The following is a 57671-nucleotide window of genomic DNA, read 5'->3' on the forward strand; positions in this document are numbered from 1 at the left end:
TCCAGCGAGGTGATAACGGCACGTTCCCCGCCCTGCTCGACGAACCGCAGCGCGGCCTCGACCTTCGGGCCCATGCTGCCGCCGGCGAAGTGCCCGGAGGCCTGCAGTTCGCGCAGCTCGCCCACGGTCACCGCCCCGATGGGCTCGGCGTCCGGGGTGCCGAACCCGACGACCGCGTGCGGCACATCGGTCGCGATCACCAGATCGCTCGCCCGTACGGCCCGGGCCAGCACGGCGGCCGCGAGATCCTTGTCGATGACCGCCTCGACGCCGCGCAGCGTCCCGTCGGGGTCGCGGACGACCGGCACTCCCCCGCCGCCCGCGGCGACGACCGTGTAGCCCGCCTCCATCAGCGCGATGGCGGCCGGGGCGTCCAGCACCTCTACGGGATCCGGGGAGGCGACCACCCGTCGCAGGCCGCGCTCCCCGCGCCGCCAGGTCTGCCCCTGCTCCTCGAGGCGCCGGGCCTCGTCCTCGTCGAAGTAGCGCCCGATGGGCTTGGTCGGATGGTGGAACGCGGGGTCGTCCGCGTCGACCAGGGTCCTGGTCACGACCGCGGCGACCCGGGCCGGCCCGGACGCTGTCGTCCGTTCCGGCGCCCGCGCCGACGCCTGCGTCTCTTCCAACGCCTGCTCGAGGGCCGTCACGATCAGGTTGCCGATAGTGCCCTGCGTCTGCGCCACGCACCAGTCCAGCGGAACCGGCGGCACCATGTGGGCGGCAAGCTGATTCTTCAGGATCAGATTGCCGACCTGTGGCCCGTTCCCGTGAGTGAGCACGACCTCATGACCGGCCGCCATGAGCGCGGAGACACTCGTCATCGCGCCCCGGACGGCATGCCACTGATCCGCCGGTGTCGCGCTCCCGTCGGAAGCCGTCATGGCGTTGCCACCCAGCGCGATCAGTACACGTCCGCCCACATCGGGCAAACTATCCAGACCGCAACATGCCTGCATGGGCGACAATCGCCCACACGGTCCCCGTCCCTGGGCAAGATTCACCAAGGTCGCCATCGGCGATGTCGTACGCGTAGATCGGGCGGCAGACTCGCACCGAAGGTTCGCCACTGGATCAGCTCATCAAGCGTCACGCGAGAGCAGTCTTCAACCCGCCCGCCGAGCCGGGTCACAAGTTCCTCGGGCGTCAGGCCGCGGACGTAGGTAAAGCAGTAGGCATCCGCCAGGCCGGGGAAGCGCTCACGGGAGAACCAGGAGTAGTCGTCAGGAGTCGCGATCATTCCGTCACGCTCGCAGCACCCACCGACACGATAAGAGCCGGCTCACCGGTCGGGGATACAAGCGCTAACGGCACGTCACCGGCACTCAAGGATCGCGGAGGGGCCCAGAAAGTCGATCTCAGTCCGCGCTCGCATTCCGTGACCGCCTGTTGACTCACTGCTCGATACATCAAGCAAGGGGCGCCCGGGTGGGGCGCCCCCGCTGTTGTTGAGGTGGCTGAAGGTCAGACCGCGGTGAGGGCGGCCTCGGCCTCGAGGGTCGTGGCGACCGCGTTGACGACGGCGCCGATCTTGATGGCCTCCTGGACCTGCTCACGGGACAGGCCTGCGGAGCGGACGACCTTCTCGTGGGACTCCAGGCACTTGCCGCAGCCGCCGATCGCGCTGACGGCGAGGCTCCACAGCTCGAAGTCGAGCTTGTCCACGCCCGGGTTGCCGATGACGGTCATCCGCAGCTTGGCCGGCATCGTGGCGTACGTCTCGTCGCCGATCAGGTGGGTCGATCGGTAGTAGACGTTGTTCATCGCCATGATGCTCGCCGCGGCCTTGGCCGCCGTGAAGGCCTCGGCCGACAGGTGGTCGGCCGCCTCGCCCGACACCTCGGCGATCACCCGCGGGGACTTCGTCGCGATCGCCGTGGCGAGCAGCGTCCCCCACAGCTGCTGCTCGCTCAGCGACGACGTGGTGACGAGCGATCCCAGGTTGAGCTTGATGTCCTTGGCGTAACCCGGGAGGGCGCTCTTGAGGTTGTCGATCGACATCAGACGCCCGCCATCAGCTTCTTGGCGTCGAGCGTCTCCTCACCCTTGTTCCAGTTGCAGGGGCACAGCTCGTCGCTCTGGAGGGCGTCGAGGACCCGCAGGACCTCCTTCACGTTCCGGCCCACCGAGCCGGCCGTGACCATCGCGAACTGGATCTCGTTGTTGGGGTCGACGATGAAGGTGGCCCGCTGGGCGACGCCGTCCTCACCGAGGATGCCCAGATCCGTCGACAGCTCGCGCTTGATGTCGGAGAGCATGGGGAAGGGCAGGTCGCGCAGGTCGGGGTGGTCCTTGCGCCAGGCGTAGTGGACGAACTCGGAGTCGACCGAGAAGCCGAGCACCTGGGCGTCGCGGTCGGCGAACTCCTCGTTCAACCGGCCGAACTCGGCGATCTCCGTCGGACAGATGAACGTGAAGTCCTTCGGCCAGCTGAAGACGACGCGCCACTTGCCCTCGTAGGTCTTGTGGTCGATCGTCTCGAACGCCTTGTCCGGGTCGAGCGAGACGCAGGCGGTGAGCTCGTACTCGGGGAACCGGTCACCCACGGTCAACATATGAATCCCCCCTCCTCCGGGCGTTCCGCCCGGACCAAATCTTCGGATTTGTCCCCTTCAGATTGCCCGACCTACCATTGATCCGAGAAATCAAGCAGTTGGACCAATCTGAGAGGTGATCCCTATCAGTGAGCCGCTCCCGACCTTAGCCCAGCTGCGCGCGTTCTTGGCCGTGGCCGAGCATCTGCACTTCAGGGAGGCCGCGGCGGCCCTCCGCATGAGCCAGCCCGCGCTGTCCAGCGCGGTCGCCACGCTGGAGGAGATCCTGCAGACCCGGCTGCTGGAGCGGACCACCAGGAAGGTCCTGCTCACGCCGGCGGGAAGGCGGGTGAGCGCCCACGCGGCACGGGTCCTCGCGAACGTCGACGACCTCGTCGCCGATGTCGCACGGACGCGCGAGCCGTTCAGCGGGCCGATCCACCTCGGCGTCATCCCGACCGTGGCACCCTACCTGCTGCCGCTGCTGCTGCCGATGTTCGCCGGGCGGTTCCCCCGCATGAAGCTGATCGTCCAGGAGGCCAAGACCGAGACCCTGCTGGCGGAGGTGCGCGAGGGCCGGCTGGACGTGGCCGTGCTCGCACTGCCCACGGACGTCACCGGCCTCGCCGAGGAACCCGTCTACGACGAGGACTTCCTCCTCGCGCTGCCCTGTGATCACCCCCTGGCCGGGGACGACGCGCCGCTGTGCCGCGACGTCCTGCAGGGGCTGGACATCGTGCTCCTCAACCAGGGGCACTGCCTGCGCGAACAGGCCATAGACGTGTGCCGGGAGGTGGGCGTGCGAACCACGATGACGACCTACGCGACCAGCCTGCCGACCCTGATCCAGCTCGTCTCGGGCGGTCTCGGCGTGACGCTCATCCCCGAGCTGGCGGCCCACGCGGAGACCGGAACGCCGTTCGGGATCGCGCTGCGTCGCTTCGATCGGCCGCCCGGCCGCCGGATCGGCCTCGCCTACCGCGCCACCTCGCCGCGCGGCGACGAGTACGGCGAACTCGCTGCCGCGATCCGCCTGGCCATTCGAGAGGAGGACCTGCCCGTACGGATAACCGGGGAGGACGCCGCCCGTACGGCTCACCGGCCCGAGAGCGCCTTTACAAAGTAGATCAGCTGCCGAGGCGGCGCAGGCGGGTGACGGCCTCGTCGATGATCTCGTCCCTCTTGCAGAACGCGAACCGGAGGAAGTGCCTGCCCCGGGCGGCGTGATCGTAGAAGGCCTGGGTGGGGATGGCCACGACCCCGGCGAGCTCGGGCAGCCGCCGGGCCAGCTCCAGCCCGTCGTCGAAGCCGAGCGGCCGGATGTCGGTCTGCACGAAATAGGTGCCCGACGGACGGAGCACCCCGAATCCGGCCGATTCCAGTCCCGTGATCAACCGGTCGCGCTTGGCCTGCAGGTCGGCCCGCAGCCCGGCCACCCAGTCCATCTCCTCGCGCAGGCCGTACGCGACCGCGAGCTGCCAGGGAGCCGCGGCGGTGAAGGTGAGGAACTGCTTGACCGCCTGCACGGCGCCCACCAGGGGCGCCGGGGCGCAGATCCAGCCGGTCTTCCAGCCGGTCACGCTGAACGACTTGCCCGCCGACGAGATCATGACGGTCCGCTCGCGCATGCCCGGCAGCGTGGCCAGCGGGACGTGCTCGACGCCGTCGAAGGTCAGGTGCTCGTAGACCTCGTCGCTGATCGCGATCAGGTCACGCTCCCGGCAGACCTCGGCGATCGCCTCCAGCTCCTGCCGGTTGAACACGGTTCCGGTCGGATTGTGCGGTGAGTTGACCAGGATCGCCCTGGTCCGCGGGCCGATCGCGGCCGCCAGCTCGGCCGGGTCGAACGTGAACCGCCCGGCGTCCACCCGCAGCGTCACGGGACGGCGTACGGCCCCGGCGAGCGCGACGGCGGCGGCGTAGGAGTCGTAGTAGGGCTCGAAGACGACGACCTCGTCCCCCGGCTCGCACAGGGCGAGGACGGCGGCGGCGATGGCCTCGGTCGCCCCGACCGTGACCAGCACCTCGCCGTCGGGGTCGTAGGCCAGGCCGTACCACTTCTTGCGATGGTCGGCGACCGCCTGGCGCAGCTCGGGGACGCCGGGGCCGGGCGGGTACTGGTTGAACCCGTCGCGGACGGCCGCGACGGCGTGCTCCAGCATCCGCGCGGGGCCGTCGGTGTCCGGGAACCCCTGGCCGAGGTTGATCGACCCGGTCTCCACGGCCAGCTTCGTCATCGTCGCGAAGACGGTCGTGCCGAACTCGCGCATCCGTCTTACCAGCGGCTCGCTCACGCGGGCCAGCGTAGCGGGCGGCACCGACCGACCGGCACACTGTGGGTGTGACGCGTGTATCCCTCTGCCAGATCCCGGTCGTCCACGAACCGAAGACGAACCTCGAGACCGCCCGCGACGCCCTCACCCGCGCCGCCGAACAGGGCGCCGAGCTCGCGGTGTTCCCCGAGGCGACGCTGACCCGGTTCGGCCGGGGCGTGACCGAGACCGCAGAGCCGCTGGACGGGCCGTTCGTGTCCGGGCTCGCCGAGGCGGCCCGCGAGCACGGCATCGCGGTCATCGCGGGTGTCTTCGAGCCGTCGGCGGACGGCAGGGTGTTCAACACGACCGTGGCCCTCGACGCCGACGGCGGGCTCGCCGCGGCCTACCGGAAGATCCACCTGTTCGACTCGTTCGGCGCCCGCGAGTCCGACGTGGTCGCCCCCGGGGACGTCCCCGCCGTGGTCGAGCTGGCCGGGCTGCGGATCGGCCTGATCACCTGCTATGACGTGCGCTTCCCCGAGCTGGCCCGCGCCCTGGTCGACCGGGGGGCCGACACGTTCGCCGTCATCGCCGCCTGGGGCAGCGGGCCGATGAAGGAGGAGCACTGGATCACCCTGGTCAAGGCCAGGGCCATCGAGAACACCATGTGGACGATCGCGGTCGGCCAGGCGCCCACCCCCTCGGCCAGGGACGGCTTCGGCGTGGGCCGCAGCATGCTGGTCGACCCGATGGGGGTCGTACGTCACGACCTCGGCCCCGGCCACGCCGTACTGACCGGGGAGATCGACCCCGCCGTCACCGTGAGCGTGCGCTCGACCCTTCCGTCACTGGACCACCGGCGGCTCCACAGATCGTAAACTTGGCCCCATGAGTGAGCCAGAAGGCCGGTCCCGGATGCTGAAGGTGATCCCGCCGCGGCTGCTCGTGCCGTACCTGTCGGGCCGGCGGACGATCATCTCGGGGTACGTCTACCGCGAGCAGGACTGCGCGCGCCTCACCACCCCGGCCGCCCTCGTCGAGGCCCTCGACCTGGGCTTCGACGGTTCGGAGCTGACCCCGGAGGTGCCCGAGTTGTACATCATGCGGTGGGAAGCGCGGGACATCGACACCTACGTCGTGCCGTACGGCGAGCACATGGGCGGGGATTGGAGCGATGCACCGCCGTTCACGGGCAACGGGTTCACCACCTCGCGCGAGCATGTGGTGCCGCAGTTCCACACGATGCCCATGCCGATCCCGGCCGGGGCCGAGATCGTGCACCTGACCGGCGCCGGGGAACGCCGGTTCGCCGACTACGACGGACTCACCTGGCGGCCCGCGTGATGAGCGAGACGGAACGGATCGAGCCCGTCGGGCTGGGCTTCGTCGCCGGCTACCGGAACCGGAGCTTCGCCGCTGCCATCGGACCCGGCGGCGACGACGTGGTGCTGTTCAGCGAGTCGGCGCAGGACGGCTTCACCCGGGCCGGGAGCTACTGGCGGCTCCGGGTGCGCCGGTCCGATCTGGAGTCACTGACCCTGCTGCGCACGGTCGGCGCGTTCGGCGGCGAGCCGTGCCTGGTGCTGGACGAGGACGACGGCGACGGCACGGACGAGGAGGGCGGCCTGCACATCGCCTACCTCGGGCACAGTGGCACGAGGGCGGAGACCATCGGCTACTGGCTCGTCGACCACGGCGCCTATGAGGTCGTGGTGCCGCGCGAGGAGGTCCACGCGATCCGCGTCGAGCGGGTGCCCGTCCCGACCACCGGCGCCGAGCAGCCGGGCGGCCGGGACTCGGGCGACGGAGAAGCGGACGGTCAGGCGGAGCCGAGCGACCGGTAGCGGGCGAACCGGGCGGCGAGGCGTTCGCTCGCGGTCCGCCCCAGCAGACCGATGATCTCGTATTCGAGCGTCCTTGCCACGCGGCGGCAGAACTCCTCCGGTTCGACCGAGGCGTCCGGACACTCCGGGACGATCCGGTCGACGATGCCGTCCCGTTTGAGGTCGGTCGCCCGTACGCCCTGGGCCTCGGCGATCCGCGGGGCGAAGTCGACGGTCCGATGCATGATCGCCGAGGCGCCCTCGGGCGGGAGCGGGGACAGCCAGCCGTGCTGCGCGCAGACGACCCGGTCGGCGGGCAGCAGGGCCAGCGCCGCGCCGCCCGCGCCCTCCCCGAGCAGAAGACACACGGTGGGCGCTTCGAGCATGACGAGGTCGGCCAGTGAGCGGGCGATCTCGGCGGCCAGGCCGCCCTCCTCGGCCGCCTTCGACAGGGCCGCGCCCGGCGTGTCGATGACCGTCACCAGCGGGAGCCCCAGTTCGGCGGCGAGACGCATCCCGCGCCGGGCGACCCGTAGCCCGGCCGGGCCGAGCGGGCCCGCCGCCCGCTGGCGCCCCCAGTCCTGACCGAGCACGACGGCCGGGGCCGTGCCGAACCGGGCGAGTGCGAGCAGCAGGCCGGGGTCCTCCTCGCCGGTCCCGGTGCCGTGCAGCGGGGTGACGTCGTGGGCGGCCAGCTTGAGCAGGGCCCGCACCCCCGGCCGGTCGGCGTCGCGCGAGCGGGTGATCGCCTCCCAGGCCGGCACGTCGGCGTCCGCCTCCTCCGGTTCCGGCCCCCTGTCGATGTCACGGTCCAGGCCGTCGGTGGGCGCGGACAGCACGGCGAGAGCGCGGATGGCGACCTCGCGGACGTCCTCGGCCGACACCACGGCGTCCACCAGGCCGTTGGCGAACAGGTTCTCCGCCACCTGCACGCCCTCCGGGAACGGGTAGCCGTACAACGCCTCGAACACCCTCGGCCCCAGGAAGCCGATCAGCGCGCCGGGCTCGGCCGCCGTGACGTGACCGAGCGAGCCCCACGAGGCGAACACCCCGCCGGTGGTCGGGTGGCGCAAATAGACGACGTACGGCAGGCCGGCGGCACGATGGGCGGCCACGGCTGCCGTGATCTTCACCATCTGGACGAAGGCGAGGGCGCCCTCCTGCATTCTGGTGCCGCCGCTGGCGGGGGCCGCGAGCAGCGGCAGCCGCTCGGCGGTCGCCCGCTCCACGGCCCTGACCAGGCGCTCGGCCGCCGCCACCCCGATCGAGCCGGCCAGAAAGGAGAACTCGCAGGCCATGATCGCGACCCGGCGACCGGCCAGCGTCCCCTCCCCCGTGATCACCGATTCGTCATATCCGCTCCTGGCCCTGGCCGCCGCCAGGTCATCGGCGTACGGCGTGCCGGGGGCGGCCCGCTCCACGAGCGGCTCGTCCCACGACCGCCACGAACCTGGGTCGAGGACACGGGAGATCAACGTGCGGGCGTCCGGCCGCTTCGCACGTTCCTGGCGGTTCGTCTGCTCTGACCGGTTCACTCCTGGCGTCCCTCCGCCGCCTGCTCGCGCTCGCGCAGCCAGTCGAGCACGGCGTCGTTGTCCTGGCCGAGCGCCGGAGGCGGTGTGTGGGAGTGCGGGACATCGGCCCGGGCGTCGTCCGGTGTCTCGAAGCGCAGCGGCGGGCCGGGCAGCTCGATCGGGCCGAGGACCGGATGGTCGACGGTCACCAGCAGGCCCTGGGAGCGGACCTGGTCCCAGGCGTAGACCTCGTCGATGGACCGGATCGCGCCGGCCGGCACGCCCAGCTCGCCGAGCGCGGCCAGCCAGTGCGCCCGGCCGTGCGCCGCCAGCGCCTTCTCGATGTCCGCGATCAGCTCGTCCCGATGCGCGAACCTATCCCTATTCGTCGCATATTTCGTGACTTCGGGATCGATGTCCAGGAGCTCGGCCACCTTGCGCCACTGGCCCTCGTTCGCGACCGCGATCTGGATCATTCCGTCCGCGCAGCGGAAGGCTCCGTACGGCGCGATCGACACGTGATGGTTGCCGCCGGCGCCGGGCACCTTGCCGCCGACCGTCCAGGCCGTGCCGTGGTAGGAGTGCACCCCGACCACCGAGGCCAGCAGGGACGTCCGGACGACCCGGCCACGCCCCGTCCGCTCGCGTTCGTACAGCGCGGCGACCACGCCGTACGCGCCGTGGATGCCGGCCAGCAGGTCGGCGATCGAGGCGCCGACGCGGTACGGCTCCTCCGGCGACGGTCCGGTCAGCGACATCAGGCCGGCCTCCCCCTGGGCGATCTGGTCGTACCCCGGCCGGCCGCCCTCGGGGCCGTCATGCCCGAACCCGGTGATCGACAAGATCACCAGGCGCGGGTTCAGCTCGTGCAGCCGACCGACCGGCAGGCCCAGGCGGTCCAGCACGCCGGTGCGGAAGTTCTCGATCAGCACATCGCTGTGCCGTACCAGCCGTTCGATGAGCCGGCGACCCTCGTCGGACTTCATGTCGACCGTGATGGACCGCTTGTTGCGGTTGGCCGCCAGGAAATAGGTGGAAATATTCTGATCAGGGCCGACGAACGGCGGTCCCCATCCCCGCGACTCGTCCCCCGAAGGATGCTCCACCTTGATCACGTGAGCGCCCAGGTCGCCGAGCATCTGCGCCCCGTGGGGTCCGGCCAGGGCACGAGACAGATCCAGAACGACGATGCCGCTGAGGGGTCCCTGCACGGTTCAGCCTCCAGGTGTTGCGCCACGAAGAACCGGTTTCGGTCTTCATGCCACAGCCTGCCAGGTCACCTGCGGGATCGACACTCCCGCGGTGTGCCAAGGAACCCCCAGCGTTTTTGGCCGGATATGGACGTCCGCGCTGCCTTCCCTCAGGTCTCCGGCTCAGTGCCGGTGCCGCTGCCCCCGCCACTGGTCCACGAAATGGCGCAGGCGCTGCCTCGTGTGCGGGTCGCGGGTCATCGTCCTGGCCTTGTCGCGGTGCTGACGGCCCGCCTGGCTGTTCAGGTAGTTCCTGATCCGCTCCATAATCGACGGCATCTGTGTCGTCACCCCCCCGTACGCCGGCGGTTTTACCGGCTTATCCGGATACCGTTACCCACGGTCGCCGCGGTCAATCCCCCTCGCGGTTCGATCAGCGGGTCACATCGGGGACGCGGGCGGCCAGCCACCGGGACAGCGTGTTCGCGACCGCGTCGGAGGCGGTGAGGGTGACGGCCTCACGGGCCCTCCCCGAATCGTCCTGGAAGACGATCTCGTAGGTCTCGTCCCGCCGCAGCGACACCGATGCGCGCCAGCCGGCGCCCGCCCCGTCGGGCTGGACGGTCATGAACGTGTTGTCCACATGGTTCAGCTCGTCGATCAACACGACGAGCGCCACATGCGAGGGATCGTCGAGGTGGTAGCCGTCCTGGGTCCTGGCGCAGTAGTGCCGCGCGGTCATCTCCGCCCCCTTCTCGCCCGGCCGGGTTGGTGCTCCAAGCATGACAGGGATGGTTACACTGTGCCGTCGATTCATCACAATCCGATGACGGAGGGGTCCAGCATCGGACCCGACCGTCTGAGGCGGCATGGACGGCGCTCAGCCCACGGCGGACACCGCCATGATCTTGTCGGGGTTCATCATCCACAGCACCCGGTCGATGCCCTCGGCTGAGGCGTCGACCGTGAGCACCGTGAACACCACGCCGTCACGGCAGAGCAGAGCGCATGCCTGTCCGTTCGCGCTCCCCCACTTCACCTCGACCCCGACCCAGAAATGGGCCGCGAACGCCCTGACGTACCTCGCCACCCGGAGCGCGCCCACCACGGGGATGCGAGAGGCCCGGACGGCGCCGCCGCCATCGGAGTAACTGGTCACGTCGGCGGCGAGGAGTTCCTCCAGCGCGGCCAGGTCTCCGGAGCGGGCCGCGGCGACGAAGGCCGTCAGCAGCCTGCGTTGTTCGGCTCCGGTCACCGGCGCGCGGCGTCCGGTGCGCACGTGTTTGCGCGCCCTGCTGACCAGTTGCCGGACGGCCGCCTCGCTGAGCTGGATGATCTCGGCGATCTGCCGGTACGGATAGTCGAACGCCTCCCGCAGCACGTATGCCGCGCGTTCGTTGGGCGAAAGCCTCTCCAGGAGAAGCAAGACCGCGAATCCCAGCGCTTCGTCCCGCTCGGCGCCGAGGTGCGGATCGGCGCCGGTGTCGACGGGTTCGGGAAGCCACGGGCCGACATAGGTCTCGCGGCGGACACGTGCGGACTGAACGGCGTTGATGGCCAGCCGTGTGATCGCCGTGGCCAGGAACGCGGCCGGGTTGACCACCGTGCCGCGCTCGTAGTTCTGCCAACGCAGCCAGACCTCCTGCACCAGGTCCTCGGCCTCGGTGAAGCTGCCCAGCATCCGGTACGCGATGCCGAACAGGCGCGGCCGTAAGCCCGCGAAGATCGTCGCGGCCTGCTCGAGGTCCTCCGGACCACCCGATTCGCTCGTCGGCACATCATCCGCCACCGTCATCGCCCCTCGCCTCATGCCCGTCCCGCCACTTACGCCGGTGGAATCATCCTGCTCCCATCACGCTCGACCGCCGCCCGGCCCGGCCGGCCTCTTCGACGATGCCCAAGGGCACGTGGCCGATCTCGACCCTCCCGTTTCTCCTGGTCCGCGAGGCGGAGCGTGGAGGTCGTGGTGAGGCGACATCGGACTCTCGCTGAGCTGTCGGTCAGCGACGACGGCGCCGGAATTCCCGAATCCGAGCGGGGAGCGGATTTTCGGGGCTGTCACCAGGGTGGACGCGGCCCGCAGCCGCGATCGGGGAGGGACCGGCCTCGGCCTGGCGATCGCCCGCCATATCGCGCACGGGCACAGCGGCACGCTGGAGGCCGAGGAGCCGGCCGCCGGAGGCGCGCGGCTCATCCTCCGGCCACCCATTCATGACCTCGGCCCGTAGCAGGCCGGAAACCGGCTCAGCCGGTCTACCGCGAGATCATGCCCAGCCGCCCAGACCGGAGAGGGCCGCCCGGGAAACCTTGTCGGGCGTGGCGCGGAGCTCGGCTTCGAGTTCGGTGAGTAGGTGCTGTACGGCCGTCTTGACCCGTGCCCTGCGGCCGCTCAGTTCCTCGCCGAAGCCGCGAGCGGTCTGTCCCACCCACACCGGTTGCCCGCCGAACTGCGCGCATGCCCGGTCCAGAGCCGTCTCCAGCATCTGGGCGTGTTCCTGAACGGCCGCGAGCGCGGCCCGCAGGTCCTGGTACCTCGGATTGGGCACACGATCGTCATCGAGAGGCACTGTCCGGACTCCTGCTGTTGCGAAAGTGTCGAACGAGACGTGAATGACAGGGTGGCGCGGCGCTTCTTCTTGCGATTATGTGGGCTGGAGACGGTTCCGGCCAGACATGGAGGCGAGGGCGATGCCCGGCATGCCCAATCGTGCACGGCTCCACATCATCGCTGTCGTCACCCTGACCCTAGTCGCAGCAAGCGGATGCACATCGAACGAAACCCCCACAGCAGCTCAAGCCGGACAGACTCTCAAAAAGCACATCCTTCAGCTACTAAAAGAACGAAACGCCCAAAATATCACGATCACCGACCCTGGCGGCAAAAACATCCCCTGCGCCGACGGCAGGGTGAAACAAACCTTTGGGGCCACCGGAAGCGACCTACCGGATAGACGGCCCGATGCCCTTGTGGATGCCCTATTAGGAGCATTGAAACGCGTCGCGCCGTACCGGATCACCTCCTTTGCAGATCACCCAGGTGATCCGATAACGGTCCAGAGTGAAAGTTCTCAGACAATCCTCACACTCAGTGCGCCCACCAATGGGAAATATGTCGTAAGCGGGGAGACTAAATGCCTCTCAACTGACTGAAGTCAACTACTATATTGAAGCACGCGAGCTCGCGCTTCATCCTTACGTCCATCAAAACGATCCGCCCAGAATCTTGTCATATCCCCGAATGAATTCTTATCACGCCCGCCGAGGCCGTTGGTTATGAACCATTGGTCGAGGGCGCGCAGGCCGGTGTCGCCGGATTTGGCGATGTCTTCGAAGGGACGGAGGCGGCCGTCGGCATCGGCAATGGCCACCCCCGGTGGGCAGGCGGCCTGATAGTCGCGAGGTGTGACCTTGGCGGGGAACCCGGCATCCATCAGCGCTTGAGCGATGGCGTGCTGACGGCCGAGCGTCTCCTTCTCATCGGTGCGACGGATCTCCTCCACCTTGGGCGGCGGCTCGTCTTTGTAAGTGTCATAAGCGGACCACCCGGAACTCAGGGCGGTCCAGAACATGGCACCACCCATCCCGGGAATGGCGAGCCCGGCGACACCCAGGGCGGTGCCGACTCCGACGCTCCACGCGTCACCGGCGTCATCGGCGTCTTGGTCGATCGGCCGCCCCAATGCCTCGGCGGCGGCCAACTCGAAGCCGCGGACGTTGCCCAACGCCGCGAATACATCGTCCAACTGTTTTGGGTCCCCGTTCTTCAGCACAGCGGGCGCACCCTGGTCGATCAGACGACGGGCGAGATCGCCCATGGCCGCCTCGAACGGGCGCAGGCTCGCGGGCGAACCGGCGAAGGTCCTGATGAAACGATAGGTGTCCTCCGGGCTCAACCGGAACGCCGGTTTCAGTCCCGGCAGCCGCGAATCCACGGCACCGAACTCGCTGGGCAGCAGTTGGTCGTCGTCGCCGAGATCGGCCCCCTCGGTCATCTCGGTGGCGTACGATCCCGCGATCTCGGCGAGGCGGACGCGTGTCGGCGCCGCGAAGTCGAATTCGAAGGTCCGTGTCATGACCGTGAACGCGAATCGCGCGGCGGCCTCGCTGTGTGCGCCGTCATTCTCGTCGTAGGCGCCGGCGGCCGCCGCCAGCATCCGTCCGAAAGCGTCGGCCGAGGCAGCGTCCACCGCGGCCCGGCCGTTCAGCACCTTCAGGAAGGTCACCAGGTCGGGCCGCTGATCCGGAATCCGGGTCACGGTGCTGCCCAGGTCGGGCAGCCGCGGCAGCGGGCTGTCCCGGGTCACCATGCTGATCGCCAACCGGGCCGCGGCGGGATCATTGCCCAGCGCTTCGAGGTACGGCGCGAGCGATACCCCGACCCGCGGAGGCCCGGCGGTCACCGTTGCGTACAGCGGCGGGAACGCGCGCAGGGCGACGACCTGGGCCAGCCACTCGGTGGGAAAACGCCCCGCCGACAGCAGGTCGCCGACCCCCTCCGGTTCGTCCTCGGCCGGGCGCTCCATGGCCTCGCGTACGGCTGCGAAGCCGACGACGTCCGCACCGCCGCTGACCGCTGTACCGAAGGCGCGGCTGACGGTCGCGACCGCCGCGTCCTCTCCCTCCCCCAACCACCGCCGCAGCCGGCCGGGAAGCTCCAGAGTCCGGCGCGCACCCAATCCCGCGAAGAAGGCCGCGGCGAACTCCGGATCGTGCTCGTGCTCGGCGAGCTTCGCGACGATCTTCCGGTATTCCTCGTTACCGTGCAGGTCCCAGAAACCGTCGATCTCCGCACAGGACTCTGCCAGCTTCCGGCCCTGTCGCCGGGCCTCCTCCGCGGACAGCAGCCGCTTCTCCTCGTACGGCACCAGGCCTGCCGACCCGCCGAGCCCGGCCACCCCACTGGGCGACCAGCCCGGCAAACGGGCCGTGTGCACCGCCAGCGAATGACGTCTGCGGAGTTCCGGTAGCCGGTCGTCGATCCACCGCTCCACCTCGCGGACGGCAGCGAGCGACGCCGCCGGAACCCCGTGTGCGGCGAACACCCGGCCGATCGCCTCGGTGTGCTCCCCGATCACCTGCCGGGCGTGCTCCAACTCTCCGACGAACCGGCTCATCAGTTCAGGGGTGATTCCGGAGAAGTCCGGTGAAAGCGGCCCTGTTCCCGGCGGCATGGATCCCACGCGCTGTCGCCCCCTTCACACGCCGGACTCCCCAGATCACCAAGGTAACCCCGGGATGCCGCATCGTGGAGGCGATCAGCCCCGGTGGGGCGTACGAGCGATTCCGCTCGAGCCCTGCCTCCGATTCCTGGCTACGGCGTGTGCACCGGAGGCTCGAGGACAAACCAGACGACGCACCGTGGACGCTCCTCGAAGAAGCCCCAGCGGCTGGAGAAGGTACGCACCAGGTGGAGACCGTGACCGGACTCGGGAAGGTCGCCGGGGTGGTGCCCGCGCACGCACGGAGGCGTCTTCGCCCCCTCGTCGACGACTTCGACCTGCACACAGCCGCCTGCGTCGAGGATGACCACGACGCCGACCGCGGCGGATCGGGTATGGCGCACCGAGTTGGTGAAGGTCTCCGACAGCAGCAGTACGGCGTCGTCTCGGCTGGGGTGGTCGTCCAGAACCTTTCGCAGCCATCGCCGGGCCCCGCTCACGGCCTCGGGCGTGGCCGGGAACCCGGCCCTCTCCACCAGTCTGATGCGCGGAGTGTCGCTGATCGCGTCGTCGAGCATGCGGAATCTTTCGTGAAGGTGTCATGGACGCAGGGAAACCAGGCGCCGGAGGTCTGCCGTTCAATCGGCCACCCAAAGATACACATCTAGACATGGTTACGTCTAGACGTAGCCATGCCGTTGACCGGACGAGGCCACGTCTAGACATAATGTGTGACGATCGATCCGTACAGCGACATTCCGGCATACAAACAACTCGCCGGAGGGGTCCGGGCACTGATCGAGTCGGGCGATCTCGCGCCGGGGCAGCGCATCCCCTCGGAGTCCGACCTGGTCCAGCGTCACGGTGTGGCTCGGGAAACGGCGCGAAGGGCGATCGCGTTACTCCGTGCCGAGGGCCTCATCCAGACCATCCAGGGGCAGGGGTCGTTCGTCACGGATCCACAGGAGGCGGTCACCGTGCGATGCCGGAAGGGGACGGAGATCGCAGCTCGGATGCCCTCGCCCGATGAACGCCGCGCCCTCGGCATACCCGAGGGCGTTCCGATCTTCATCGTCCGGTACCCGGAGGGACAGGAATCCAAGCTGCGGGCCGACAGCAATGTGATCCTGTTCACCGAGGAGTGACGTCGCCCTTCCGTCGCTCGGGCGGGTCAGACCGTGTCCACCTCGGCGTAGGGGAGGCCGCCGGACAGGCGGGGGTAGCCGGGGCCGCGGTCGAAGAACGGGGTGTCCTCCGGCACGGCGGTGCGCAGCTCAGCCCGCAGCAGCTCGGTCGCCTCGGCGTCGATCCGCAGGTCGTCCCGCGGGCCCGACAGCACGACGCCGTAGTCGTCCCGGGCGCCTTCATACGAGACCTTGCCGTCGCGCACGTCGGCCGCGACCCGTTCGGCCGGGCGGTCGTACGGCGAGCCCCAGCCGCCGCCCCCGGTGGTGCGGACCCTGACGATCTCTCCCGCCTTGACCGGGAAGTCGTCGACCAGGCCCTCCATCTCCACCCCGTCGACGGTGACGACGAAGGGTCGCCCGGCCCGGCCGCCGTTCACACCCCAGCAGGACAGGATCGACCGGTCCGCGATCGACATGAACGACGCGTCGCGCAGCATGCGGATGTGCTTGTCATAGCCGAGGCCGCCCCGGAACTCACCCGGCCCGCCGCTGTCGACGGCCAGCCCCAGGCGTTCGACCCGCAGCGGCCAGCGGGCCTCGGCGAACTCGACGGGGATGTTCCGCGAGTCCGGCACGACGTGGATCGTGTCCTCCCCGTCGGCGTACCACCGGCCGCCCGAGCCGCCGCCGAGCACCTCGCGCATGAGGTACGGACCGTCGTCGGAGTCTCCGTACACGCCGGTGTAGCGGATGGTCTCCTGGTCCGCGGGCATCCGGCCGCCGGTCGCCTTGGCCAGCACCCCGGCCAGCACGCCCAGCAGCCGCAGGATGACGAACGTGCGGGCGTTGGTCGGCGCCGGGAAGATCGGCGTGAGCAGCGTGCCCTTCTCCGGGAAGACCATCTTGATGAGCGGCACGACGCCCTCGTTGACGTCCAGCTCGGCCATCCGCTCCGGAGTGTCGGCGAGGTTGCGCAGGATCGGGGCGAGCCACTTCTTCAGGAAGACCCCGTCGGCGTAGTCGCCCGCGTGGTTGATCGGCCCCTTGGCCTGGGGTGAGGTGCCGGTGAAGTCGATGGTCAGCGGTGCTTCTGCGGCATGGTCGACGGTCAGCGTGATCCGCTGGATGTGCAGCCGCGGCTCGTCCACGCCGTCGTGTTCGGCGTAGTCCTCCCAGACGTGCACGCCCTCGGGGATCTTCGCCAGCAGCTCGCGGCGGAAGGTCTCGGTCGTCTTCGAGATGATCGCGTCGAAGCAGCTCTCGACGGCCTGCCTGCCGTACCGGTCGAACAGCTCGCCGAGCCGGCGCGCCCCCATGAGGCAGGCCGAGCACTCCGCGTCGAGGTCGCCGGCGAGCGAGTCGGGCATCCGGGAGTTACGCGTCATGATCGTCAGCGCGGCGCGGTTGGGCACTCCCCCGTCCCACAGCTTGATCGGGGGGACCATGAGGCCCTCCTCGAAGGCGCTGCGCGCGTGCGAGGGCATCGATCCCGGTACGGCTCCGCCGATGTCGTCGTGGTGACCGAACGCCTGGACGAACGCCACGACCTCGCCGGCGTGGAACACCGGCACGGTGACGCACAGGTCGGGCAGGTGTCCGATGCCGCCCTCGGACAGGTAGACGTCATTGTGGAAGAAGACGTCGCCCGGCCGCATCGTCTCGATCGGGAAGTCCCGCACGATCGGCTGCACCAGCGCCGAGTAGGACCGGCCGGTCAGCTTGCGCAGCCGTACGTCGTGGATGCCCGCGCGGAAGTCGTGCGCGTCGCGGATCATCGGCGACCTGGCGGTCCGCGCGATGGCGGTCTCCACCTCCATCTCGACGGAGGCGAGGGTGCCCTCGACGATCTCCACGAGGATGGGGTCGGCAGTGCCGTTCAACTATCACTCACCACCAGCAGGTTGCCGAAGTCGTCCATGGTCGCCGTGAATCCGGGATGCACCGGAAGGGTGGAGCCGTACTCCTCGATGACGGCCGGACCGCGCACCACGGCGCCGGCGCCGAGATCGGCACGGCGGTAGATGACCGTGCGCCCCCACTGCTCGTAGAACACGTCGCGGGTGCTCACCGGGCTCGGCTCGTCCTCCTGGCGCGGCCGCCTCGCGATCGTGGGACGCGTGATCGGGCCGATGCCGGACACCCGGAGGTTGACCCATTCGACGGCGTGCCGCGGATCGTCGCGGTAGCCGTACCCGTAGAGCCGCTCGTGCTCGGCGTGGAACCGCTCGGTGACGGCGGCGAGCCACGCCTCGTCCACCGGGCCGTCGGGGGCGGCCACCCGCACCTCGTACGCCTGACCGAAGTAACGCAGGTCGGCGGTGCGCGCGTACACGTGGTCGGCGAAGCCCTCACGGGTGAGCGCGGCGGCGGCCTCGGCCTCCAACTCGGCGAAGATCTCCCGCAGGGACTCGGGCGCGGGGTCGCGGGACACCTGCGTACGGACGTAGTCGTTCTTCACGTCGACGGTGAGCAGGCCGAACGCCGAGACGTTGCCGGGGTCGGGCGGGACAATCGCGGCGCGCAGCCCGAGGATGTCGATCAGCGAGCAGGCCAGCAGCGGCCCGGATCCGCCGAAGGCGACCATCGGGAAGTCCCGTACGTCGAGGCCGCGCTTGACGGTTATCTGGCGGATGGCGTTCGACTGGTTGAACGCGCTGATCTCCAGGATGCCGGTGGCGCAGCGCTCGGGGGTCAGGCCGAGTTTGCCGGCCAGCGCCTCGATTCCGGAGCGGGCGGCCGCGACGTCGAGGGAGATCTCGCCACCGAGCAGGTGCGGGGGCACCCGCCCGAGGTAGACGTGGGCGTCGGTGACGGTGACCTCGGTGCCGCCCTTGCCGTAGCAGATCGGGCCGGGGTCGGCGCCGGCCGATCGCGGCCCGACCTTGAGCGTCCCCTCTGGCGAGACCCAGGCGATCGAGCCGCCGCCGGCCCCCACCGTCACGATGTCGATCATGGGGATCTTGCACGGGTAGCGGCCGATGGTGCCCTCCGTGGTGAGGGACGGCTCACCGTCGACGATCACCGCGACGTCGGTGGAGGTGCCGCCGCCGTCGAGCGTGATGGCACCGGAATGGCCGCCGACGCCGGCGATCAGTGCCGCGCCGAGTGCGCCGGCCGCCGGGCCGGACAGGACCGTGGTGATCGGCTGGTGCACGACCTCGGCCGCGGACAGCACGCCCCCGTTGCTCTTCATGACCGAGAACCCGCGGCCGAGCCGCTGCGACAGGTTGGCGATGTACCGCCGCATGATCGGCTTGACGGCCGCGTCGACCAGTGTGGTGACCGAACGCTCGTACTCCCGGTACTCCCGCAGGACGTCACTCGACAGCGACACGACGGCGTCGGGGTGCTCCCGCTCCAGCACCTCGCGCATCCGCCGCTCGTGCGACGGGTCGGCGTACGAGTGCAGGAAGCACACCCCGATCGCGGTGACGCCGCGGTCCCTGAACCAGCGGGCCACCTCCACGGCCTGCGCCTCGTCGAACGGCCGGACCTCCCGGCCGAGGTGGTCGAGCCGTCCGCCCACCGTCTTGACCCGGTGCGCCGGGACGATCCTCGGCGGTTTCACCCAGAAGTAGGAGTTGCCGTAGCCGTCCGGCACGCTCTGCCTGGCGATCTCCAGGATGAACTCGAAGCCCTCGGTGGTGACGAACCCGAGGTCGGCGGTGCCGCGGTCCTCCAGGAGCTGGTTGGTGGCCACGGTCGTGCCGTGCACGATCGCAGACACCACGCCGAGGTCGATGTCGGGGCCGGTGTCGCCGCCGGGGGGTAAGGCGCCGCCGTGGGCCTCCAGCACCTTGTGCACGGCTGCCATGAACCCCTCTGCGGGATCGGCAGGAGTCGATGGGGTCTTGGTCGTGATGATCTGACCGGTCTCCTCGTCGACGAGGACCACGTCGGTGAACGTGCCTCCGGTGTCGACCCCGATGCGGACGCTGCTGGGCATGCTCAGTGTCTACCTGTCCGGACCGACCCGCAGAACCGGCGCACTCTGCCGAATAATCCGCATCCCGTCGTCACTCCCTGCCACCGTCGTGGGTCACACGGCGCAGAACCCGTCGTCGCAGCCGTCGCCCTCGTTCCGGACCGACGTGACCGCCGTCCGCGCCCGAACCTCGCGGAGTGCGGCGACCAGGGTCTCGACCGGCTGCGCGCCCGAAACGGCGAACTGGCCCTCGAACAGGAACAGCGGGACCCCGCTGATGCCCAGCTCGCGGGCGCGGGCCAGCTCGGCGCGCACCTGCTCGGCTCCCTCGCCGGTGTCCTCGACGTCGACCTCCGCCGCGAGTTTCGCGAGGGTGGCGGCGTCTCCGACGTCGAGCCCCTCCTCGAAGTGCGCCCGGAAGAGCCGGTCGGCCATGGCGCCGCCACGTCCGGCGCGCTCGGCCAGCCAGATCAGCCGGTGGGCCTCGAACGTGTTGGCGTGGATCGCCCGATCGAAGTTCAGTTCCAGGCCGTCCCCGGCGGCCACCTCGGTCACCCGGCGCGTCATCTGCGCCACCCGGTCCGGCCCGCCGAACTTGCGCGCCAGCGCGGACGACGTCGGCTCTCCGTTGGAAACCGCGTCCGGGGCGAGTTCGAAGGGTCGCTGGACGACCTCGACCTCCCCCTCATAGAGCCGTACGGCCTTCGCCAGGCGCCGGTGCCCGATATAGCACCACGGGCAGACGACGTCAGAAAAGATCTCGACCTTCACAGAACAGTCGAACAAGGCGGGAGACCCCGAGATTCCCGCGTGTCCCCCTGCCGGATCAGCTGTGGCGGCCCTGGCGGCCGAGCAGCCAGCCGATGACGGCGCTGCCGAGCGCGATGCCCGCACCCATGCCGAACGCCGCGAGGACCGGCCAGGAGGCGCCGCGTCCACGGGTGTCACGCGCGTCGCGGGGCCGGGTGAAGACCAGCGGGCTCTCGTCGCGGGCCTGCGCGCCCGCCGGTACGGCGACGGCCGCCGCAGCGGGCTCCGCGGCCTCCGGGGCGGACGTCGCGACCGGGCCGGACAGGAGATGACGCTCGACGGCCGAGAAGAACTCCCCGGCCGTCCGCTTGGCCACCGAGCCGAGCATGCGCTGGCCCACACCGCCGATCATGCCGCCGACCACGGCCTCCGCCTCGTAGTCGACGCGGGTGCCGCCCTCGGCCTCGCTGAGCCGCACCTGCACCGTGGCCTCGACGGTGCCGGGGGCCCCCTGGCCGTGGGCGCGCAGCACGAACCGTTCCGGCTCCTCGGGTTCGGCGAGGGCCACCTCTCCCTGGTAGACGCCCTTGAACGAGGCGACGCCCGCCGTCACCGTCATCCTGTAGACGTCCGCGCCGGTCTCCTCCAGCCGCTCGCAGCCGGGGATCGTCCGCACCAGGACGCCGGGGTCCTGCAGGGCGTCCCAGACCCGCTTGCGCTCCACGCCGAGCAGTGCACTGCCCACGACCTTCATGGCCACCTCCGATGCCGAGCACCTTAAACAATCACCGGCATCTGCGAGAACGGCAACATCTGCTTACCCCCCTCATGGGCCCTCGTCAGGTCTCTTCGGGGATGCCGGACAAACCCGAATGATCCATTTGAGTCGAACTTGGGCCAGGATGGCCGGTTATGAACGGCAGACGACGACTGACAGGCCTGATCGCGGGGCTCACGCTCGCCGCCGGCTGCGGCGCCGGCGGCGTCACGAGCGCGGAGTCACCGGGCTCGCCGGAGTCGCCCGGCACGGCCGGCGTCGCGTCTCCGGCAACGCCCCGCGTCTCCCCGTCTCCGCGCGCCGGACTCCCCCGGCGTGGTGAGGTCGCGCGGATCCCCGTACCGGCGGGCGGGGTGCCGGTGATCAGCAGCATTCCCACGAAGCGGAAGGTCGTCTTCCTGACCATCGACGACGGGTGGGAACAGGACCCCGGGTTCCTGCGGCAGGTGCGCGATCAGCGCATCCCGATCACGGTGTTCGCAATGCGGGACGCGGTCGAGGCCACGGGCTCGCCCGACGCGGCCTCCGGCGGAGGGCGGTACATGGGCGCCGGCGGCTGGGACTACTTCCGCGAGCTGCGGGACGCCGGTGCGCCGATCGAAGGCCACACCCTCACCCACCCCAACCTGCGCACCCTCGGCTACGAACGGCAGAAGGCGGAGATCTGCGGGATGAGCACGCTCATCCGCCGGGAGGTCGGCCGGCGTCCGGCGCTGTTCCGGCCGCCGTTCGGCAACTACAACGGGGACACCACCCGGGCGGCCCGCGAGTGCGGGATCAAGGCCCTGGTGATGTGGACCGCGACCGTCCAGCCGGAGGGAAAGATCGCCTATCAGGTGCCGGACAAGCGGCTGCGTCCGGGTGACATCCTACTGCTGCACTTCCGGCCCAACCTGGCCAGGGACTTCCGCGTCCTGGTCGCCAAGATCAAGCGGCGCGGGTTCGAGATCGGCGATCTGGGCGCCTATCTGAAGGCGGGCGGAGTGCGCGTCTCCTGAACGCGTCCTGAACGCATCCTGAACGCGTCGCGTACGCGTCCTGGGCGCGGCCGGGGGCGGACACCCTGGATCCGCCGGCCGATCGGAATCACCGCCGCTCCCCTGTCAGCCCGGAGGCGTACGGACGAATCAGCCACACGGGGGACGCGGCCGGCGGTCTCCTCCCCCGATCCTTGATCTCGCCGGACCGGGCGACCCCGGTTTCCCGGCATGCCGGGCAGGGGGAACGGCGGGGGCGCCGCCCGGCTGTGACGAAGATCGCACCAGCGACACGAGGAAATGCTCTACAAGTCGTAGTACTACTTGAAGTAGAACTACGAGCCGTAGAGCTCCGTGAGAGGGGACATGGACGCGCTGGACCTGGCACGGTGGCAATTCGGGGTCACCACCGTGTACCACTTTCTCTTTGTACCGCTGACGATCGGTCTCGGCGTGTTCGTCGCCGCCATGCAGACCGCCTGGCACCGTACGGGCAAGGACCACTACCTGACCCTCACCAGGTTCTTCGGGAAGCTCTTCCTGATCAACTTCGCGATGGGCGTGGTCACCGGGCTCGTCCAGGAGTTCCAGTTCGGGATGAACTGGAGTGAGTACTCCACCTTCGTCGGCGACGTCTTCGGGGCGCCGCTGGCGATGGAGGCGCTGCTCGCGTTCTTCCTCGAGTCGACGTTCCTCGGGCTGTGGATCTTCGGGTGGGACCGGCTGCCCAAGCGGGTGCACCTCGCCTGCCTGTGGGCCGCCGTCATCGGGTCCAACGTGTCCGCCTACTTCATCCTCGCCGCCAACGCCTGGATGAAGCACCCGGTCGGCTACGAGGTGGTCGACGGGCGGGCCAGGATGACCGACCTGTGGGCGGTGCTGACCAACTCCACGGCGCTCGCCCAGGTGCCCCACGTGGTCGGCGCGGCGTTCGTCGTCGCCGGCGGCTTCGTCCTCGCGGTCGCCGGATATCGCCTCCTGCGCGAGCGCGGTTCCGACGAGCAGGCCCGGCGCTCCCCCATGTGGCGGACCGCGCTGCGCGGCGCGCTCGTGATGACCGCGATCGCCGGCGTCGTGGTCACGGCGAGCGGCGACCTGTCCGCGCGGCTCCTGCACGAGCAGCAGCCGATGAAGCTCGCCGCCGCTGAGGGGCTGCGGCACGACACGGCCGGCGCGGCGTTCAGCATCGTGCCCGGCGTCGAGGTGCCCGGCATGCTCAGCCTCCTCACCACGCATGATCCGAACGCCGTCGTCCAGGGGACGGACGACATCCAGGCACGTTACGAGCAGCGGTTCGGCCCGGCCGACTACACGCCGAACCTTCCGGTGATCTACTGGTCGTTCCGCGTGATGATCGGGTTCGGCATGGCGACGGTCGGACTGTCCGTGCTCGGTCTGTGGCTCACCCGGCGCAGGCGCGGGCGTGGGCGGCGCCGTACGGCCGCGCAGGTGGTCCCGGCCTGGTTCGCCCGCGCGTGCGTGCTGGCCCTCCCGCTGCCGACGCTGGCGGTGACCGCCGGCTGGCTGCTCTCCGAGATCGGCCGTCAGCCCTGGACCGTGCAGGGCGAGCTGCTGACGGCGGCGAGCGTGTCGCCCGGCGTCGGTCTCACCGAGGTGGCGATCTCCCTGGCCGTCTTCACGGTTCTGTACGGCCTGCTCGCCGTCGCCGAGGGCGCGCTGCTCGTACGCCACATCAAGGCGGGCCCGGAGGACCGGCCCGGGCAGCGTCCGGAACGGCCCACGCCCACTCCCGCCGAGACCGACCCGGGCAAGGCGCGGCTCACGCCCACGCTCATGTACTGAGGAGCAGACAATGGTCACGTTCTGGTTCATAGTGATCGCGTTCCTCTGGACCGGTTACTTCGTCCTGGAGGGGTTCGACTTCGGGGTGGGCGCGCTGCTGCCCCTGCTGTCGCGCGGCGAGGCCGAGCGCCGGCAGATGATCGGCACGATCGGGCCCGTGTGGGACGGCAACGAGGTGTGGGTGATCACCGCGGTCGGCGCGATGTTCGCCGCGTTCCCGGTCTGGTACTCGGACCTGCTGAGCGGCTACTACCTGCCGTTCTTCCTGGTCGTCGTGGGGCTCATCGCGCGCGGCGTCGGCCTGGAGTGGCGGGGCAAGGTCACCTCCCGGCGGGAGGCCGCGCTGTGCGACGCCGGGATCGTCACCGGCAGCGTGCTGACCGCGTTCCTGTGGGGCGCGATCTTCGGTCATGTCGTACGCGGCACCGCCGCCGCGACCGTCATCGGGGGCACGCTGTCGCTGTCGGTCGCCGTGCTGCACGGCGCGGTGTTCCTCTCGCTCAAGACGGCCGGGCCGGTACGCGCCCGGGCCCGGCGGGCCGCCCTGCTCACCGCGGCGGGCGCGGTACCGCTGGCGGTGCTCGCGCTCCCCGCCGTCGCCGACACGGCGGCCGCACCGTGGACGTGGGTCGCGGCGTTGGCGGCGACGGCGGCGCTCGCCGCGGGTGTCGCGCTGATCGGCCGGCACCGGGAGGGCGCGGCCTTCGCCGCCACGACCGCGTTCATCACGCTGGCCACGGCCGCGCTCTTCGGCGCGCTGTGGCGGGCGCCGCTGCCGGGGCTGACCGTCGCCGAGGCGGCCTCGGCCTCCTACACGCTGACCGTCCTCACCTGGATCGGCCTGCTCGCCCTGCCCGGCGTGCTCGCCTACCAGGCCTGGACGTACTGGGTGTTCCGCAAGCGCCTCACCGCCGCCGCAGTCTCCTGACCGGCTGGAGAGACGGTCAAGTAATCGTCGGCCGACATGGCAGGGAGCGGAGCGGGAGGGAGCGAGGACCGCACGCCGGGCCCCGCTCGGCGGGGCCCGGCAGCGGACCGGAGCTTCCTCCCGGCGCAGCGACCGGAACCGCCGGCCATGCCCGGCACCTCCTCAGTGGTGTCCGTTACTCGACCGATGCTCCGGCCCGATGAGAGTCCGCCGGTTCACCCCGTTTCCAGGCGCAGGTGGTGGAGGTCGGAGGGGGAGATCGGCATCCTGTCGATGGGGATGCCCTCGGCGTCCTCGATGGCGGCGGCGATGACCGCCGAGACCGGGATCACCCCGGCCTCGCCCGCGCCCTTGATGCCCAGCGGGTTGAGCGGCGACGGCGTCTCCAGGTGCGCGGTCTCGATGCGCGGCACCTCGGTGGCGTACGGCATGAGGAAGTCCATGAACGACGCGTTGAGCAGCTGGCCGTGCTCGTCGTAGGCCATCTTCTCGTAGAGCGCGCCGCCGACCCCCTGGGCCACGCCCCCGTGGATCTGCCCCTCGACGATCATCGGGTTGATGAGCCGTCCGCAGTCGTGGACGACGGCGTACCTGAGGACCTCGATCTCGGCGGTCAGCGGGTCGGTCTCCACGATCGCCGCGTGCATTCCGCAGGCGAACGTCGACCGGATCGGCGAGTAGTAGTCCCTGCCCTCCAGACCGGGCTCGGTTCCCTCCTCGACGGGCGGCCGGTCCATGGACGACGGGCCGCCGGCGAACTGGGTGGCCCGCTGCGCCTCCTCGTCGAAGGCGTACCTGAGCGGGTTGGACAGTACGGCGACGGTCGCCAGCGGGATCGACGCCGACGGCGTGCCCGCCACGTGGACGACCCCGTCGGTGATCTCCAAGTCGCGCGGATCGGCCTCCAGCGCGTCGGCCGCGATCCGCAGCGCCTTCTCGCGCACCTTCCGGCAGGCCAGCGCGATGGCGTTGCCGCTCATCACCGCCGCGCGTGAGGCGAAGGTGCCCACGGCGTAGCCGAACCGCCGGGTGTCGCCGGTGACGACCGACACCTTCTCGATCGGCACGCCGAGCTCGGTGGCCGCGATCTGGGCGAAGACGGTCTCGTGCCCCTGCCCCTGGGACGTCAGGCCGGTCGACACGTGGACCCTGCCGTCGGAGGTCACCTGCACGTGGCCGCCCTCGTACGGCCCGACTCCGGTGCCCTCGACGTAGCAGGCGAGGCCGATGCCGATCGTCCGGCCCTCGGCCGCCGCGGCGGCCTTCATCTCCGGGAAGGAGTCCCAGCCGATGAGCTCCTTCAGCATCCGCAGCGCCTCGGGGTAGTTCCCGCTGTCGTAGATCAGCGGCCGGCCGTCCTGGAAGATCATGCCCTGGTCGTAGGGGAACTCGTCGGGCTGGATGAGATTGGCCGCGCGGACCTCGGTCCGGTCCAGGCCGAGATGGGCGGCGATTTTGTCCATCGTCCGCTCCATGCAGAACACGCCCTGCGGGCGCCCCGCGCCCCGATACGGCGTGACCTGCACCGTGTTGGTGTAGATCGAGGAGAACTCCACCCGGTAGGCGCCGATCTTGTACGGCCCCAGCAGCTGGGTGGCGGTGATGATCGGCACGATGATTCCGTACGGCGTGTAGGCGCCGTGGTCGTGCAGGATGTTCACGTCGAGGCCGAGGACGCGGCCGTCGTCGTCGAAGCCGACCCGGACGTACTGCACCTGGCCCCGCTCGTGGGAGGAGGAGACGAAGTGCTCCCGGCGGTCCTCGGTCCACTTGACCTCACGGCCGAGCAGCCGGGCCGCCCACGGGATCAGGACCTCCTCCGGCCACGGATGGACGATCTTCACGCCGAAGCCGCCGCCCACGTCCGGCGCGATGACCTCGACCTTGGGCAGCGGCAGTCCCAGTTTGGCCGCGATCGCCATCCGCACGCTGGTGGACGACTGCGTGGAGGAGTAGACGCGCAGCGACTGGTCGTCGGCGTCCCAGCGGGCGTACACGCCCTTGCCCTCCAGCGGCATGCAGGCGCTGCGCTCGACGTCCAGCCGGAACGCGAGCGTGTGCGGGGCGGCCTCGATCGCCTCGCGCGCCGAGCGCCCGTCGGCCGACGGCACCTCCTGGACGAGGTGCGCCCCGACGTTGCCCGGCACGTCCTCGTGCACCAGGTGTACGGCCTCGGCCGCCTCCTCCACCCCCACCACGGGCTTGCGCATCTCGTAGTCGACGCGGATCAGCGAGCAGGCGTCCTCGGCGAGATAGCGGTCGCGGGCGACGACCATGACCACGGGCTCGCCGACGTGCCTGACGATCTCGCGGGCGAGCGGATAGGCCGTGCGGCCGTGCGTCAGCGCGGGATGCGGGATCAGCAGCGGCAGCGGCTCGGCCAGCGCGCCCGGCAGATCCTCCCAGGTGTAGATCGCGACCAGTCCCTCCACGTCGAGGGCGGCCGAGACGTCGATGTCGCGGATCCGGGCGTGCGCGTGCGGCGACCTGACGAAGGCGACGGCCAGCGCGTCGGCGCCGAGGTCGTCGAGGTAGCGGCCCCGGCCGGTGATGAGCCTGGCGTCCTCGCGCCGCCTGACCGGCTCCCCGAACAGCTTGGTCGTCACCGGCCCGCCTCCCCGCCCTGGGTCTCGGCCTGGATCTCGGCGGCGCGGTGGACCGCCTTGATGATGTTCTGGTAGCCGGTGCAGCGGCACAGGTTGCCGGAGATCGCCTCGACCACCTCCTCGTCGGTGGGCGCGGCGTTCTCACGCAGGAAGGCGGTGACCGTGCACAGGAAGCCGGGGGTGCAGAAGCCGCACTGCAGGCCGTGGCACTCGGCGAAGCCCCGCTGCACCGGCGACAGCGTGCCGTCGGCCGCCGCGAGACCCTCGACCGTGGTGATCTCGTGGCCGTCGGCCGTCACCGCGAACATCAGGCACGAGCGGACCGGCTCGCCGTCCAGCAGCACCGTGCACGCGCCGCAGACCCCGTGCTCGCAGCCCACGTGGGTGCCGGTCAGGCCCAGGTCGTGACGCAGGCAGTCCGACAGCAGCCGCCGCGCCGGCACGGTCGCCTCCCGCAGGACGCCGTTGACGGTCAGCGTGATCGGGTGATTCATCTCTCTCCCTCGCCGGCCGCCCGCGCGGCGGCCACTCCGTCGGCGGCCGCTCCGTCAGCGGCACCGCGCAGTGCCCGTACGGCGAGCACGCCGGTGAGATGCCGGCGGTAGTCGGCGGTCGCGTGGATGTCGTCCTCCGGCTCGATCCGGTCGCGTACGGCGGCGGCCGCCGCATCCCAGTCCGGTCCTGGCCCGCCGGCGGCGACCGGGGAGCCGCCGCAGGCCGCCGTGACGTCCACGACCATCGGGACCGGCCCCACGCTGACGCAGGCGACCCGGGCCGCCGTGACGCGGAGGTCCTCGTCCAGTGTCACCGCCGCGGCCACCCCGGCCATCGCGTAGTCGCCGTGCCGCCTGGCCACCTCGTGGAAGGCCGTGCCCGACCGCGGCGGCAGCGCGGGGAAGAACGCCGAGACGGCGAGCTCCCCCGGCGCCGTGTCCGACTCCATCGGCCCGGTGAAGAACTCCGCCGCCGCCACGTCGCGCTCGCCGCCCCGGTGCGCGAGCCGTACGGAACCTCCGAGCAGGGCGAGGACGGCGGGCAGCTCGGCGGACGGGTCGGCGTGGACGAGGCTGCCGACCACGGTCCCCCGGTTGCGGATCACCGGATGGGCGACCAGCCGCAGCGCCTGGCCGAGCAGCGGCTGGACGGCCGCCGCCGGGAGGGACCGCTCGACGACGGCGTGCCGGGCCAGCGCGCCCACGCGGACCCCGCCCGGCCCGGCCTCGACCGTGTCCAGGCCGGCCACCCGGTTGACGTCGACGAGGTGCGCGGGCGCGGCCAGCCGCATGTTGAGCAGCGGGATCAGGCTCTGGCCGCCGGCCAGGACCTTGCCCCCGTCCGGGCCGACCCGGGCGAGGACGTCGAGCGCCTCGTCCAGGTCGGCCGGAGCGTGATATTCGAACGGAGACGGTTTCACGGGTTCGCGACCCCCGGCTCGACCGGCCCCAGCTCGATCCGCCGGGGCTCAGCCGGCCGCCGGATCCTGCTCCGGATCCCGTCGCACTCCGCTCTCTCCACCGGATGCCTCCTTCGCCGGTCCACGCCCGATGGCGCGGAGCAGGTGATATCCACCAAGTACCACGATGGTGCCGAGCGCGATGCCGGCGAGCGAGAAGTCGTCGGTGACCTGGTGGGTGACCGGGCCGATGGCGAGGATGACGCCCGCGCCGACCGGCACCATGTTGATCGGATCGGCGAAGTCCACCCGGCTCTCGATCCAGATCTTCGCGCCGAGCAGGCCGATCATGCCGTAGAGGATGACCGTGATGCCACCGAGCACGCCACCGGGCGTGGCGGCGATGAGCGCGCCGAACTTCGGGCACAGGCCGAACAGGATCGCCACGATCGCCGCGACGTAATAGGCGGCGGTCGAGTACACCCTGGTGGCCGCCATGACGCCGATGTTCTCGGCGTAGGTGGTGGTCGGCGAGCCGCCGACCGCGCTGGCGAGCACGGTGCCGACGCCGTCGGCCGCGATCGCCTTGCCCATCTGGGGGTCGACGTCGGCGCCGGTCATCTCGCCGACGGCCTTGACGTGGCCGACGTTCTCCGCGACGAGGGCGATCACCGCGGGCAGCACGAGCACCACCGCCGAGACCTGGAAGGCCGGCGCGTGGAAGTTCGGCAGGCCGATCCAGTCGGCGTCGATCACGCTCTGGAAGCTCACCCGGGGATGGGTGTCGATCTCGCCGGTCCCCGCGTTGAAGGCGGTGATGTTCCCGAAGACCACGTCGGCGAGCCAGGACACGACGTACCCGAAGATCAGCCCGAGCAGGATGCCGATGCGGCCCAGGAACCCGCGGAAGAGCACGATGATCAGGAAGGTCGCGACCATGGTGATCAGCGCGATCCACGGGTCCTGGGGCCAGTAGACGTCGGCCACCACGTAGGCGAGGCCGAAACCGATCAGCATGACCACCGCGCCGGTCACCACCGGTGGGAAGAGCCGGTGGATGATCTGAACGCCGAGGAAGTGGACCGCCACGCCGATGGCGACCACCACCACGCCGACCACGAGGATCGCGCCGGTGACGGTGGCGCTGTCGCCCCCGGCAGCGCGGATGGCCACCACGCCGCCGACGAACGACGCCGAGGTGCCGACATAGCTGGGGATCTTGCCCTGCACGATGAGCAGGAACAAGATCGTGGCGACACCCGACATCATCACGGCGACGTTGGGGTCGAGTCCCATGACGAGGGGGAACACGAACGTGGCGCCGAACATCGCGATGACGTGCTGTGCGCCGATGCCGATCGTGCGTGGCCAGCTCAGACGCTCGTCGGGCTTGACGACTTCACCTGGCGCGAGATTTCTCCCGTCGCCATGTACTTTCCATTTCAGAGCCATATGTAGCCCCTTCGGGTAACGGGCCGTGGGCCGGTGGCCACCCGCACTCGACCGTTTGGGGCACTTTAGGTCTGGCCGCGCCCGCAGACATGGGCATGATCTGCCAAACTCAGATGCCCCGCATACGCAGTACGTGCAGAGCCAGCGTGAGGTTGAGCCGGAGATGGGCGTCCTCGGTGAAGTTGCCCAGCATGCGTTCCAGCTTCCCGATGCGGTAGCGGAGCGTGTTGTAGTGGAAGTGCAGCCTGCGCGCGGTCTCCGCGACGTTGAGGTTGGTGTCCAGCAGCATCTGGAGGGTGCGCCGCAGGTCGGCGTTCTCGGCGTCGTCGTCCCCGGCGAGTGAGCCCAGCGTCTCGCGCACGAACGCGTGCAGCTCGCCGGTGTCGCTCACCAGCGACAGCAGCCGGTAGACGCCCAGCTCGTCGAAGTGGGCGACCGCCCCCGTGCCGTGGAGCTGGCGGCCCACCCGCGCGGCCTTCAGTGCCTGGCCGTACGCCGCCGGGATCGCATCGGGGCCCTCGGCGACGCGGCTGAACCCGGTGGAGAACGTGCCGTCGGAGACGGCCGCGAGCGCGTCGCGGGCGAGCCTGGTCGTGTCGACCTCCGCCCCGACGATCGCGACCACCTCGTGGGAGAACCCGGCGACGGCGGCGCGCGGGTCGTGCCGGCGCACCGCGGACTGCCAGGCGGTGAGCATGCGGTCCTGCACCGGCCGCTCGTCGGCCTCCGGGTCGATCTCGGCCACCACCACGCTCACCCGGCGTTCGAGATCCCACCCGAACGCCCTGGCCCGCTCGGTCACCCTGGTCCCGCCGCGGCCGGTGAGCACGTCCCTGAGGAAGTCGGCGCGATATTTGCTCTCGACCGCCGTGACCGCCTCCTGCCTGGTGATGACCAGGGCGGCGACGGTCGCAGCGCGTTCGAGAATCCCTATGTCGCTGGGGGAAAGGGGACCGGCGGAGGCGTACGCGACGATCTTGCCGTGGTGGTGGCCCCCGGCGACCACGGGCACGGCGGTGCAGTGCTCGCCGCCGGAGGCCCGGTTCTCACGCGGCACGGCCCGGTTCTCGCGCAGCATGGCCCAGTCCTCGCGCAGCATCGCGACCTGCTCCGCCTCGCCGGCCGTGACGAGGATCCGGCCGGAGGTGTCGACCAGGGCCACGGCCACCTGCAGCAGCCCGGCCACCTCGGCGGCCACCTCGCGCATCCCGCCCCCGGCGAGCACGATCTGCACGAGTGCGCGGTGCGCCTCCTCCGTGCGCGCGAGGGTCGCGGCCTGGCGGTTGAGGATGTCGGTGAGCACCTGGTTGAGGATGTCGTCGAAGGCGACGTCGTTGGGGAGCAGGATCAGCGGGAAGCCGAGCCGGTCGGCCTGCTCGACCATCTCGCCGGGCAGCTCGTCCAGGTAGCGCCCGAGCTTGATGGCCAGGGCGGACAGGCCCCGCTCGTCGAGGTCGGTCACCAGACGGTCCAGCGACTGCGGGGTGTTGCGCAGCGGGTAGCCGGTCGTGAGCAGCAGCTCGTGCGGCTTCACCCAGGCGAGGATGTCGGGCACCTCCATGACGTTGAGCCGCTGGACGATGCGGTCGAGGCCGCCGCCGCCCGCGATCAGCCGGGCCTCGGCGAGGGTCGACACCCCGAGCACCTCGCCGACGGACACTCCGTACAGGATCGTTCCGGTGCTGGCCAGACGCATCGCCGGGGGGGCCGGGTCGTTCTTCATGGGCAGATTGTGCCCGAAGACCTTCCTGTCAGGAAGAGCCAAGCATTCGCCGCACTGTTGGCATCTTTCTCCGTACGTGCCCCGCCGACGGCGCTTTAGCGTCGGCTGCAGATGGCCGACTGGGTGTGGGGAGGTCCGGTGACCGTTGGCACGCGCACTCGGAGGGTGACGCGGGTGACCGGGGCGGCGAGCGCCGCCCTGCGCCCCACGCTGGAGTCGCCGCGCCGGCCCGCCCGCGTGCTGGCCGCCTTCCCGCTCGCGGTCTACCTGGAGGTCAGGAGCGAGACCGAGCCGCACGTCATCGCGGTCGTGACCGGGGAGGGCAGCCGGCTGCCCAACGCCGTCGTGCTGGGTGAGCCGCTGGCCGGGATCTCGCCCGGAGACGAGGGCTGGGCGGGCGACGGGACCGTCGGGGTGGGTGCGCTGGAGATCGGGATCCGCCGCTGGTGGGACCCGGCGCCGCCGCTGGGCGCCGCCGACCCGGCCCGGCTGCCCGCCGCCCTGGCCGTGCTCGACGAGATCGGCGCCAGATCACCGCGGCGGCCGGGGCTGGACCCGGCCGGAGCGCCCGCCCTGCTGGCACGGGGCTGCCTGGCCGGATCCCTGGTCGACGGGGTCACCGCGGCAGAGGGGCTCATCGGGCTGGGCCCGGGGCTGACCCCGAGCGGCGACGACATGCTGTCGGGGCTGCTGGTCACGCTGCGGCACCTGGGCCGGGCGGCGGACGCCCCCGGCGCGGTGTGGCTGGCCGACTGGCTCGCGGCCGCGGTGACCTACGACGCGCGCACCCGCACGACGCCGATCTCGGCCACCCTGCTCCACTGCGCGGCACACGGCCAGGCCGGTCCCGAGGTGATGGGGGTGCTGCGCGGCGTCACCGGTCTCCAGCCGCTGCGGCCCGCGGTCCACCGCCTGCTCCGCCTCGGCCACACCTCGGGCGCCGACATGCTGCTGGGCATCCGCATCGGCCTGTCCGCCGTCCTGTCCGAGAGGGAGCGTTCTTGAACGATCTGGTGGAAGTCCGCGCCGGGGTCTACCGCGACTCGGTGAGCCTGATGCGCGTGAGCCGGGCGCTGACCGCCCGGCCGGGTGTGAGCGTGGCCCTCGTCGCGATGGCGACCGGGCTCAACGTCGAGATGGCGCGCGACCTCGGCTTCGCCGTACCCGCCACCGCGACGCCGGGAGACCTGCTGATCGCGATCAGGGCCGGGGACGAGGACGAACTGACTGCGGCCGCCGCCGACCTGGAGCTGCGGCTCTCCGAGCGGGCGGCCGGACCGGGAGCAGGCGGGACCGGGCCCGGCGTGCTCCCCCGCACCACGCGCTCGGCGGCGAGGTCGGCCGAGGCGACCGTGGCCCTGGTGAGCGTCCCCGGCGAGCACGCCTTCGCCGAGGCGATGGACGCGGTCGAGGCCGGGCTGTCGGTCATGGTCTTCAGCGACAACATGCCCGTCGAGCAGGAGATCCTGCTCAAGGACCGCGCGGGTGAGCGCGGCGTCCTCGTGATGGGCCCCGACTGCGGCACCGCGGTGATCGGCGGCGCCGGCCTGGGCTTCGCCAACGTGCTGCGGCCCGGCCCGGTCGGCGTGGTGGCCGCCTCCGGCACCGGCGCCCAGCAGGTGACGAGCCTGCTCGACCTCGCCGGGGTGGGGGTCGGCCACGTGCTCGGCGTGGGCGGGCGCGATCTGTCCGCCGAGGTCGGCGGGCGCTCCACCGTCCAGGCGCTGCGCGCACTCGACGCCGACCCCGCCACCGAGCTCATCGTGCTGATCTCCAAACCGCCCGCCCCCGAGGTGGCCCGGGCCGTACGGGACTGTGTCTTCGGCGACGGGGGTCTCGCCAAGCCGGTCGTCGTCGCGCTGCTCGGGCCGGGGCAGGACGACCTGACGGCGGCGGCCGAGAAGGCGCTCAGCGCGCTCGGCGTCCCCGTCCCCGAGTGGCCGCACTGGCCGGCCCCCCAAACCGCCCAGACCCTTGGGAGCGCCCGGGCTTCTCGGGACACACAGCGCGGCCCGCTGTACGGACTCTATTCGGGCGGCACGCTGTGCACCGAGGCCGAGCTGATCGCCCGGACGATGCTCGGGACGGACCGCGGCCCCGGCTCCGGGACGGCCCAGCCTCCCGGCTTCGGAACAACCCAGCCCTCCGGCTTCGGAATGGCGCGGTTCGTCGACTTCGGCGCGGACGAGTACACCCGTGGCCGCGCCCACCCGATGATCGACCCGGCGCTGCGCCTGGAGGCGCTCGCCGCCGTGGACCGGGGCGTCGTGCTGCTCGACGTCGTGCTGGGCCACGGCGCCGACCCCGACCCGGCCGCGTCGCTGGCGCCCGCGCTCGCGCAGGCCGCCGGCCGGGGCGTGGCCGCGGTGGTCGCGCTCGTCGGCACCGACGGCGACCCGCAGGGCCTGCGCGCCCAGGCCGCCCGGCTGAACGAGGCCGGGGCCGCCGTGTTCACCTCCAACGCGGCGGCGGCCCGGCACGCCGCGCGCCTGGCCGTACCCTGACCGGAGGAAGCGATGACCCTCTCGATGCTGACCGGCGAGCCCCACGTGATCACCGCGGGGGCCGAGATCCTCGCCGAGTCCCTGGACCGGCAGGCCGTACCGAGGACCGGGGTGGACTGGCGGCCCCCGATGGCCGGGGTGTCCGCAGACCTCCTGGCGAGGGTGCTGGCCGACCCGCGCCGCGAGCGCGCCAACGAGACCGCCGTCGGCAGACTGCTGTCGGCCAGGCCCATGCTCGTCGGCGTCCGACCGGCCCGCGAAGTCCTCGGTCTGGAGCCGGGCACGTTCTTCCACGCCGGCCCGCCGATCACCTGGGACCGGGCCTCCGGGCCGATGCGGGGCGCGCTGATCGGCGCGATGCTGTTCGAGGGGCTGGCCCGGACCCCGGAGGAGGCCGAGGCGGCCCTGGCGGCCGGCGGCGGACCGAACGGGGGTGCGGGCGCCGGCACCGGCGTCACGCTCGACTCCTGCCACCACCACCGCACGGTCGGGCCGATGGCGGGCGTGGTCAGCCCGTCGATGTGGATGCTGGAGGTCGCCGACGACGAGCACGGGGGCACCGCGTACTGCTCGCTCAACGAGGGCCTGGGCAAGGTGCTGCGGTACGGCGCCTACGGCCCCGAGGTGATCGACCGTCTCCGCTGGATGGGCGAGGTGCTGGGGCCGGTGCTCCGGGCGGCGCTGGAGCGGTGCGGGCCGATCGACCTGCGGACGCTGGTCGCGCAGGCCCTGCAGATGGGCGACGAGCTGCACAACCGGAACCGGGCGGCGACCTCCCTGCTGGTCCGCGAGATCGCCCCCGCCGTGGTGGAGGCCGCGCCGGATCGGGCCGCCGAGGCGCTCCGTTTCATCAACGGAAATGATCATTTCTTCCTCAATGCGGGAATGGCGGCGGCGAAAGTAAGCGCGGACGCGGCCAGGAACGTTCCCGGCTCCAGCCTCGTCGTGGCGATGGCGCGCAACGGAACCGATTTCGGGATTCAGATTTCGGGACTCGGCGACCGATGGTTCACCGGCCCGGCCGGGGTGCCGGACGGCCTCTACCTCGGCGCGTACGGCCCGGCCGACGCCAATCCCGACATCGGCGACTCCACCATCACCGAGACGACCGGGCTGGGCGGGTTCGCGATGGCGGCCGCCCCGGCGATCGTGCGGTTCGTCGGCGGCGACGTCGCCGACGCGGTGGCCGCCACGACCTCGATGTACGAGATCACGCTGGCCGAGCATCCGGCGTACCAGATCCCCGGTCTCGGATTCCGCGGCACGCCCGTCGGGATCGACGTCACGCTGGTGGCGCGGACCGGGCTGCTGCCGGTCGTCAACACCGGGATCGCCGGGCGCGTGGCCGGAACCGGACAGGTGGGCGCGGGTCTGGTGAGCCCGCCAGCGGAGGCGTTCACCGCCGCGTTGGAAGCGCTGGCCGGGGAGCTCAATTCCCCTTGACCGCCATTTGACTCTAGTATCGGTGGTCGGCCTCGGAAATTCCGGCGGTGAATTGGGGACCATTTCTGATGACGACCGATCGCCTGCTCGGTCCAGTGGGGCAGGGCCGCCTCATCGGACGGCGTTACCGGCTGCTGTCTCCCGTCGGCCGCGGCGGCATGGGGATGGTGTGGCACGCCCACGACGTGCTGCTCGACCGTGATGTGGCGGTCAAGGAGCTGATCCTCCCGTTCGGTCTCGACGACGCCGGCATGCAGGCCGCCCACCGCCGCATGCTCAGGGAAGCGCGCTCGGCGGCCCGGCTCAGCCACCCCGGCATCGTCACCGTCCACGACGTGGTCGAGGAGGACGGCCGGCCCTGGATCGTCATGGAGCTGGTCCGCGCCTGGTCGCTGGAGCAGGCCGTACGGCAGAGCGGGCCGCTGCCCGTGGTGCAGGCCGCCGAGATCGGCGTCCGGGTGCTCGACGCGCTCCGCCACGCACACGCGGCCGGCATCCTGCATCGGGACGTCAAGCCGGGCAACGTGCTGCTCACCAGCGACCGCGTGGTGCTCACCGACTTCGGGATCGCGGCGATCGAGGGGGACGTCAGCATCACCCAGACCGGGTTGCTGATGGGCTCTCCCGCCTACATCCCGCCGGAGCGGCTGCGCGGCCGTCCGGTCACCCACGCGGCCGACCTGTGGTCGTTCGGCGCGACGCTGTACGCGGCGGTGGAGGGCCGGCCGCCGTACGAAGGACCCGACGCGGTCGCCGTGCTCGGCGCGGTGCTCACGCAGGAGCCGAACCGGCCGCAGCGGGCGGGCGCGCTGCTCCCGGTCATCGACGGCCTGCTGCGCAAGAACCCGGCCGACCGGCTGCCCGCCGCGCAGGTCGCCGAGATGCTGGAGGGGGTCCTGCACAGTCACGGCTCGGCCGTGGCCGGTCGCCCCGGCTCTCCGACATCGGTGCCGACCCCGCAGGACTCCACCCCGGCCGGGCTGCTGCCGCCGCTCGACCTGCCGTCCGGGCCGCTGCCCTCGCGCATCGTCGAGACGCCCTCGGGGCCCGTCCGCGTGCCGGTGCACCCCGACGACGCCCAGCTGCCGGGAACGCGGACACCGGGAACACAGGCGCCAGGAACACAGGCCCCCGGGACGCCGCAGGGCCCGGCCCCGCTGGCCGCCCCCACTCCGGCGGCCTCCGTGTGGGACGCTCCGGCGTGGGAGGCCTCCGCGTCGGCCCCGTCCGCATCCCCCGGCGATCTGAGCGATCTGGCGGGCCTCGGCGGCTTCGGCGACCTCGGCACGCCCGGCGGAGGTTCCGGCGCACCGGGGAGCCTCACCGAGCCGCCGGCCGAGACCCCCGCCCGGCGTCCCACGCCCGGCGTCGGGCGCCGGCGCAAGGAGACGCCCGAGCCGCCGCGCAAGCAGGCGTCCCGTTCCTCGATGGTCCTCGTGGCGGTGGCCGCGGTCGCCGTCATCGCCGTGGTCGTCACGTTGCTGCTCACCCTTCTCCCCGATGACGCCGGGGAGAAGGCCGCCGAGGGGCGGGCCGCCGCCTCCGCCGCGGCGTCCTCCGCCGCCGCCCGTGCGCCGTCGGCCGCGCAGGCGCCGAAGGGCTACCGGACCCACACCGAGGCCGGGATCTCGCTCGCGGTGCCCAAGGAGTGGACGGTGTCGGTCAAAGGGGAGACCGTCACGTTCTCCGGTCCCAGCGACAGCGGGCAGAGCATCACGGTACGGAAGATCGCAGACGGTGGGCGGGCCGCGCTGGAGGCCGCCCAGCAGAACCTGAAGGTCGACGACCACCCCGAGTACACCCAGATCCAGCTCGGCGAGACGCCCTATCGCTGGCCGGCCGTCGAGTGGGAGTACACGTACACGAACTCGAGCGAGGTGACCGTGCACAGGGTCACGCGCTACGTGACGGTCGACGGGCAGGCCTACTCGATCACCTTCACCGCGCCCGACTTCGACTGGACCGAGTCGGCCGCCCCGGTGCGCAAGGCGCTCTGGGACACGTTCACCCCCGCCTGATCGGGCTCATCTGGCGTCGGCGTAGCAGCGTACGGCCACGGCCACCATCGGGAAGCGCACGGGGGTCGGGCCGAACAGCAGCCGGGTGGCCTCCTCGGCGGCCCGGCCGACCGCGGCGCGCACCTCCTCGGCCAGGTCCAGCGGGCAGTGCACCATGACCTCGTCGTGCTGGAAGAACACCAGCCTGGCCGGCTCGGGCAGCAGGCCGCGCAGCACGGCCATGAGCGCGAGCGCCCACTCGGCCGCCGTGGCCTGCACGACGAAGTTCCGGGTGAACCTGCCCCGGTCCCGTGCCGCCCTGCCGCCCTCGGGGCCCGAGACGAGCTCGCGCCAGCGGGCGGACGGCGGTGGACAGGTGCGGCCGAGCCACGACCTGACCAGGCGGCCCTCCTCCCCCGCCTTGGCGGCGTCCTCGACGAAGGCGTACGCCCTGGGGAAGCGCTGCCGCATGACCGCGAGCAGTTTGGGGGCGTCGCCGCTGGTCCCGCCGTACATCGCGGACAGCATGGCGATCTTCGCGGCGTCCCTCGACCCGCCGAACGCCTGGGCGAGCGCGGCGTACAGGTCGATCTCGCCGGCGGCGGTGGCGAGCCCGCGGTCCCCCGACATGGCGGCCAGGACCCGCGGCTCCAACTGGGCCGCGTCGGCGACGACCAGCGACCAGCCGTCGTCGGCCACGACGACCCTGCGCATCACCTTGGCGATCTGCAGCGCTCCCCCGCCGCTGGTGGCCCAGCGGCCGCTCACGACGCCGCCCACGACGTACTCCGGGTGGAAGCGCCCGCCGCTGACCCACTGGTCGGCCCACGCCCAGCCGTGGAAGCTGTGGAGGCGGGCCAGTTCCTTGTAGCGCAGCAGCGGCTCGACCGCCGGATGCTCGACCTGCTTGAGCACGTACGACCGGGTCGAGGAGATCATGATGCCGAGACCGCGGAAGGCCTTGACGATCTGCTGCGGGGAGTCGGGGTTCACCGGGTGCCCGAACGCGGCGGAGATCTCGTCGGCCAGCGCCTGGAGCCGGGCGGGCCGCATCCCGTGGACCGGGCGCGGCCCGAGCAGCTCGGTCAGCAGCGCGTCGTGGACGTCCGTACGCCACGGCATGCCGTCGTGGCTCATCTCGGCCGCGATCAGGGCGCCCGCCGACTCGGCGGCCACCAGCAGCCGGAACCGCCCGGCGTCGGCCGTCCCGCTGATCCTGCCTCGCTGCTCGGCGAACGCCTCGGCGACCAGAGCGGCCCGCTCGGCGTCCGACGGTCTCGCCTCGTCGGCCGTTTCGAAGAGGCTGGCCTGCGTCCCCTGCCCGCGGCCGTGCGGGGCCGCCGCGCGGTGTCCCCGATGGTCTTCGGTACGGTGCCCGTCCACGCGGCCCTCGGCTGCCGCCAGCAGCGCCTCGGTGAGGGCGACGTCGTGGCAGCGCGAGAGCCGTACGCCACGGGCCAGCAGAGCCGGGTAGACGTCCCGCGCGTCCGCCCACACCCATCGGGGGCGGGGACCGGCCTCGAGCTCCCGCACGGCCCGGGCGAGATCGGGCACGCGGGTCGGACCGGGCCCTCCCGGCCGGTCGTCGAGAGGGTGGATCGTCCCGCCGCCGTCAGGACCGGCCGACACCACAACGTGCACGCCTCCAGCGTGCCAGGGGGGACCGACAGTCCCGCGGGCCGGCACGGCGGTCAGAGCGGGATCTCGACCTCGTCCTCGATCGGCGGGTCGATCTCCTGCCGGAGGCAACCGGTCGCGGCGTGGCAGCGGATGCGCAGGCGGTCGCCGTACACCGAGACGTGCAGGAAGCTCTTGAAGAACGGCGGGGTGTCCCAGTCGGACAGCTCCGAGATCCACCGGTGGAAGAAGCGGCCGACGGGCAGATGGAACGGCATCGGCCAGCCGCCGAGCAGCCGCGCCGCCCACCTCATCCGGGCGGTCGTCCTGATGTCCCCGGCGGGCCGCGGCGGCGTGTTGCCGATCGCGCGGGACATCAACGCCACCCCCTCCTCGGGCGTGACGTAGAGCCCCCGCAGGTGCAGCCGCCTGCTGTAGAGCAGGCTGTAGAACGACAGCGAGTCTCCCCGCAGGGGATAGCACCGGAACTCGTCCTCCTCGACGCCTCCGACGTCCACGCGGGGGATGGTGTGGGTGGCGTGCGTGAACGCGCCGCCCCCGCCGGAGACGATGTACTGGATCGTCCGGTCGCCCACCCGGACCGGATAGCGCTGGTAGTTGTGCACGTCGCCGCCGATCGCCGCCACATAGCGGTTGGCCGGGTCGCGTACGACGTCGTCGACGGTCCCGCCGCCCTCGATGGGGCAGGGGTGATGGGCGTTGTCGACGTAGATCGGCTTACCGGTGACCAGGATCTTGGGCAGGGGCCCGGCCGAGACGCGGCGCAGCCAGTCGCCCTGCTCGCGGTCGAGCCTGCCGTCGATCCCGGTGTCGATGCCGACGATCAGCAGCCTGCCCGTGTCCAGCACCCAGTAGGGCGCGGGTTGCACGGCCCACCGCCCGTGCCGTCCGCGCTGCTCGGGCAGGGCGCGCATCTCGCGGGCCCGGGCCAGCGCGGCCTCGTCGACGCGGTCCGGCTTCTTCCACAGCAGACCCCGCAGCCCTGAGGGAGACAGGCGGAATCCTTGCCGTTTCATGGTGAGCGGGGGCGCGTCGCAGAAGACCCGCATGAAGCCGCCGAGCCCGTCGTACCAGTCGTGGTTGCCGGGGACCGCGTAGATCGGCGCGAGGTAGTCCTTGTAGGGCCGGAAGAACTTGTCGCAGTACTCGTTGGCCGAACCCGTCGGATAGATCACGTCACTGGCGATGATCGCGAACGAGGTGCCCTGGCCGATCTTGAGGAGGCCGGGGACGACGGCGTACTGCGAGGCGTCGCCCTCGCCGCTGTCGCCCAGGAGAAGGAAAGAGAACTCCTCCCCGGCCTCCACGGGGATGCGGAGGTCGGGGTCGGCGCCGCGCTCCCGCTGGGCCGCCACCCATCGGCGGCGGACCTCCGGCGACGGGTCGCCCAGCCACCTGGCGAGGATCTCGTTCCGCGACCGCCACAGGATCGACGGACGCAGCCAGGTGAACGTGCTCCGGCTGGGCCGGAGTTTCTCGAACGTGCCGATCGTCTGACAGGCCCACCCGGCCCCCCGCTCCGACACCCGGGACGAATCCTCCATGGGGCAATCTTTGCGGCTTCCGGCGGAATGTTTCAGCGATTCCGCATACCTGTCCCCAGGGGCTCCCCAGTCATCCGCTAAGGTTAGTCTTACCTAATTCTCGGAGGAAGGGACGGGCCACCGGATGGCGAACGGTTGCGATCACCCCGCCTCCCTCCACACGGGCGAGGCGCCGGTCCTGGCGAGCGCGACCGTCGGCGCCCGCACCTGGCTGCTCATCGAGCACGCCGGGCCGTGGGCCGCGTACACGGACCAGTGGCGGCTGCCGCCGGCCATGCGCGCCCTGGTGGACCGGGCGACCTCGCTGGGCATCCGGCCCCAGCTCATCCGCCGTCCGGGGCGACGCGACGCGCCGGCCGCTCCGCTGCACGTGTTCGTCGGGTGGTCGACGGGGGACGAACCGTGGCTGGCCGAGGGCTTCTTCGAGGATCCCGACGATCTTGACCTGGGCCTTCTCGTGCACGGAGTGGTTCCGAAGTCCTGCATACTGGTGAACGAGCCGTTGTTCCTGGTGTGCACCCACGGGAAGCGCAACGCCTGCTGTGCCCGTCTCGGGCTCCCGCTGGCTCGGTTCCTCGGTGAGAACCTGCCCGGCGAGGTGTGGGAAACCACACATTTGGGCGGCGATCGATACGCCGCCAACCTCGTATGCTTGCCACACGGGCTTTACTACGGCAGCATGTCTCAGGCTGCTGCGATCGCGGCGGCAAACGCGTACCGGCACGGCGAGGTCGTCCTCGACCGTTTCCGGGGACGCGCGGGTATCCCTGAGCCATTGCAAGCCGCCGAGCATTTCGTCCGGTCCCATACGGGGGAGCTCTCGGTCGGCGGGGTGGCCGTGGAATCCTCCCGGTCGGAAGGCGACACCACGGTGTGCGTCGTGCGTTGCACGACACAGCGTGGATCGTCGCGATTTCGGGTTGTGGTCGAACCCGCGGTGTGCATGACACCGTGTGGTACGACTTGCGCCGACGAGATCTCGACCTACAGGTTGGCCGAGCTGAGGCAGCTCACTCCGGTCTTGACCTGAGGGCTCGACCGAGCCGGGAACATTCACGGCTGATCCCGGCGTTGGTACCAGGGACGCCAGAAGCGTCCAATGCGGCATAAACACGAAATACCTCTCACCGAAGGTGGTTTCTCATGTCTCAGGTACGTCGGCAGCTCGCCCGCCCGCGCCCCAGCTGGGGTTGGCAGGATGATGCCGCGTGCCGGGGAGAGGACCTTGTGCTGTTCTTCGGGCCCGACGGCGAGCGTCAGCCGGAGCGTGACATCAGGGAGCGCAAGGCCAAGGCCATCTGCGCCCAGTGTCCGGTGCGCGCGGAGTGCCTCGACTACGCCCTGTCCCGTCCGGAGAAGTACGGCACCTGGGGCGGTCTCAACGAGGACGAGCGAGCCTCCGAGCGCCGTCGTCGCATGCGCCGCGCCGCCAGCGCCGGCATCAGCGCCGTAGCCTGAGCGAAGTCTTCCCCCTTCCCCGACACGCCTCGTCACCGTGGGGTGTCCCGTCCGCGGCACGGTCGTCGTGCCGGAAACGGGACGCCCCACGGTCGTCTCGTCTTTCCCACGCCGGTGCTCCGCATCGGCCCGGATCGTTTCTCACTGCGTCGATGCCGAAGCGCCGGCCGAGTCCGTACGGCGCCTCACTTCCTTCGCGGCCTTCACTGACCATTCCAAGACGTCCGCGTCGGTCGGGTGACATCTGTCACACGGCGGGGCCCCGGATCACGACGTCCACAAGCCCGAGGACGGGCTAGAGTCACGGGCATGTACTTCCATCAGATCTACGGCTGACACGGTCGGGGCAGCGCCCCGGCTCTCCTCCCGCGTAGCCGAACACGCGCCTACCGCTGATTTCAGCGAGGCCGGGCGCGTCGGCTCGCCGTGTCCTTCTCCGCCGTAGACCTGAAATGAGTGAGCTTCCATGTCTCGTCGTCGCGCCCACATCGCGATGGTCGGCATCCCCGCCGTCAGCCACGTCCTGCCCAGCCTTGAGATCATCCGCGAGCTGGTGGCCCGCGGCCACCGCGTGACGTACGCCAACGACCCGGCGGTGCGCGACCTGATCGCGGCAACCGGCGCCGAACTCGTCCCCTGCACCTCCACACTGCCGGTCGCCGACAACGACTGGCCCGACGACCCCATCGCCGCGATGGGGCTCTTCCTCGATGACGCCGTCCAGGCGCTCCCCCAGCTGCACGCCGCCTACGACCACGACCCGGCGGACCTGTACCTGTACGACATCGGCGCCTACGCCGCGCGCGCCCTCGCCGAAGCACAGGGCCGGCCGCTGATGCAGCTGTCCCCGACGTTCGTGGCCTGGGACGGCTATGACCAGGAGGTCGCGGCACATCTGTGGCAGCTGCCGGGCGCCGACGCGTACCGGGCGAAGTTCGCGGGATGGCTCGCCGGTTGCGGGGCGACCACCACCGACGTGGACGTCTTCCCCGATCGTCCGGCCCACGCCCTGGCGCTGATCACCCGGGCGATGCAGCCGCACGCCGACCGGGTCGACACCGGCACGGTGACCTTCGTCGGGCCCTGCTTCGACATCCGTTCCGGCGCGGACGGCTGGACCCGTCCGGAGGACGCGGAGAACGTGCTGCTGATCTCGCTGGGTTCCGCGTACACCCGTCAACCGGAGTTCTACCGTCAGTGCCTGGCCGCCTACGGCGACCTGCCCGGCTGGCACGTCGTGCTCCAGATCGGCAAGTACACCGACCCGCGGGAGCTCGGCGACATCCCGCCCAACGTCGAGGTGCACTCCTGGGTCCCGCAGCGGGCGATCCTGGAGCAGGCGGACGCCTTCGTCACCCACGCGGGCATGGGCGGCTGCGGCGAAGGGCTGCTGGCCGGCGTCCCGATGATCGCCGTGCCACAGGCGGCCGAACAGTTCATGAACGCCGACCGGCTGGTGGAGCTCGGCGTGGCCCGCCGCATCGACACCTCGGAAGCCACCGCCGAGACCCTGCGGGCCGCCCTGCACGACCTGGTCACCGACACGGAGGTGGCCCGCCGCTCTGCGCTGCTGCGCGCCGATGCCCTGGCCGAGGGCGGCACCGGGCGCGCCGCCGACCTCATCGAGGACATGCTGTCCTGAGCCCTTCCCGGCCTCGCGTAGGGCCGTGCCGTACGCGAGGCCGGGCGGCCGGTCCGGGGCGTCAGACCTCGCGAGTGAGCCTCAGGTTGGCGAGCCGGAACAGGTCCGAGGCGTGCTCGGCGATCAGGCGCGCGATCGGCTCGGGCTTCACCGCGATCCGGGTCAGGTGCGCCGGATCCAGCGGCACCTCTTCCACGACGTACCGGCCGCGGGACGGGTCGGCGAACTCCGGCCCGGTCCGCCGGTCGTGATCCCATGACCCGATCCGGCCGAGGAAGAAGTACTGCCGTTCCTCGCCGGTCTCCATGACGTGGATCAGGGCGTCGATGCCAGGCCGCCCGGCGAGCTCCTCGTCGATCTCCCGGAGCAGCGCCGCTTCCAAGGTGGTGTCGCCCGGCTCGACTCCGCCTCCGGGCAGCACCCGGTACGGATCCACCCCGGGACGGACACGTTTGATCGTCAACAGGTTTCCGCCCGGGGTGACGAGGACCCCGCGCACACGCTTTTTCATGGGGACGACAGTCCTTCCCGGCCATCCGGTCTGAAAGGGGGACGGTCAGAGGAAGGGGTCGACGACCGGCAGCAGCATCAGGGGAAGGCAGGCCACCAGGACGAACCACAACCGGGGCCGCCCGGCGCTCGTCCGCCGCCACGCGATCACCAGCACGGATGCCACAGCGAGGGCGAGGAGCAGGTGAGCGCCGTACCACACGGACATCGGGATCTTCCCCGCGACCGTGCCGGAGAACAGGTCGTCGGGCAGCACGTACCCGACGACCAGGACAAGCGCTCCCAGCCCGAGCAGCGCGATCCTGGTCAGCGCCTGCCGGACGGTACGGCCGGCCACCGCATGCAGCACCATCAGCACCAGGAGCGCCTGGGAGAACCCGTGGTGCACCTGCCGCATGAACAGCCCGCCGCGCACATCGAAAGCGGTCTCCAGGATCGAGGCGTAGGCGGCGCTCATCGGGACTCCGTACAACGGTGTGTAGGAGCCGCTGTAGGGGACCATCTCGCCGTCCGGGGTGTAGGAGAACGCGAGAAAGACGCCACTGATCAAGACGATCGCGAAGCAGGAGATGAGCATCGCGTTCAAAATCACTGTTAAAACGTGTCGCACGTCGCATATCGCACCACAGATGGTGATGGTGTCCACTGCGGCGAGGTCACGCAGTCGTACGACCGCGTGACCTTCGCATCACCGCCTTGCCTACCGAGGTGGTGTTTCGACCGGCATAGCCGCTGCCAGAGTTCGGTCAGACAGCGGTGTCCACATCAATCGTGTCGTCGCCGGCGGGCGCGGGGAGAGCCCGGACGGACAGATCGGCCGCCGCCGACTCGGTCAGCTCGGGGCTGCCGAGATGCCGGGTCGTCTGCTCGACGGCGTGGAGTTCGCGCAGCTGGTCCTCGACGAGCTTGAGCGTGTGGAACTTACGGGCGGTGACCATGACCCGGCCCTCCATCGAACCCACCGTCTCGTTGTACGCCTTGACCGACCGGTCGAGCGCCCTACCGAGCTTGTCGAGGTGGCCGCCCATGTCCGACAGCCGCTTGTAGAGCTCACGGCCGAGCTCGTAGACCCGCTTCATGTTGTCCTGCAGCGCGGCCTGGGTCCAGGCGTAGGCGATCGTGCGCAGCATGGCGATCAGTGAGGTCGGCGTCACGATCAGGACCTGCTTGTTCACGGCGTACTCCAGCAGGGTCGGGTCGTGGTCCAGCGCCGGCTGGAGGAATGCGTCGTTGGGCACGAACAGCGCGACGAATTCCGGGGAGCCGGCGACCTTGCGGAAGTACTCCTTGCTCCCGAGGGTGTCCACGTGCTTACGCAGCTGCCGGGCGTGGCCTGCCCAGTGGCTGCTCGCCTCGGCGTCGTCGGTCGCCTCGATCGCCCTCATGAACGCGTCCATCGGGACCTTGGCGTCCACGATGACGTGCTTGCCGCCGGACAGGTTGACCCGCATGTCGGGCCGCAGCATGGTGTCCTCGTCGACGATGGGGACCTGAAGGTCGAAGTCGCAGTGCTCGACGAGGCCTGCCAGCTCGGCGGCGCGCTTGAGGTGCATCTCCCCCCACTGACCCCGAACCTGCGGCTTCTTCAGCGCCTCGACCAGCTTGCGGGTCTCCTGGCGCGTCCGGACCCCTTCCTCAGTGAGGTTCACCAACTGCCGGTCGAGCTTGGCCTCCGCGGCCACACGGCGAGTGGCGAACTCCCTGAGCTGCTGGTCCATCTGGGCCAGCTGGTCCTTGACGGGCTTGCTGACCGCGCCCAGCGTCGCCTCCGCCCGCGCCACCAACTCGGTCTGCGACTGCTTGAGCATGTCCGCCGCGGTGGCACGGAGCGTCTCCTCCAGCAGCCGGTTGTTCTGTTCCCGGGTCTCGTCGAGCTCCTTGCGTACCGCGTCCAGCCGGGCGGCCTGCTCCTGAAGGCCCTGCTTCTGCGCGGTCAGCTCCCGGAGCTGCTCCTTGAGCTGCTGGATCTCGTTGCGAAGCTCGGTCTCCCTGGCCTCCAGCGCCGCGATCATCGTCTGGGCCTCGCGGAACCGACGGTCGGTATCGCCGAACCGCTCCCGCTCTGCCTTGAGGGATGCCTTCAGGCCTTCGGCCTCGGCCTGGCAGCGCCGGAGATCCGTGTACGTCGCCTCCAAAGTGGTCTTCAGACCGACGATTTCCTCACCGGAGGTCTTGAGCTTGGTGAACGCCTCGGTGTGCTCCCGCTCGAGGCCGACGGCACGCTCCTGTGCCTTGTCGCGCTCCGAGCGGAGATCGTCCATCTGCATGTGGGCCTGGCGCTGCTGCTCCTGGGCGACCTTCAGGTCGGCACGCTCGGCAGCGGTACGGCTGCGGGCGACGAGGTAGGCGATCGCGGCGCAGGCGAGGGCAAGCAGGATCGACAACAACATGGGGAAGCTCCTTGTGATGTGCCGCACGGGTCCGCGCAGAACCCGCAGGGGGAAGTCGCAGTCACCGGAGAACGGCCGTCACGAGAAGAGCACGGCCCCGGCGGATCACACCGTAGGCCTGCAAGGCATCAAGTTGCTGTCGCAATCGTGATAACCCGAGTTATCACGATTAAGAAGGCAACCAAAGGATCCCGGAACGGAAAGGAGTGTTCCCGTGACCGAGCCCACTGCGGAGCGGTGGGCTCGGTCAGGAGGACCACGACGGCGAGCAGGAGCCCACGCGCTTCGAGCTCTTCTGGATCCCGCTGGAGGCCGCACACATCCTTCAGCCCGGCCAGGGAGCCCTGCGGGGACGCCTGTACGACTGACGGACGGTCAAGTCAGGCATTCACGACGAGGCTTATCCAACGCGCTTCCAGGGCTGGCAACGCTTGGTCTCGAAGTACTCGCCCTTCTTGAGCGTCACGCGGGCCGGGCCGGTGATGTTGTCGTTGGCGATGATCCCGCTGAGTTCGCCGGAGGCGTCCTTCAGCCGAGCCCAGTAGCAGGGGACGCTGCTGTCCGTGCCCGCTGTCTTGTACGTGCCGGGCTTCATGTCCTCGCCGACCAGGTACTGACCGTCACCCGAGATGGTCGTCGCGGGTCCGGTCTGCTCCGTCTCCTGCGGCTGCTCCGCCTCCGCGGTGACCGTCTCCGTGATCGTGACCGTGGGCGCGGGCCTGGCCTTCGACGTCACCGTGACGGTCGGCTGCGGCCCTGCGGCGCTCTTCGACTCCGCACCGCCACTGGCTCCGATCCCGACGCCGACGACCAGTGCGATCAGCGCAGTCGCCCCGTAGGACAGCCAGCGTCTTCCGCCGCGCGGGGGCTGGGGAGCGGGCACCGGCGAGGGGGGCCAGCCGCCGGGGACCTGGCCGCCGGGGTGCAGATGAGAGTGCGGTTGGTACGGCCGGCCTGGCTGGGGGCGGTACGGCTGATTCGGGTTGGGGTGAGACATGGTCGTCGTCCTCTCACAAGCGGGGAAGCAAGCGCTGCTCGCAGCTCTCTGAACTGGCTGAGCCCATCAGCGGCTGCTGGAGGACTGTGACAGAACGATCAGCCGATGCTCTCAAACAATCTTGATAATCCCTGTTATCAGAGTCTCCATACTCATGTGCCATGGTTTACCGCTAAGGTGCTGATCACATCGAATCCGTCGTCGCCGGAAGGAGGAGGTGTCGATGCGCGAAGACCTGCGGATCTCCTACGCCGAGATCGCGGCGTTGGCCGAAGTACAGCGGCCTGTGCCCACCAACTGGGCTCGCCGGCACCCCGGCACCTTCCCCAGGCCGGTCATGACCGAGGACGGCCGCCCGCTCTTCGATGGCCGGGAGGTGGTCACCTGGCTGCTGGCCACGGGGCTCGGCAACGCGACTCCCCGGAAGCTCCGCGCGGAACTGGCGCTGCACACCTTGGCGAGTTGGCGTGACCGTCTGCCCGCCCACGACCTGGTGGGCGCGCTCACCACGCTCATCTGCCTGCGGCAGCAGCAGGACGCCCCGCTCTCCGGTACTGATTGGGAGTCCCTCCTGAGGCGGGCCACCCACCTCGACGCCGACGACACGTTCCTCCTCACCGAACTACGCGAAACCCCCCAAAGCATCGGTACGGCTCTGGCCACGCTCGCCGACGAACTGGTCGAGGCCGCCTACACACCGGCCGAGGCCTTCGACTGGGTGCTGGACGCGCGCCGCCGCCTGGGCGCTCACGAACTCGTGGCCGACGAGCCCGCGCCCGTGCTCACCGGCGCGCTCGCCCGGCTGTGCGGAATCGCCGATCTGGACGATGGCGCGATCGTCGCCACGCCGTACGCCCGCAGCGGTGATCTGCCTGCCGCCCTGCACGCCCAGGCCGCTCCCGACGCCGGTCACACCTACCTCGCCGCCGATCCCGACCCGGCCTTCGCCCGCCTGCTGCGTCGCCGGATGCTCGTGCGCGAGGTCCATGAGTTCCAGCTGAACGTGACCGAGGGGCCGGAGCTCGATGTGGAGAACTGGGGCGACCCCGACATCGTGGTGTGTGCGCTGCCGTACGAGCCCGCCGAGACCCGCAGCGCACTGACCGTGCTTGAGCGGGTTCAGGCGCTCACCGACCTGCTCGGTGCGGGCCGCACCGCCGTCGTCCTCGGCCCGGCCGACGCTCTGGTCCGCCCGCTCGCCCCGCAGAGCGACGCCGACCGGCTGCGCAGATCGTTCCTCACCGACGGCCTGCTCAAGGCGACGATCAGCCTCCCCGACGGGGCGTTCCCGTACCGTCCCGGCTACCGGACCGCTGTATGGGTGCTCTCACGCACTCCCGAGGCGGAGCGGCGCGGCATGGTCCTGCTCGCGGATCTCTCCGCCCGAACGCTCACTCAGCAGACACTCGACGCACTCGTGGAGGACGTGCACATCTTCCGGTCTGCGGGTTGGCGGGAGGACTCCCGGCACACACCGCGGCACGGGGTGATCCTGCCGATCAAGGTGCTCGACAGCCGGCCCGGCACGGCCTTCACCCCCCAGCACCGGCCATATGAGATTCGTTACACCCGTGCCGTCGTCGAGCGTCCCGCGCACATCTCCCAGTTGGAGATCCACCTGAGCGAGCTGGTCGAACAGACCCGCCGAGACCTTGACAGCCGGGCTGAGCTGCGTACGCGTGCCGTTCTTCGGCCGGAGGATCGACCGGTGCGGCGCACGACGGTCGGGCGGATGCTCGCAGAACGCCGGCTTCGCCGCCTGCCCGGCCACCGCATCGCGCCCCATCACCTCACCCCCGACGGCGACTACCCGGTGCTCACCTCGGCCGAGGTCGTCGGTAGTGCGCCGGTCGGGGGTCAGCGGATCGACCGCCTGCTGTTCATCACCGAGTATGAGCATGCCAACTTCACCCGGCCCGGCGACGTCATCGTTACGAGCAGCCCCGAGTTCGGGGCGTACGTCGATGAGGAAGGCCTCTCCGTGGTCACCTATCCGGCACGCATCCTGCGAGTCCGGCCCGATGCCGAACGTCCGGTGCGGCCCATGGTGCTGGCGGCGCTACTGCGGGCCGCGGCCGCAGAATACGGCCGCGTCAGCGGAGCCGTACGGGCCTCCCGGCGCCTCGAAGACCTGCTCATCCCCGACCTCTCCCCCGACGAAGCGGACAGATATGACACTCTGCTCGCCGAGATCGGGCGGCGCGACGCGCTATTGCGGGCGCAGACAACCGCCCTGGACGAGTTGGCGCGGCTGACCGCCGCCGGCCTCGCCGACGGCACGCTCACGCTCCTCCCCACCAACGAAGTCGACTGAAGGAGATATCCACCCGATGCCCCCTGCCAAGAGATCTACCGGCGGCCAGGCGGAGCTGTTCAGCGCCTCCAGCACGAAGGAGATCCGCGACATCCTGTGGAAGACGGCCGACAAGCTCCGCGGCTCCCTGGACGCCGCGCAGTACAAGGAGTTCGTCCTCGGCCTGATCTTCCTCAAGTACGTCTCCGACGCCTTCGAGGAGCGCCGCACCGCGCTGGCCAAGGAACTGGCCGAGGAGGGCATCGCCGAGGAGCGCCAGGAGGACTTCCTGGAGGACCGGGACGAATACACCGGCCACAACGTCTTCTGGGTCCCCGAGGAGGCGCGCTGGCCGTGGATCGCGGCGCATGCCAAGAGCCAGGGCGCGGGCCGCCTGCTGGACGACGCGATGGACGCGATCATGCGGGAGAACGCCGCACTGACCGGCGTCCTGCCGAAGATCTTCAACCAGGACCGGGTGGACCAGAAGGTCCTCGCCGGGCTGGTCGACCTCATCAGCGACGCCCGCTTCTCCGGGGACGGCGACAAGCCGGCGCAGGACGTGCTGGGCGAGGTCTACGAATACTTCCTCGGCAACTTCGCCCGCGCCGAGGGCAAACGTGGCGGTGAGTTCTACACCCCGCGCAGTGTCGTCCAGCTGCTCGTGGAGGTACTGGAGCCGTACGAGGGACGGGTGTACGACCCGTGCTGCGGCTCGGGCGGCATGTTCGTCCAGGCCGGCAAGTTCATCGAGGCCCACGCGGGCAACAAGTCGGACATATCAGTGTTCGGCCAGGAGCTCAACGAGCGGACCTGGCGACTGGGCAAGATGAACCTCGCCATCCACGGCATCGACGGCAACCTCGCCGCCCGCTGGGGCGACACCTTCGCCGACGACAGGCACCCCGATCTCAAAGCCGACTTCGTCCTCGCCAACCCGCCGTTCAACATCAAGGACTGGGCGCGCAACGAGTACGACCCTCGGTGGAAGTACGGCGTGCCGCCGAAGAACAACGCCAACTACGCCTGGCTCCAGCACATCATCAGCAAGCTGGGCGAACGCGGCACGGCGGGCGTGGTCCTGGCCAACGGCTCGATGAGCTCCCAGCAGAGCGGCGAGGGCGAGATCCGCAAGGCGCTGGTCGAGGCCGACCTCGTCGCCTGCATGATCGCGCTGCCGTCGCAACTCTTCCGCACCACCCAGATCCCCGCCTGCCTGTGGTTCCTCGCCAAGGACAAGACCCCTCAGGGCGGCAAGCGGCTGACCGATCGGCGCGGGGAAATCCTCTTCATCGACGCCCGCAACATGGGTGAGATGGTCGACCGGACCGAGCGCGTCCTGACCGAGGCCGACATCGTCAAGATCGCGGACGCCTACCACTCCTGGCGGGGCACCTCTTCGGCCCGCGAGGCCGGGCTCGTGTACGCCGACGAGCCCGGGTTCTGCTTCTCCGCCGACCTGGAGACGGTCCGGTCACATGATTACGTGCTCACGCCGGGCCGGTACGTCGGCGCGGCCGAGACCGAGGAGGAGGACGCCGAGGCGGTCGCCGAGAAGATCGCCACGCTGACCGACGAGCTGTTCACTCTCTTCGACAAGTCGGACGAGCTGGCCAAGACCGTCCGCGAACAACTGGGGAGACTCGATGTCTGAGCCTGCCGGCGAACTGATCCTCTACCGGACCGAGGACGGACGCAACCAGATCCAGATGCGCGCCGTAGGCGGCACGGTGTGGCTGACCCAGGCGCAGATGGCCGAGCTGTTCGACACGGGAACCCCGAACATCAACAAGCACATCACGTCGATTCTCGACGACGGCGAGCTGACCGAGGCAACTATTTCCTCTCAGGAAATAGTTCGCCAGGAAGGCGCACGGCAGGTCCGGCGGGAAGTGCTCGTCTACAACCTCGACATGATCCTGGCCGTCGGCTACCGGGTGCGCTCGCCGCGCGGCATCCAGTTCCGTCAGTGGGCCAACACGACCCCGCCCCAGCCCCGCCGATCCGCTCAGCGGGCTCCTTCAGAAGATCAAGTGATCGATGATCAATCGATCATGACGTTGTTGCTGCGAAACCCGCGTTTTTCCAGCAACAACGTCATGATCGATGGCGAAGCCGCACTCCCGAGGGTGCAACGCCTCTGGCAAAACACAAAAGCCAAAACGGCCCGCGAGCAGCTTTGGAGGATCGATGACTGAGACCTCGAAGCTTTTCCGAGATCTCTTGACAGAGACCAAGGACGGCGACTGGGGGAAGGGCGAACCACACGAAGGCTACGTCCCCGCTCACGTTATTCGTGGTACAGATTTCTCTGACGTGAGGCTGGGAAAGATAGCGAACGTTCCGCTCAGATTCTTGGCAGAGAAGACTGTGCATCGCCGACTGCTGCGGGCGGATGACATCCTGATCGAGACCGCAGGAGGGTCACGAGACCGGCCGACAGGACGCACACTGCTGATAACCCAGGAAGTGCTCGACACGTTCCCCAACAGCGTAACGTGCGCCAGTTTCGCTCGGTTCCTTCGAGTCAATCCACTATTGGTGAATCCACGATATATTTATTGGTATCTACAATACCTCTACATGCGAGGTGATATGTGGGTTCACCAGGTGCAGCACACCGGCGTCGCTCGATTTCAGTTCACGCGCTTTGCCGAGAGCGAGGAAGTTCCGTTGATTCCGCGCGCGGAGCAAGACGGAATCGCGACTATACTCGGGATGTTGGACGACAAGATCGCCGTCAACGAGCGCATCACGACCACGGCCCTGGACCTGGCGGAGGCTCACTTCTGCCGAGCAGTGGACCAGACCGAGTTTGGTGACGAAACATTCGGATCAGTGGCTGTTGTATCCGGGGGCGGGACTCCCAGCACGAAGGTCGAAGATTACTGGAACGGCAGCATCGCGTGGGCGACGCCTTCAGATGTGACCGCCCTCGCATCACCATATCTGTTCGAGACAGAGCGAAAGATTACAGACCTTGGCCTGGAAAACTGCGCCTCGCAGCTATATCCTGCCAAGTCTATCTTCATGACGTCTCGTGCCACTATCGGAGCTTTTGCTCTTCCACAAATTCCGGCGGCCGTGAATCAGGGCTTCATCGTTGTCGTTCCACCAAACGCGGATATGCGCTGGTGGTTGTTCCATGAGATGCGTTCTCGCGTTGACGAGATGGTCAGTCTTGCCAACGGCTCTACTTTCTTAGAGCTGAGTCGTAAGAACTTCAAGGCAATGCGGGTTCGGCTTCCGGCGGCCGCGGATGTCGCGGATTTTGCCCGTACCGTTGCGCCTCTTCATGCGGCAGCCACCCATGCTTCTAGGGAATCCCGACAGCTAACTACGCTTCGTGACACTCTCCTGCCTCAGCTCATGTCTGGCCGGCTCCGGGTCAGGGATGCGGAGAAGATTGTCGAGGATGCGACATGACCCCTTCCTCCGAGCACCCCCGCTTCCGACCCCTAGAGATCGACTGGGAGCTTCTCGCGCTTGACGAGCTCGGCGAGCTGGCGTGGCTGCCCGCGAACGGCAATGAGCTGGCTCCCGGTTCCGGGCACCGCAAGTCCTGGGACGACCTCATCCTCTACTCCGATCTGAGCGAGGCCGTCGAACGGCTCAATCCGGAGCTGCCGCCCGAGGCCGTACGCAAGGCGGTGGAGGAGGCGGCGCGGACGAGGTCGGGCGACGCCTACGAGGAGAACCGGGTCGCGCACGGATACCTGACCGGCGGCATCCGCTCGGTGACCTACACCGACGAGTTCGGCGCCGAGCACAACCCGACGATCCGGCTGATCGACCTGACCGATCCCACCACGAACGTCTACCGCGCGGCCCGGCAGGTCACCGTCATCCAGGGTGAGAAGAACCGCCGTTTCGACATCGTTCTCTACGTCAACGGCCTGCCGTTGGCCGTGCTGGAGATCAAGCGCGCCGGAGACGAGGACGCGACGCTTGAAGACGCGCACGCCCAGATCGGGTGGTACGTGGCGGAGTTCCCGACCGCGTTTCGTTACAACGCGGTCGTCCTGCTCTCCGACGGCGTCACCGCGAAGTACGGCACACCGTTCACGCCGTTCGAACACTTCGCGCCGTGGAACGTGGACGAGGCCGGGGAGCCCGTCGAGTCGCTGGACGGCGCGGGCCTGTCGGAGGCGGCGCAGAACCTCGCCCTGCATGGCCTGTTCACCCAGGCGCGCTTCCTCAAGCTGATCAGCTCGTTCATCAACTTCGTGCCGTCGAAGAAGACCAAGCGGATCGCCAAGCCACACCAGTTCTTCGCGGTCAACCGGGCGGCGGAAGCCGTACGGGAAGCCGCCGCGACCGACGGCAAGGCCGGCGTGGTCTGGCACACGCAGGGCTCGGGCAAGTCCGAGGAGATGGTGCTGACCAGCAACCTGGTCATGCGCGACCCGGCGCTGCTCAACCCGACGATCATCGTCATCACCGACCGCAACGATCTCGACGACCAGCTCTTCTCCACGTTCGGAGAGAGCGAGATCCTGCCCGAGAAGCCCCGGCAGATCCTCACCCGGGCCGAGCTGCGCGAGGAGCTGGCCGCCAAACGGACCGGCGGCGTCCTCTTCACGACGCTGCAGAAGTTCGGCCGGACGAAGGAAGAGAAGGAGTCGGGCACCGACCACCCGCTGCTGTCCGACCGGCGCAACATCGTCGTCGTGGTCGACGAGGCGCACCGCAGTCACTACGACAACCTCGACGGCTACGCCCGCCACCTGCGCGACGCCCTGCCGCACGCCACGCTGCTCGCCTTCACCGGCACCCCGATCTCCGAGGCCGACCGCAACACCCGGCAGGTCTTCGGCGACTACATCGACGTCTACGACCTCAAGCGGGCCGCCGACGACGGCGCGACGGTGAAGGTCTACCACGAGAGCCGGGTCGTCGAGCTCGTCCTCGACGAGGACGTCGACGCCACGAAGATCGACGAAGAGGTCGACCGGATCACCGAGGGCCTGGACGACACCGAGCGCCGCCGGATCGAGCAGGCCGTCGCCACCATGAACGCGATGTACGGCGCGCCCGCCCGCATCCGCGACCTCACCACCGACCTGGTCGACCACTGGGAGGCCCGGCGCGAGTGGATGAAGCCGTTCGTCGGTGTCTCGGAGCAGGGCGGCGCACCCGGCAAGGCGATGGTCGTGTGCGCGACCCGCGAGATCTGCGTCCGCGTCTACGACGCGCTGCGCGAGCTGCGCCCGGAGTGGCACAGCGACGACCCGACCAAGGGCGCGATGAAGATCGTGTTCTCGTCCAATTCACGGAAGGACCCCGAGCGCCTGCGGGTCCACGCGCTGACCGATTCCCAGCGCAAGGCCGTCATCAACCGGGCCAAGGACCCCGACGACGCGCTGGAGCTGCTCATCGTCAACAACATGCTGCTGACCGGCTTCGACGCGCCGCCGATCCACACGATGTACCTCGACCGGCCGCTCCGAGGAGCCAACCTCATGCAGGCCCTGGCCCGCGTCAACCGCCGCTTCCGCGGCAAGGAAGACGGCCTGCTGGTCGGCTACGCCCCGCTGACGGAGAACCTGCAGAAGGCCATCGCCGAATACTCCGCGGCCGACCGGCAGGATCGGACGCTGGGCCAGGACATCGACCGGGCACTGGACGAGCTGCGCAACGAGTTCGACATCATCGAGGGGATGCTGCGCGGCATCGACTGGCGCGGCCTGCTGACCAGGCCGAGCCGTACCTCCTTCATCGACGCGGCGCTGCGTACGGCCAACCACCTGCGGGACACGAGGACCCCCGGCAACAACCCAGAGAAGCTCGACGACCCCAGCCAGACCCTCGGCCGTCGTTTCCGGGACCACGCGCACCGGTTGGAGCGCTTCTACGCGCTCACCGCGTCCTCGGCCAATATCGGCACGCGCTTCCCCGACCACCCGGCGACGTGGCGACGGGATATCCAGTTCTTCGTCGAGGTCCGCGCGTACATGGCGAAGCTGGACGCGATGGACCGCGAGGCGAGGGGTCTGCCCGGTACCACCCGCGAGATCGAGCTGTACCTCGAACAGCTGACGTCCACGGTCGTGGAGACGAGCGGGGTCACCGATCTGTTCGCCGAAGCCGGCCTGGAGACCGCCGACCTGACCAACCTCAACGACGCCCTCATCGCGAAGCTGACCAACAGCGAGACGCCGCACCTGGCCGCCGAGGCGTTGCGCCGGCTCATCGAGCGGAAGATGCGCGAGGTCACCCGGCACAACGTCGTACGGCGGACGACGTTCTCCGAGCGTCTCCAGGACCTCATGATCCGGTACATGCGTGAGCAGCTCACCAGCGCCGAGATCATCGCCAAGCTGGTCGAGCTGGCCAAGGAGATCGCGAACGACCACAGGCGTGGTGAGCGGTTCACGCCGCCGCTGGACTGGCAGGAGCTCGCGTTCTACGACGCGGTCGCCGACCACGGCACCGCGCGTGAGGTGATGGGAGACGAGGTCCTCGCGGGCATCGCCCGTGACCTGGTCGTTCAGGTACGGAAGAACCTCAAGAAGGACTGGATCTCCCGCGAGCCCGTACGTGCCCGCCTACGCGCCACCATCAAGCGCCTCCTGGCCCGCTACAACTACCCGCCGGACCAGGAGGTCAAGGCCATCGAATTGGTCCTCCAGCAGATGGAGCACTTCGCCGACGTCTGGTCCAAAGACGACACAGCCGGCTGACACCACCCCCTCTCGCGCGCCGGAACCGACCCGGACCGCGATCTTGAAAATTTACGTGAGGTCTCATGGCTCAAGACACTCGCCGAGTCCAGACCGCAGTGCTCGGCAGACCCGACTCCGACCTTCCGCTCTCCCTCCCCACCGATCGCAAGGCGGCAGTGCGCTACCTGTCGCCCTATAAGGGGAAGCGCTTCTTCTGCGGAGTGCATATCGGCGGCTGCGGCTGGCGGCTGATGGACAAGCTCTACGGCGACCGCGTCTGCCACTTCGCGCACTATCCCGATCCCAAAGGGCTGGCCCCCAAATGCGAGCGCCGTTACTTCGGTGCGGACAGCGCTGACCACCTCTACATCCATCGTGGGCTTACCTCGGATCTAGGCAGGCGAGGAGGGAAACAACGCTTTCAAGGCAGGCTCGTGAAAGGCCGGTGCACGGACCTGCTGGTGAATCCGAGCATTAGCCGTTCGGCCATCAAAGTCCAGTTTGTGCATCTCCCGCCCAACGTTTGGACCAGGGAGGACGAAGAACTCCGGGCACGACTTGGCCGAGTCGACTGGATGTTCGGCCCCGAGGCGCTCGGGACCACGAAATATCTACTCGACCGGGACGGCTACGCATTGCGCGTGCGCTGCGAGCAG

Annotated in this window: 51 protein-coding genes (2 of these 51 cut by a window edge); 23 read left to right on the plus strand and 28 right to left on the minus strand. The window is 70.0% G+C overall.

Features of this window, described 5'->3' with window-relative positions; all coding sequences use genetic code 11:
- The 4 genes from AP234_RS19640 to AP234_RS19650 form a co-directional block, all read right to left on the minus strand.
- Window positions 1–920: the 5' portion of a carbamate kinase gene (locus tag AP234_RS19640; RefSeq protein ID WP_235558260.1), read on the minus strand. 64 nt of this gene lie to the left of the window's left edge; only the first 920 of its 984 coding nucleotides appear in the window; the start codon lies at window positions 918–920; its stop codon lies beyond the left edge, outside the window.
- A gap of 77 nt (window positions 921–997) precedes the next feature.
- The gene (locus tag AP234_RS35135) at window positions 998–1237 is read right to left on the minus strand and encodes a DUF6461 domain-containing protein (RefSeq protein ID WP_235558261.1); all 240 of its coding nucleotides are present in this window, start codon (window positions 1235–1237) and stop codon (window positions 998–1000) included.
- Window positions 1238–1461: 224 nt separating this feature from the next.
- Window positions 1462–1998, minus strand: coding sequence for a carboxymuconolactone decarboxylase family protein (locus AP234_RS19645; protein WP_055481145.1), 537 nt, complete (start codon window positions 1996–1998; stop codon window positions 1462–1464).
- Window positions 1998–2552 carry a peroxiredoxin gene (locus tag AP234_RS19650; protein WP_055481146.1) on the minus strand — a complete coding sequence of 185 codons (555 nt, stop codon included), beginning with the start codon at window positions 2550–2552 and terminating at the stop codon, window positions 1998–2000. Before AP234_RS19650 ends, AP234_RS19645 begins: the two co-directional genes overlap by 1 nt.
- A 115-nt stretch (window positions 2553–2667) precedes the next feature.
- Between AP234_RS19650 and AP234_RS19655 the strand changes: the two genes are divergently transcribed.
- A complete protein-coding gene (locus AP234_RS19655) occupies window positions 2668–3657 on the plus strand; it encodes a LysR substrate-binding domain-containing protein (protein WP_062416427.1) in 990 nt (329 codons plus the stop codon).
- Between the two features lies 1 nt (window position 3658).
- On the opposite strand, the gene AP234_RS19660 is transcribed toward AP234_RS19655, so the two are convergent.
- Complete coding sequence (locus tag AP234_RS19660; protein WP_083502270.1) at window positions 3659–4825, minus strand: pyridoxal phosphate-dependent aminotransferase; 1167 nt, start codon at window positions 4823–4825, stop codon at window positions 3659–3661.
- A 47-nt stretch (window positions 4826–4872) separates the two neighbouring features.
- On the opposite strand from AP234_RS19660, the gene AP234_RS19665 reads away from it, so the two are divergent.
- From AP234_RS19665 to AP234_RS19675, 3 genes are read left to right on the plus strand one after another with little or no spacing between them, the layout of a single operon-like run.
- Window positions 4873–5664: a carbon-nitrogen hydrolase family protein gene (locus AP234_RS19665; RefSeq protein WP_055481148.1), complete on the plus strand. Its 792-nt coding sequence runs from the start codon at window positions 4873–4875 to the stop codon at window positions 5662–5664.
- A 10-nt stretch (window positions 5665–5674) separates the two neighbouring features.
- Window positions 5675–6130 (plus strand): hypothetical protein, encoded by a 456-nt coding sequence (locus tag AP234_RS19670; RefSeq protein ID WP_055481149.1) that lies wholly within the window; start codon window positions 5675–5677, stop codon window positions 6128–6130.
- Complete coding sequence (locus tag AP234_RS19675; protein ID WP_055481150.1) at window positions 6130–6630, plus strand: hypothetical protein; 501 nt, start codon at window positions 6130–6132, stop codon at window positions 6628–6630. The genes AP234_RS19670 and AP234_RS19675 overlap by 1 nt, the downstream gene beginning before the upstream one ends.
- Here the strand turns inward: AP234_RS19675 and AP234_RS19680 are convergent.
- The 5 genes from AP234_RS19680 to AP234_RS19695 form a co-directional block, all read right to left on the minus strand.
- Window positions 6606–8144 (minus strand): carboxyl transferase domain-containing protein, encoded by a 1539-nt coding sequence (locus tag AP234_RS19680; protein WP_055481151.1) that lies wholly within the window; start codon window positions 8142–8144, stop codon window positions 6606–6608. The genes AP234_RS19675 and AP234_RS19680 overlap by 25 nt on opposite strands.
- Window positions 8141–9334 (minus strand): CaiB/BaiF CoA transferase family protein, encoded by a 1194-nt coding sequence (locus AP234_RS19685; RefSeq protein ID WP_055481152.1) that lies wholly within the window; start codon window positions 9332–9334, stop codon window positions 8141–8143. Before AP234_RS19685 ends, AP234_RS19680 begins: the two co-directional genes overlap by 4 nt.
- 162 nt (window positions 9335–9496) lie before the next feature.
- A complete protein-coding gene (locus AP234_RS37345) occupies window positions 9497–9652 on the minus strand; it encodes a hypothetical protein (protein ID WP_160330472.1) in 156 nt (51 codons plus the stop codon).
- Window positions 9653–9746: 94 nt separating this feature from the next.
- Window positions 9747–10097, minus strand: coding sequence for a hypothetical protein (locus AP234_RS19690; protein WP_152990519.1), 351 nt, complete (start codon window positions 10095–10097; stop codon window positions 9747–9749).
- Window positions 10098–10193: 96 nt separating this feature from the next.
- Entirely contained in the window at window positions 10194–11108 is a 915-nt protein-coding gene (locus AP234_RS19695; RefSeq protein ID WP_055481154.1) for an RNA polymerase sigma-70 factor, read from the minus strand.
- 193 nt (window positions 11109–11301) lie between these two features.
- Between AP234_RS19695 and AP234_RS38740 the strand changes: the two genes are divergently transcribed.
- The gene (locus AP234_RS38740; RefSeq protein WP_431998869.1) at window positions 11302–11541 is read left to right on the plus strand and encodes an ATP-binding protein; all 240 of its coding nucleotides are present in this window, start codon (window positions 11302–11304) and stop codon (window positions 11539–11541) included.
- Window positions 11542–11577: 36 nt separating this feature from the next.
- Here the strand turns inward: AP234_RS38740 and AP234_RS19700 are convergent, their stop codons facing one another.
- On the minus strand, window positions 11578–11859 hold the full coding sequence (locus tag AP234_RS19700; protein ID WP_160330473.1) for a hypothetical protein: 282 nt from the start codon (window positions 11857–11859) through the stop codon (window positions 11578–11580).
- Between the two features lie 142 nt (window positions 11860–12001).
- On the opposite strand from AP234_RS19700, the gene AP234_RS36415 reads away from it, so the two are divergent.
- Window positions 12002–12463 (plus strand): hypothetical protein, encoded by a 462-nt coding sequence (locus AP234_RS36415; RefSeq protein WP_152990520.1) that lies wholly within the window; start codon window positions 12002–12004, stop codon window positions 12461–12463.
- Window positions 12464–12465: 2 nt separating this feature from the next.
- Here the strand turns inward: AP234_RS36415 and AP234_RS19705 are convergent, their stop codons facing one another.
- Both AP234_RS19705 and AP234_RS19710 read right to left on the minus strand, forming a co-directional pair.
- The gene (locus AP234_RS19705; protein ID WP_152990521.1) at window positions 12466–14406 is read right to left on the minus strand and encodes a hypothetical protein; all 1941 of its coding nucleotides are present in this window, start codon (window positions 14404–14406) and stop codon (window positions 12466–12468) included.
- 218 nt (window positions 14407–14624) lie between these two features.
- Window positions 14625–15050, minus strand: coding sequence for an ATP-binding protein (locus tag AP234_RS19710; RefSeq protein ID WP_055481157.1), 426 nt, complete (start codon window positions 15048–15050; stop codon window positions 14625–14627).
- Between the two features lie 153 nt (window positions 15051–15203).
- Between AP234_RS19710 and AP234_RS19715 the strand changes: the two genes are divergently transcribed.
- Window positions 15204–15617, plus strand: coding sequence for a GntR family transcriptional regulator (locus tag AP234_RS19715; RefSeq protein WP_055481158.1), 414 nt, complete (start codon window positions 15204–15206; stop codon window positions 15615–15617).
- Window positions 15618–15643: 26 nt separating this feature from the next.
- On the opposite strand, the gene AP234_RS19720 is transcribed toward AP234_RS19715, so the two are convergent.
- From AP234_RS19720 to AP234_RS19735, 4 genes are all read right to left on the minus strand, one after another.
- Window positions 15644–17479: a hydantoinase B/oxoprolinase family protein gene (locus AP234_RS19720; protein ID WP_055481159.1), complete on the minus strand. Its 1836-nt coding sequence runs from the start codon at window positions 17477–17479 to the stop codon at window positions 15644–15646.
- Window positions 17476–19545: a hydantoinase/oxoprolinase family protein gene (locus AP234_RS19725; RefSeq protein ID WP_055481160.1), complete on the minus strand. Its 2070-nt coding sequence runs from the start codon at window positions 19543–19545 to the stop codon at window positions 17476–17478. Before AP234_RS19725 ends, AP234_RS19720 begins: the two co-directional genes overlap by 4 nt.
- Before the next feature lie 93 nt (window positions 19546–19638).
- Window positions 19639–20310 (minus strand): DsbA family oxidoreductase, encoded by a 672-nt coding sequence (locus AP234_RS19730; RefSeq protein ID WP_235558263.1) that lies wholly within the window; start codon window positions 20308–20310, stop codon window positions 19639–19641.
- 40 nt (window positions 20311–20350) lie between these two features.
- Window positions 20351–21028 (minus strand): SRPBCC family protein, encoded by a 678-nt coding sequence (locus AP234_RS19735; RefSeq protein WP_055481162.1) that lies wholly within the window; start codon window positions 21026–21028, stop codon window positions 20351–20353.
- Window positions 21029–21186: 158 nt separating this feature from the next.
- Here AP234_RS19735 and AP234_RS19740 point away from each other — a divergent pair, with 158 nt between their 5' ends.
- From AP234_RS19740 to cydB, 3 genes are all read left to right on the plus strand, one after another.
- Window positions 21187–22050 (plus strand): polysaccharide deacetylase family protein, encoded by an 864-nt coding sequence (locus AP234_RS19740; protein ID WP_055481163.1) that lies wholly within the window; start codon window positions 21187–21189, stop codon window positions 22048–22050.
- Between the two features lie 345 nt (window positions 22051–22395).
- Window positions 22396–23832, plus strand: coding sequence for a cytochrome ubiquinol oxidase subunit I (locus AP234_RS19745; protein WP_055481164.1), 1437 nt, complete (start codon window positions 22396–22398; stop codon window positions 23830–23832).
- 10 nt (window positions 23833–23842) lie between these two features.
- The gene (cydB, locus tag AP234_RS19750; protein ID WP_055481165.1) at window positions 23843–24760 is read left to right on the plus strand and encodes a cytochrome d ubiquinol oxidase subunit II; all 918 of its coding nucleotides are present in this window, start codon (window positions 23843–23845) and stop codon (window positions 24758–24760) included.
- 215 nt (window positions 24761–24975) lie between these two features.
- Here the strand turns inward: cydB and cutA are convergent, their stop codons facing one another.
- The 5 genes from cutA to AP234_RS19775 form a co-directional block, all read right to left on the minus strand.
- Window positions 24976–27366, minus strand: coding sequence for an aerobic carbon-monoxide dehydrogenase large subunit (cutA, locus tag AP234_RS19755; protein ID WP_055481166.1), 2391 nt, complete (start codon window positions 27364–27366; stop codon window positions 24976–24978).
- Window positions 27363–27860: a (2Fe-2S)-binding protein gene (locus AP234_RS19760; RefSeq protein WP_055481167.1), complete on the minus strand. Its 498-nt coding sequence runs from the start codon at window positions 27858–27860 to the stop codon at window positions 27363–27365. Before AP234_RS19760 ends, cutA begins: the two co-directional genes overlap by 4 nt.
- Window positions 27857–28780, minus strand: coding sequence for an FAD binding domain-containing protein (locus AP234_RS19765; protein WP_055481168.1), 924 nt, complete (start codon window positions 28778–28780; stop codon window positions 27857–27859). The genes AP234_RS19760 and AP234_RS19765 overlap by 4 nt, the downstream gene beginning before the upstream one ends.
- 48 nt (window positions 28781–28828) lie before the next feature.
- On the minus strand, window positions 28829–30211 hold the full coding sequence (locus AP234_RS19770) for a solute carrier family 23 protein (protein ID WP_055481169.1): 1383 nt from the start codon (window positions 30209–30211) through the stop codon (window positions 28829–28831).
- A gap of 109 nt (window positions 30212–30320) precedes the next feature.
- A complete protein-coding gene (locus AP234_RS19775; protein ID WP_083502255.1) occupies window positions 30321–31934 on the minus strand; it encodes a PucR family transcriptional regulator ligand-binding domain-containing protein in 1614 nt (537 codons plus the stop codon).
- 138 nt (window positions 31935–32072) lie between these two features.
- Between AP234_RS19775 and AP234_RS19780 the strand changes: the two genes are divergently transcribed.
- The 4 genes from AP234_RS19780 to AP234_RS19795 all read left to right on the plus strand — a co-directional run bounded on the left by AP234_RS19780 (window position 32073) and on the right by AP234_RS19795 (window position 37899).
- Complete coding sequence (locus AP234_RS19780; protein ID WP_235558264.1) at window positions 32073–32939, plus strand: DUF2877 domain-containing protein; 867 nt, start codon at window positions 32073–32075, stop codon at window positions 32937–32939.
- Entirely contained in the window at window positions 32936–34438 is a 1503-nt protein-coding gene (locus AP234_RS19785; protein ID WP_055481171.1) for an FdrA family protein, read from the plus strand. Before AP234_RS19780 ends, AP234_RS19785 begins: the two co-directional genes overlap by 4 nt.
- Before the next feature lie 12 nt (window positions 34439–34450).
- Window positions 34451–35881 (plus strand): DUF1116 domain-containing protein, encoded by a 1431-nt coding sequence (locus AP234_RS19790; protein ID WP_055481172.1) that lies wholly within the window; start codon window positions 34451–34453, stop codon window positions 35879–35881.
- 68 nt (window positions 35882–35949) lie between these two features.
- Window positions 35950–37899, plus strand: a complete 1950-nt coding sequence (locus tag AP234_RS19795; RefSeq protein ID WP_055481173.1) for a serine/threonine-protein kinase — start codon at window positions 35950–35952, stop codon at window positions 37897–37899.
- 6 nt (window positions 37900–37905) lie between these two features.
- Here the strand turns inward: AP234_RS19795 and AP234_RS19800 are convergent, their stop codons facing one another.
- Window positions 37906–39519: a bifunctional 3'-5' exonuclease/DNA polymerase gene (locus AP234_RS19800; RefSeq protein WP_055481174.1), complete on the minus strand. Its 1614-nt coding sequence runs from the start codon at window positions 39517–39519 to the stop codon at window positions 37906–37908.
- Window positions 39520–39569: 50 nt separating this feature from the next.
- Window positions 39570–41060: a metallophosphoesterase family protein gene (locus AP234_RS19805; RefSeq protein ID WP_055481175.1), complete on the minus strand. Its 1491-nt coding sequence runs from the start codon at window positions 41058–41060 to the stop codon at window positions 39570–39572.
- A 124-nt stretch (window positions 41061–41184) separates the two neighbouring features.
- Here AP234_RS19805 and AP234_RS19810 point away from each other — a divergent pair, with 124 nt between their 5' ends.
- The 3 genes from AP234_RS19810 to AP234_RS19820 all read left to right on the plus strand — a co-directional run bounded on the left by AP234_RS19810 (window position 41185) and on the right by AP234_RS19820 (window position 44160).
- A complete protein-coding gene (locus AP234_RS19810) occupies window positions 41185–42090 on the plus strand; it encodes a sucrase ferredoxin (protein WP_055481176.1) in 906 nt (301 codons plus the stop codon).
- A gap of 113 nt (window positions 42091–42203) precedes the next feature.
- Window positions 42204–42518: a WhiB family transcriptional regulator gene (locus tag AP234_RS19815; RefSeq protein ID WP_076434697.1), complete on the plus strand. Its 315-nt coding sequence runs from the start codon at window positions 42204–42206 to the stop codon at window positions 42516–42518.
- 466 nt (window positions 42519–42984) lie between these two features.
- Entirely contained in the window at window positions 42985–44160 is a 1176-nt protein-coding gene (locus AP234_RS19820) for a macrolide family glycosyltransferase (RefSeq protein WP_063843003.1), read from the plus strand.
- 61 nt (window positions 44161–44221) lie between these two features.
- Here AP234_RS19820 and AP234_RS19825 read toward each other — a convergent pair whose 3' ends face one another.
- From AP234_RS19825 to AP234_RS19840, 4 genes are all read right to left on the minus strand, one after another.
- Window positions 44222–44671 carry an NUDIX domain-containing protein gene (locus tag AP234_RS19825; protein ID WP_055481178.1) on the minus strand — a complete coding sequence of 150 codons (450 nt, stop codon included), beginning with the start codon at window positions 44669–44671 and terminating at the stop codon, window positions 44222–44224.
- A 45-nt stretch (window positions 44672–44716) separates the two neighbouring features.
- Window positions 44717–45247, minus strand: a complete 531-nt coding sequence (locus tag AP234_RS19830) for a hypothetical protein (protein WP_055481179.1) — start codon at window positions 45245–45247, stop codon at window positions 44717–44719.
- A 169-nt stretch (window positions 45248–45416) separates the two neighbouring features.
- On the minus strand, window positions 45417–47060 hold the full coding sequence (gene rmuC, locus AP234_RS19835) for a DNA recombination protein RmuC (RefSeq protein ID WP_083502256.1): 1644 nt from the start codon (window positions 47058–47060) through the stop codon (window positions 45417–45419).
- Window positions 47061–47460: 400 nt separating this feature from the next.
- The gene (locus AP234_RS19840) at window positions 47461–48057 is read right to left on the minus strand and encodes a hypothetical protein (RefSeq protein WP_055481180.1); all 597 of its coding nucleotides are present in this window, start codon (window positions 48055–48057) and stop codon (window positions 47461–47463) included.
- Between the two features lie 223 nt (window positions 48058–48280).
- Between AP234_RS19840 and AP234_RS19845 the strand changes: the two genes are divergently transcribed.
- From AP234_RS19845 to AP234_RS36420, 6 genes are all read left to right on the plus strand, one after another.
- Window positions 48281–50371, plus strand: a complete 2091-nt coding sequence (locus tag AP234_RS19845) for an SAM-dependent DNA methyltransferase (protein WP_055481181.1) — start codon at window positions 48281–48283, stop codon at window positions 50369–50371.
- Window positions 50372–50387: 16 nt separating this feature from the next.
- Complete coding sequence (locus AP234_RS19850) at window positions 50388–52004, plus strand: type I restriction-modification system subunit M (RefSeq protein ID WP_055481182.1); 1617 nt, start codon at window positions 50388–50390, stop codon at window positions 52002–52004.
- Complete coding sequence (locus tag AP234_RS38745) at window positions 51997–52548, plus strand: RhuM family protein (RefSeq protein ID WP_235558265.1); 552 nt, start codon at window positions 51997–51999, stop codon at window positions 52546–52548. The genes AP234_RS19850 and AP234_RS38745 overlap by 8 nt, the downstream gene beginning before the upstream one ends.
- On the plus strand, window positions 52541–53776 hold the full coding sequence (locus AP234_RS35145; protein WP_160330474.1) for a restriction endonuclease subunit S: 1236 nt from the start codon (window positions 52541–52543) through the stop codon (window positions 53774–53776). The genes AP234_RS38745 and AP234_RS35145 overlap by 8 nt, the downstream gene beginning before the upstream one ends.
- Window positions 53773–57033 (plus strand): type I restriction endonuclease subunit R, encoded by a 3261-nt coding sequence (locus tag AP234_RS19865; protein ID WP_055481184.1) that lies wholly within the window; start codon window positions 53773–53775, stop codon window positions 57031–57033. Before AP234_RS35145 ends, AP234_RS19865 begins: the two co-directional genes overlap by 4 nt.
- Before the next feature lie 158 nt (window positions 57034–57191).
- On the plus strand, window positions 57192–57671 hold the start of the coding sequence (locus AP234_RS36420; RefSeq protein ID WP_152990522.1) for a hypothetical protein. The gene runs 1740 nt beyond the window's last position; the window shows 480 of its 2220 coding nt (coding positions 1–480); it begins with the start codon at window positions 57192–57194; the stop codon falls past the right edge of the window.

The organism is Sphaerimonospora mesophila, assembly GCF_001417795.1.
Classification (GTDB): domain Bacteria; phylum Actinomycetota; class Actinomycetes; order Streptosporangiales; family Streptosporangiaceae; genus Sphaerimonospora; species Sphaerimonospora mesophila.

Bases quoted from the DNA above. Each gene is read 5' to 3' on its own strand.
- AP234_RS19770 (WP_055481169.1), bottom strand. From the start codon at position 30,211: ATGGCTCTGAAATGGAAAGTACATGGCGACGGGAGAAATCTCGCGCCA.
- AP234_RS19850 (WP_055481182.1), top strand. From the start codon at position 50,388: ATGCCCCCTGCCAAGAGATCTACCGGCGGCCAGGCGGAGCTGTTCAGC.
- AP234_RS19865 (WP_055481184.1), top strand. From the start codon at position 53,773: ATGACCCCTTCCTCCGAGCACCCCCGCTTCCGACCCCTAGAGATCGAC.
- AP234_RS19810 (WP_055481176.1), top strand. From the start codon at position 41,185: ATGGCGAACGGTTGCGATCACCCCGCCTCCCTCCACACGGGCGAGGCG.
- AP234_RS19740 (WP_055481163.1), top strand. From the start codon at position 21,187: ATGAACGGCAGACGACGACTGACAGGCCTGATCGCGGGGCTCACGCTC.
- AP234_RS19805 (WP_055481175.1), bottom strand. From the start codon at position 41,060: ATGGAGGATTCGTCCCGGGTGTCGGAGCGGGGGGCCGGGTGGGCCTGT.
- AP234_RS19840 (WP_055481180.1), bottom strand. From the start codon at position 48,057: ATGTCTCACCCCAACCCGAATCAGCCGTACCGCCCCCAGCCAGGCCGG.
- AP234_RS19745 (WP_055481164.1), top strand. From the start codon at position 22,396: ATGGACGCGCTGGACCTGGCACGGTGGCAATTCGGGGTCACCACCGTG.
- rmuC (WP_083502256.1), bottom strand. From the start codon at position 47,060: ATGTTGTTGTCGATCCTGCTTGCCCTCGCCTGCGCCGCGATCGCCTAC.
- AP234_RS19735 (WP_055481162.1), bottom strand. From the start codon at position 21,028: ATGAAGGTCGTGGGCAGTGCACTGCTCGGCGTGGAGCGCAAGCGGGTC.
- AP234_RS19815 (WP_076434697.1), top strand. From the start codon at position 42,204: ATGTCTCAGGTACGTCGGCAGCTCGCCCGCCCGCGCCCCAGCTGGGGT.
- AP234_RS19775 (WP_083502255.1), bottom strand. From the start codon at position 31,934: ATGAAGAACGACCCGGCCCCCCCGGCGATGCGTCTGGCCAGCACCGGA.
- AP234_RS36415 (WP_152990520.1), top strand. From the start codon at position 12,002: ATGCCCGGCATGCCCAATCGTGCACGGCTCCACATCATCGCTGTCGTC.
- AP234_RS19725 (WP_055481160.1), bottom strand. From the start codon at position 19,545: ATGCCCAGCAGCGTCCGCATCGGGGTCGACACCGGAGGCACGTTCACC.
- AP234_RS35135 (WP_235558261.1), bottom strand. From the start codon at position 1,237: ATGATCGCGACTCCTGACGACTACTCCTGGTTCTCCCGTGAGCGCTTC.
- AP234_RS19790 (WP_055481172.1), top strand. From the start codon at position 34,451: ATGACCCTCTCGATGCTGACCGGCGAGCCCCACGTGATCACCGCGGGG.
- AP234_RS19825 (WP_055481178.1), bottom strand. From the start codon at position 44,671: ATGAAAAAGCGTGTGCGCGGGGTCCTCGTCACCCCGGGCGGAAACCTG.
- AP234_RS19690 (WP_152990519.1), bottom strand. From the start codon at position 10,097: ATGCTTGGAGCACCAACCCGGCCGGGCGAGAAGGGGGCGGAGATGACC.
- AP234_RS19760 (WP_055481167.1), bottom strand. From the start codon at position 27,860: ATGAATCACCCGATCACGCTGACCGTCAACGGCGTCCTGCGGGAGGCG.
- AP234_RS19650 (WP_055481146.1), bottom strand. From the start codon at position 2,552: ATGTTGACCGTGGGTGACCGGTTCCCCGAGTACGAGCTCACCGCCTGC.
- AP234_RS19820 (WP_063843003.1), top strand. From the start codon at position 42,985: ATGTCTCGTCGTCGCGCCCACATCGCGATGGTCGGCATCCCCGCCGTC.
- AP234_RS19710 (WP_055481157.1), bottom strand. From the start codon at position 15,050: ATGCTCGACGACGCGATCAGCGACACTCCGCGCATCAGACTGGTGGAG.
- AP234_RS35145 (WP_160330474.1), top strand. From the start codon at position 52,541: ATGACTGAGACCTCGAAGCTTTTCCGAGATCTCTTGACAGAGACCAAG.
- AP234_RS19670 (WP_055481149.1), top strand. From the start codon at position 5,675: ATGAGTGAGCCAGAAGGCCGGTCCCGGATGCTGAAGGTGATCCCGCCG.
- AP234_RS38745 (WP_235558265.1), top strand. From the start codon at position 51,997: ATGTCTGAGCCTGCCGGCGAACTGATCCTCTACCGGACCGAGGACGGA.
- AP234_RS19795 (WP_055481173.1), top strand. From the start codon at position 35,950: ATGACGACCGATCGCCTGCTCGGTCCAGTGGGGCAGGGCCGCCTCATC.
- AP234_RS19830 (WP_055481179.1), bottom strand. From the start codon at position 45,247: ATGCTCATCTCCTGCTTCGCGATCGTCTTGATCAGTGGCGTCTTTCTC.
- AP234_RS19695 (WP_055481154.1), bottom strand. From the start codon at position 11,108: ATGACGGTGGCGGATGATGTGCCGACGAGCGAATCGGGTGGTCCGGAG.
- cydB (WP_055481165.1), top strand. From the start codon at position 23,843: ATGGTCACGTTCTGGTTCATAGTGATCGCGTTCCTCTGGACCGGTTAC.
- AP234_RS19845 (WP_055481181.1), top strand. From the start codon at position 48,281: ATGCGCGAAGACCTGCGGATCTCCTACGCCGAGATCGCGGCGTTGGCC.
- AP234_RS19675 (WP_055481150.1), top strand. From the start codon at position 6,130: ATGAGCGAGACGGAACGGATCGAGCCCGTCGGGCTGGGCTTCGTCGCC.
- AP234_RS37345 (WP_160330472.1), bottom strand. From the start codon at position 9,652: ATGCCGTCGATTATGGAGCGGATCAGGAACTACCTGAACAGCCAGGCG.
- AP234_RS19645 (WP_055481145.1), bottom strand. From the start codon at position 1,998: ATGTCGATCGACAACCTCAAGAGCGCCCTCCCGGGTTACGCCAAGGAC.